41 protein-coding genes (1 of these 41 running past the window's edge) are annotated in these 57,671 nt (G+C 72.2%); 14 read left to right on the top strand and 27 right to left on the bottom strand.

Features of this window, described 5'->3' with window-relative positions; all coding sequences use genetic code 11:
* On the bottom strand, positions 1-869 hold the 5' portion of the coding sequence (locus tag ACWD0A_RS27450) for a LacI family DNA-binding transcriptional regulator (protein ID WP_451302317.1). 145 nt of this gene lie to the left of the window's left edge; the window shows 869 of its 1,014 coding nt (coding positions 1-869); it begins with the start codon at positions 867-869; its stop codon lies off the left edge, out of view.
* A 400-nt stretch (positions 870-1,269) separates the two neighbouring features.
* Between ACWD0A_RS27450 and ACWD0A_RS27445 the strand changes: the two genes are divergently transcribed.
* The 6 genes from ACWD0A_RS27445 to ACWD0A_RS27420 are packed head-to-tail and all read left to right on the top strand — an operon-like array spanning position 1,270 to position 10,841.
* Positions 1,270-2,556, top strand: coding sequence for an ABC transporter substrate-binding protein (locus tag ACWD0A_RS27445; RefSeq protein WP_451302309.1), 1,287 nt, complete (start codon positions 1,270-1,272; stop codon positions 2,554-2,556).
* Between the two features lie 24 nt (positions 2,557-2,580).
* Complete coding sequence (locus tag ACWD0A_RS27440; protein ID WP_451302307.1) at positions 2,581-3,552, top strand: carbohydrate ABC transporter permease; 972 nt, start codon at positions 2,581-2,583, stop codon at positions 3,550-3,552.
* On the top strand, positions 3,549-4,409 hold the full coding sequence (locus tag ACWD0A_RS27435; RefSeq protein ID WP_451302305.1) for a carbohydrate ABC transporter permease: 861 nt from the start codon (positions 3,549-3,551) through the stop codon (positions 4,407-4,409). The genes ACWD0A_RS27440 and ACWD0A_RS27435 overlap by 4 nt, the downstream gene beginning before the upstream one ends.
* 36 nt (positions 4,410-4,445) lie before the next feature.
* A complete protein-coding gene (locus ACWD0A_RS27430) occupies positions 4,446-5,765 on the top strand; it encodes a glycoside hydrolase 5 family protein (protein WP_451302303.1) in 1,320 nt (439 codons plus the stop codon).
* Positions 5,762-7,780: an endo-beta-N-acetylglucosaminidase gene (locus ACWD0A_RS27425; RefSeq protein WP_451302301.1), complete on the top strand. Its 2,019-nt coding sequence runs from the start codon at positions 5,762-5,764 to the stop codon at positions 7,778-7,780. The genes ACWD0A_RS27430 and ACWD0A_RS27425 overlap by 4 nt, the downstream gene beginning before the upstream one ends.
* Positions 7,781-7,808: 28 nt before the next feature.
* Positions 7,809-10,841, top strand: a complete 3,033-nt coding sequence (locus ACWD0A_RS27420) for an alpha-mannosidase (protein WP_451302299.1) — start codon at positions 7,809-7,811, stop codon at positions 10,839-10,841.
* Positions 10,842-10,972: 131 nt separating this feature from the next.
* Here ACWD0A_RS27420 and ACWD0A_RS27415 read toward each other — a convergent pair whose 3' ends face one another.
* Together ACWD0A_RS27415 and ACWD0A_RS27410 are read right to left on the bottom strand one after the other, a co-directional pair.
* Positions 10,973-12,370: a tannase/feruloyl esterase family alpha/beta hydrolase gene (locus tag ACWD0A_RS27415; protein WP_451302315.1), complete on the bottom strand. Its 1,398-nt coding sequence runs from the start codon at positions 12,368-12,370 to the stop codon at positions 10,973-10,975.
* A gap of 92 nt (positions 12,371-12,462) precedes the next feature.
* Positions 12,463-13,932 (bottom strand): extracellular catalytic domain type 1 short-chain-length polyhydroxyalkanoate depolymerase, encoded by a 1,470-nt coding sequence (locus tag ACWD0A_RS27410; protein WP_451302297.1) that lies wholly within the window; start codon positions 13,930-13,932, stop codon positions 12,463-12,465.
* 266 nt (positions 13,933-14,198) lie between these two features.
* Here ACWD0A_RS27410 and ACWD0A_RS27405 point away from each other — a divergent pair, with 266 nt between their 5' ends.
* Together ACWD0A_RS27405 and ACWD0A_RS27400 are read left to right on the top strand one after the other, a co-directional pair.
* Positions 14,199-15,479: a streptophobe family protein gene (locus ACWD0A_RS27405; RefSeq protein ID WP_451302295.1), complete on the top strand. Its 1,281-nt coding sequence runs from the start codon at positions 14,199-14,201 to the stop codon at positions 15,477-15,479.
* A gap of 517 nt (positions 15,480-15,996) precedes the next feature.
* Positions 15,997-16,470 (top strand): ATP-binding protein, encoded by a 474-nt coding sequence (locus ACWD0A_RS27400; RefSeq protein WP_451302313.1) that lies wholly within the window; start codon positions 15,997-15,999, stop codon positions 16,468-16,470.
* A 216-nt stretch (positions 16,471-16,686) separates the two neighbouring features.
* Here ACWD0A_RS27400 and ACWD0A_RS27395 read toward each other — a convergent pair whose 3' ends face one another.
* Entirely contained in the window at positions 16,687-16,920 is a 234-nt protein-coding gene (locus ACWD0A_RS27395) for a hypothetical protein (protein ID WP_451302293.1), read from the bottom strand.
* A 164-nt stretch (positions 16,921-17,084) separates the two neighbouring features.
* Positions 17,085-18,002: a S1 family peptidase gene (locus ACWD0A_RS27390; protein ID WP_451302291.1), complete on the bottom strand. Its 918-nt coding sequence runs from the start codon at positions 18,000-18,002 to the stop codon at positions 17,085-17,087.
* Positions 18,003-18,673: 671 nt separating this feature from the next.
* Between ACWD0A_RS27390 and ACWD0A_RS27385 the strand changes: the two genes are divergently transcribed.
* Complete coding sequence (locus ACWD0A_RS27385) at positions 18,674-19,339, top strand: DUF6629 family protein (RefSeq protein WP_451302289.1); 666 nt, start codon at positions 18,674-18,676, stop codon at positions 19,337-19,339.
* Positions 19,340-19,417: 78 nt separating this feature from the next.
* On the opposite strand, the gene ACWD0A_RS27380 is transcribed toward ACWD0A_RS27385, so the two are convergent.
* Together ACWD0A_RS27380 and ACWD0A_RS27375 are read right to left on the bottom strand one after the other, a co-directional pair.
* Positions 19,418-19,561, bottom strand: coding sequence for a hypothetical protein (locus ACWD0A_RS27380; RefSeq protein WP_451302287.1), 144 nt, complete (start codon positions 19,559-19,561; stop codon positions 19,418-19,420).
* A gap of 91 nt (positions 19,562-19,652) precedes the next feature.
* The gene (locus ACWD0A_RS27375; protein ID WP_451302285.1) at positions 19,653-19,952 is read right to left on the bottom strand and encodes a hypothetical protein; all 300 of its coding nucleotides are present in this window, start codon (positions 19,950-19,952) and stop codon (positions 19,653-19,655) included.
* 279 nt (positions 19,953-20,231) lie between these two features.
* Here ACWD0A_RS27375 and ACWD0A_RS27370 point away from each other — a divergent pair, with 279 nt between their 5' ends.
* From ACWD0A_RS27370 to ACWD0A_RS27350, 5 genes are all read left to right on the top strand, one after another.
* A complete protein-coding gene (locus ACWD0A_RS27370) occupies positions 20,232-20,609 on the top strand; it encodes a hypothetical protein (protein WP_307716961.1) in 378 nt (125 codons plus the stop codon).
* A gap of 58 nt (positions 20,610-20,667) precedes the next feature.
* Positions 20,668-22,071 (top strand): NADP-dependent succinic semialdehyde dehydrogenase, encoded by a 1,404-nt coding sequence (locus ACWD0A_RS27365; RefSeq protein WP_451302283.1) that lies wholly within the window; start codon positions 20,668-20,670, stop codon positions 22,069-22,071.
* 3 nt (positions 22,072-22,074) lie between these two features.
* Positions 22,075-23,040: an LLM class F420-dependent oxidoreductase gene (locus ACWD0A_RS27360; RefSeq protein WP_451302281.1), complete on the top strand. Its 966-nt coding sequence runs from the start codon at positions 22,075-22,077 to the stop codon at positions 23,038-23,040.
* 165 nt (positions 23,041-23,205) lie between these two features.
* Entirely contained in the window at positions 23,206-25,194 is a 1,989-nt protein-coding gene (locus tag ACWD0A_RS27355) for a hypothetical protein (RefSeq protein ID WP_451302279.1), read from the top strand.
* Positions 25,191-26,732, top strand: a complete 1,542-nt coding sequence (locus ACWD0A_RS27350; protein ID WP_451302277.1) for a hypothetical protein — start codon at positions 25,191-25,193, stop codon at positions 26,730-26,732. The genes ACWD0A_RS27355 and ACWD0A_RS27350 overlap by 4 nt, the downstream gene beginning before the upstream one ends.
* 51 nt (positions 26,733-26,783) lie before the next feature.
* On the opposite strand, the gene ACWD0A_RS27345 is transcribed toward ACWD0A_RS27350, so the two are convergent.
* The 20 genes from ACWD0A_RS27345 to ACWD0A_RS27250 all read right to left on the bottom strand — a co-directional run bounded on the left by ACWD0A_RS27345 (position 26,784) and on the right by ACWD0A_RS27250 (position 56,849).
* Positions 26,784-27,662, bottom strand: a complete 879-nt coding sequence (locus tag ACWD0A_RS27345; RefSeq protein WP_451302275.1) for a peptidoglycan-binding protein — start codon at positions 27,660-27,662, stop codon at positions 26,784-26,786.
* Between the two features lie 25 nt (positions 27,663-27,687).
* A complete protein-coding gene (locus ACWD0A_RS27340; RefSeq protein WP_451302273.1) occupies positions 27,688-29,235 on the bottom strand; it encodes a DUF6519 domain-containing protein in 1,548 nt (515 codons plus the stop codon).
* 46 nt (positions 29,236-29,281) lie between these two features.
* Entirely contained in the window at positions 29,282-31,435 is a 2,154-nt protein-coding gene (locus ACWD0A_RS27335; RefSeq protein ID WP_451302271.1) for a hypothetical protein, read from the bottom strand.
* Between the two features lie 22 nt (positions 31,436-31,457).
* Positions 31,458-35,228 (bottom strand): putative baseplate assembly protein, encoded by a 3,771-nt coding sequence (locus tag ACWD0A_RS27330; RefSeq protein WP_451302269.1) that lies wholly within the window; start codon positions 35,226-35,228, stop codon positions 31,458-31,460.
* Entirely contained in the window at positions 35,225-38,404 is a 3,180-nt protein-coding gene (locus ACWD0A_RS27325; protein WP_451302267.1) for a putative baseplate assembly protein, read from the bottom strand. Before ACWD0A_RS27325 ends, ACWD0A_RS27330 begins: the two co-directional genes overlap by 4 nt.
* Positions 38,401-38,778 (bottom strand): GPW/gp25 family protein, encoded by a 378-nt coding sequence (locus tag ACWD0A_RS27320; RefSeq protein ID WP_177148429.1) that lies wholly within the window; start codon positions 38,776-38,778, stop codon positions 38,401-38,403. Before ACWD0A_RS27320 ends, ACWD0A_RS27325 begins: the two co-directional genes overlap by 4 nt.
* Positions 38,775-39,125 (bottom strand): hypothetical protein, encoded by a 351-nt coding sequence (locus tag ACWD0A_RS27315; protein WP_451302265.1) that lies wholly within the window; start codon positions 39,123-39,125, stop codon positions 38,775-38,777. Before ACWD0A_RS27315 ends, ACWD0A_RS27320 begins: the two co-directional genes overlap by 4 nt.
* Before the next feature lie 38 nt (positions 39,126-39,163).
* Entirely contained in the window at positions 39,164-39,691 is a 528-nt protein-coding gene (locus tag ACWD0A_RS27310) for a phage baseplate assembly protein V (RefSeq protein WP_177148430.1), read from the bottom strand.
* Between the two features lie 70 nt (positions 39,692-39,761).
* The gene (locus tag ACWD0A_RS27305; RefSeq protein ID WP_451302263.1) at positions 39,762-40,901 is read right to left on the bottom strand and encodes a hypothetical protein; all 1,140 of its coding nucleotides are present in this window, start codon (positions 40,899-40,901) and stop codon (positions 39,762-39,764) included.
* Positions 40,894-41,268, bottom strand: coding sequence for a hypothetical protein (locus ACWD0A_RS27300; RefSeq protein WP_451302261.1), 375 nt, complete (start codon positions 41,266-41,268; stop codon positions 40,894-40,896). The genes ACWD0A_RS27305 and ACWD0A_RS27300 overlap by 8 nt, the downstream gene beginning before the upstream one ends.
* A 5-nt stretch (positions 41,269-41,273) precedes the next feature.
* A complete protein-coding gene (locus tag ACWD0A_RS27295) occupies positions 41,274-41,963 on the bottom strand; it encodes a hypothetical protein (protein WP_451302259.1) in 690 nt (229 codons plus the stop codon).
* An 18-nt stretch (positions 41,964-41,981) separates the two neighbouring features.
* Positions 41,982-43,205: a hypothetical protein gene (locus tag ACWD0A_RS27290; RefSeq protein ID WP_451302257.1), complete on the bottom strand. Its 1,224-nt coding sequence runs from the start codon at positions 43,203-43,205 to the stop codon at positions 41,982-41,984.
* Positions 43,192-49,689, bottom strand: a complete 6,498-nt coding sequence (locus ACWD0A_RS27285) for an eCIS core domain-containing protein (protein WP_451302255.1) — start codon at positions 49,687-49,689, stop codon at positions 43,192-43,194. The genes ACWD0A_RS27290 and ACWD0A_RS27285 overlap by 14 nt, the downstream gene beginning before the upstream one ends.
* A complete protein-coding gene (locus ACWD0A_RS27280) occupies positions 49,686-49,982 on the bottom strand; it encodes a hypothetical protein (protein ID WP_451302253.1) in 297 nt (98 codons plus the stop codon). Before ACWD0A_RS27280 ends, ACWD0A_RS27285 begins: the two co-directional genes overlap by 4 nt.
* Positions 49,973-52,126, bottom strand: a complete 2,154-nt coding sequence (locus tag ACWD0A_RS27275; RefSeq protein WP_451302251.1) for an ATP-binding protein — start codon at positions 52,124-52,126, stop codon at positions 49,973-49,975. The genes ACWD0A_RS27280 and ACWD0A_RS27275 overlap by 10 nt, the downstream gene beginning before the upstream one ends.
* 33 nt (positions 52,127-52,159) lie before the next feature.
* The gene (locus tag ACWD0A_RS27270) at positions 52,160-52,966 is read right to left on the bottom strand and encodes a DUF4255 domain-containing protein (protein WP_307716981.1); all 807 of its coding nucleotides are present in this window, start codon (positions 52,964-52,966) and stop codon (positions 52,160-52,162) included.
* On the bottom strand, positions 52,963-53,682 hold the full coding sequence (locus ACWD0A_RS27265; RefSeq protein ID WP_451302249.1) for a hypothetical protein: 720 nt from the start codon (positions 53,680-53,682) through the stop codon (positions 52,963-52,965). Before ACWD0A_RS27265 ends, ACWD0A_RS27270 begins: the two co-directional genes overlap by 4 nt.
* Positions 53,675-54,412, bottom strand: coding sequence for a T4 family baseplate hub assembly chaperone (locus tag ACWD0A_RS27260; RefSeq protein WP_451302247.1), 738 nt, complete (start codon positions 54,410-54,412; stop codon positions 53,675-53,677). Before ACWD0A_RS27260 ends, ACWD0A_RS27265 begins: the two co-directional genes overlap by 8 nt.
* Before the next feature lie 25 nt (positions 54,413-54,437).
* Complete coding sequence (locus ACWD0A_RS27255; protein ID WP_159694533.1) at positions 54,438-54,962, bottom strand: phage tail protein; 525 nt, start codon at positions 54,960-54,962, stop codon at positions 54,438-54,440.
* Positions 54,963-54,998: 36 nt separating this feature from the next.
* A complete protein-coding gene (locus ACWD0A_RS27250) occupies positions 54,999-56,849 on the bottom strand; it encodes a phage tail sheath family protein (RefSeq protein WP_451302245.1) in 1,851 nt (616 codons plus the stop codon).
* Positions 56,850-57,671: the final 822 nt, after the last annotated feature.

Here is a 57,671-nt window from a genome sequence, read left to right as displayed (position 1 = left end):
GAGAGCGCGGTGAGGTAGGGGTGCACCATGCGGCAGAGCACGGAGTCCTCCCACGACACGATCGACACGTCCGCGGGCACGGCCAGGCCCAGGCCCGCGACGGCGGCGGCGCCGGCCGCGGCCATCACGTCGTTGTCGTAGACCAGCGCCGTGGGCGCGGCCTCCGACGCCAGGACCCGCCGGGTGACGGCGGCGCCTTCCGTGTCGGAGTAGTCCGTGGTCACCGACCGCACCCCCGTCAGCCCGCGCCGCTCCGCCTCGTCGCGCAGCGAACGGATGCGCCGGTCGGTGTGGGCCAGCGAGGGAAGCCCCGCGATGTGCACGATGCGGTGGTGGCCGAGCTCGTGCAGCCGGCCGACAACATGCGCCATGGCGCCGGTGTCGTCGGCCCGCACCTCCGAGAGGTTGGGGTGCCGGCCGGGCAGACCCCCGATGACCACGCCGGGCAGCCCCAGCTCGTCGAGGAGGGCCGGCCGCGGGTCATCCGTCCTGGGGTCGACGACCAGCACGCCGTCGACCCGGTGCTCGGCCCACCAGCGGCGGTAGACCGCGCACTCGGCGGTCACGTCGTCCACCATCTGGAAGAGCAGGCCCAGCTGACGCTCCGCCAGGACCTCCTGGATGCCGGAGATCAACTGCAGGAAGAACGAGTCCACGCCGAGTGTGGTCGCCGGGCGGGCCACGACCAGGCCGACGGTCGCCGCGCCTTCCCCCGACAGGGCGCGCGCTGCGGTGCTGGGGCGCCAGCCGAGCTGCGCGGCGACGCGGCGGACGCGGTCGCGGGTGATCTCCGAGACGCCCGGGCGGTCGTTGAGCGCGAAGGACACCGCACTCTCCGAGACACCGGACCGCTGCGCGATGTCCTTCATCGTCGGCCGCCGGGCGGGAGTGCGCCTCGGCTGCGAAGTCTCCCTGGCGGACGGGGTGTTGGCAGTCACCCGGACCCCTTCCCAAGTCTCCGTGCCTGCGTGGGCGGGCCGGTACACGGGCATCCTATGGCCTGCGCCCGGGTCGGTCGAAAAAGTTGTCGATCGATCACTAAAGCGCTTGAGCCCAACCATCCTAAAGCGCATTAGTCGAGCTCGACAAGAAGTATCTTTCATCCATCTGACCTGCCACGATGTCGCCAGGATGGAATTTGTGCGACGAATCTGTTGACTTTCTCCGCCGGCCCCGTGCAAGGTCTGCTGGGCGTGCGCAGCCGGCCACCTCTTCGAGCCGGCCGCCGTATCCCTCATGCGTCTGTGCCCAGCAAAGGAGCCGTTCACCGTGCGCACCAACCGCAGGGCCTTCGCCGCTGCCGCCGTCATCGCCGTCGTCCTGCCGCTGAGTGCCTGCGGCGGCGGCTCCGGTTCGGGCTCGGGCAAGATCGAGGGCAAGGTCGAAGGCGAGATCACCTTCCAGACCTGGAACCTCCAGGCCAACTTCAAGGACTACTTCAACGGCCTCATCGCCGAGTTCGAGCAGCAGAACCCCGGCACCGAGGTCAAGTGGGTCGACCGGCCGGCCGAGGGCTATGCCGACAAGATCAGCGCCGACGCGGCCGGCGGCACCCTGCCCGACGTCGTCAACGTCTCGCCCGACCTCGTCGCGCCCCTCGCCAAGGCGGGCCTCGCGCTGGACGTCGACAAGGCGGCGCCGCAGTACAAGAAGGAGTACCTGCCGGGTGCCTGGCAGGCGCACGAGGTACCGGGCGTCGAGGGTACGTACGCCTTCCCGTGGTACCTCAACACCGGTCCGCTCTTCTACAACAAGCGCCTGCTGAAGGAGGCGGGGCTCGACCCCGAGAAGCCCCCGACCACCTACGACGAGGTCTTCGACTACGGCCTGAAGGTGGCCGAGAAGAGCAAGGGCAAGGTCGCCACCCTCGCGAACGTGCCCACCATCGAGGACTTCGGCCGCTACGGCGTTCCCCTGATGAACGAGGAGGGCACCGGCTTCGCGTTCAACGACGCCAACGGTGTCGAACTGCTCACGCGCTACAAGGAGTTGTTCGACGCGGGAGCCCTGGACTCCCAGGCGCTGACCGCGACCCCCGAGTCCGCCGGCCACAAGTTCCTCACCGAGTCCGTCGCCATGAACCCCGGCAGCGCGCTCGACCTCGGCAAGTTCAAGAAGGAGGCCCCGAGCCTCTACGAGAACATCGGCATCACGGACCAGATCACCAGCACCGGCAAGGCGAACATGTACGTCATGGGCGTGATGGTCAACGCCCAGACCAAGCAGAAGCCCGCCGCCGTCGCCTTCGCGCACTTCGTGACCGACGCGACCCGCCAGATGGAGTTCGCGAAGCAGGTCGCCATCTTCCCGAGCACCGCCGGCTCCCTCGACGACCCGTACTTCACCAAGGAGGACGGCACCGACGAGACCCGGGTACGGATCGCGGCCGCCAAGTCCCTGAAGACCGCGGTCAACTACACGCCGGTGCTGTTCAGCGAGCAGATGAAGACCGAGCTGCGCAACGCGGTCGCCCGTGCCCTGCAAGGGAAGCAGAGCCCCGAGGAAGCGCTTGACAACGCTGTCAAGGCGTGTGACCGGCTGCTGAAGCAGAGCTGACCGGCCGAGCTGATCGACACCGCCATGAAGACCTCCACCGCCTCCGAGGCGATCTCGTCCGACCCGGCCGCGTCCGGCCCGGCGCCCGTGAGCCCCGGCTCCCCGGAGCGCCGGCCCGGCGGCGCCGTCCGCCGCCATCTGCCCTCCAGTCCCTGGCTGTTCGCGGCGCCCGGCCTGCTCGTCGTCGGCGCGTTCGTCCTGTACCCGTTCCTCAGCACCCTGGTCAACGCGTTCACCGACCGGCGCACGCTCGTCCCCGGCCAGTTCGTGGGTCTCGCCAACTTCCGCGAACTGCTCGACGACGAGATGTTCTGGATCGGCCTGCGCAACAGCACCCTCTACGTCCTCGGTGTCGTGCCCGCACTGGTGATCCTGCCGCTGCTCCTGGCGATGCTCGTGCAGCGCCACATCCCCGGCATCACCTTCTTCCGCTCCGCCTTCTACACCCCGGTCGTCGCCTCCATCGTCGTGGTCGGCCTCATCTGGGTCTGGATGCTGGACGACCGCGGCCTGGTGAACGCGGTGCTGGAGGCGGTGGGCGTCGGCCGGATCGGCTTCCTCAGCGACCAGTGGCTCCTGCTGCTGAGCGCGATGGCCGTCACGGTCTGGAAGGGCCTCGGCTACTACATGATCATTTATCTGGCGGCGCTGGCCAACGTCCCGCGCGAGCTGCACGAGGCCGCGGCCGTCGACGGAGCCGGACCCGTACGCCGCTTCTTCTCCGTCACCGTCCCGGCGGTCCGCTCCACCATGGTCCTCGTCGGGGCGCTCTCCGCCGTCGCCGCCTTCAAGGTCTTCTCCGAGGTCTACCTGATGGCCGGGCCCAGCGGCGGCCCCGCGGGCGAGGACACCACGCTCGTCATGCTCGTCCAGCGCGTCGGCACGGGCCTGTCCGGCCGCGTCGGCTACGCCTCCGCCATCTCCGTCGTCGTCTTCGTCGTCACCGTCGCTCTCATGCTCCTCGTCCTGCGCGCCGACCGGAAGGAGGAGGCGTGAGCAACCGGGGCATCACCGACGCCGAGGGCAAGCGCATTCCCGCCACGCAGCTCGTCCTGCGCTACGTCCTGCTGCTCGCCGTGCTCGCGCTGACCGTCGGGCCGTTCCTCTGGCAGCTGTCCACCTCGCTCAAGGGTTCGCACGAGGACATCTTCAGCTCACCGCCGCGGTTCCTGCCGAGCGACCCGACGTTCGGCAACTACACGCGCGTCGCCGAGACCATCCCGGTGTGGGACTACGCGTTCAACTCGCTCAAGGTCGCCGTCGCCAACGTCGTCACCAACTGCGTCGGCGCCGCCCTCGCGGGCTACGCGCTCGCCCGGCTCAGCTACCGCGGACGCAGGGCCGCCACCCTGGCGTTCATCCTCGCCATGCTCGTCCCCGTCGAGGGCATCATCATCGCCCAGTTCACCACCATGCGGGACCTCGGTCTCAACAACACCCTGCTCGGTGTGCTGCTGCCCGGGTCGGTAGCCGCGCTGAACGTCCTGCTGATGCGCAACGCCTTCCTCAACCTCCCGCAGGAGGTGGAGGACGCCGCCTTCGTCGACGGCGCCGACGTCTGGCAGCGGTTCGTGCGCATCGCGCTGCCCTCGGTCCGGGGCACCCTCGCCGTGGTCGCCATCTTCGCCTTCATGGGCGCGTGGGACGACTTCCTGTGGCCCCTGATCGTGCTCAGCGACCCGGAGAACTTCACCCTCACCATCGGCCTCAACTACCTGCACGGCACCTTCGCCAACGACGAACGGCTCGTCGCGGCGGGCACGATCATCGCCGTGCTGCCGCTGATCGTCCTCTTCGCCTGCCTCCAGCGGTTCTTCTTCCGCGGCGTCGGCGAGGGCGCCGTCAAGGGCTGACCGACACCACGACGAGACTTGGGACACCGCCTCTCCATGAGCTCCGCCCCCTTGCGCTTCGGCGCCAACTACACCCCCAGCGAGGGCTGGTTCCACCACTGGCTGGACTTCGACATCGACGCCGTGCGCGCCGACCTCGACTCCGTCGCCGGCCTCGGGCTCGACCACATCAGGGTCTTCCCGCTCTGGCCGCTGTTCCAGCCCAACCGCACCCTCATCCGCTCGCGCGCCGTCGACCAGCTCGTCCGACTCGCCGACGCCGCGGCCGAACGCGGCCTCGACGTCAACGTCGACGGACTGCAGGGACACCTGTCCAGCTTCGACTTCCTGCCCGCCTGGACCCAGACCTGGCACCGGCGCAACATCTTCACCGACCCCGATGTCGTCGCCGGACAGGCCGCGTACCTGCGCACCCTCGCCGAGGCCCTCGCCGACCGGCCCAACTTCATCGGCATGACCATCGGCAACGAGATCGCCCAGTTCGCCGCGGGCCCCCACCCCGACCCCGACCGCGTCACCCCCGAGCAGGCCGGCGGCTGGCTGGAGCGGCTGCTCACGGCCTGCGAGGAGGGCGCGCCGGGCCGGATGCACCTGCACGCCGAGTACGACGCCTCCTGGTACCAGGACGACCAGCCCTTCACCCCCGCCCACGCGGCCCGCATCGGCCCCGTCACCGCCGTGCACTCCTGGGTCTTCAACGGCACCGCCCAGCTGCACGGCCGCACCGGCACCGCCACCGAGCACCACGCCGCCTACCTCATCGAGCTGTCCAAGGCATGGGCGCTGGACGCCCGCCGGCCCGTATGGCTCCAGGAGGTCGGCGCACCCGCACCGCACATCCTGGCCGAGCACACCGCCGCCTTCACCGAGGCCACCGTCGCGGGCGCGCTGGACTGCCCGGACGTATGGGGCGTGACCTGGTGGTGCTCCCACGACGTCTCCCGCTCACTGGCCGACTTCCCCGAACTCGAGTACAGCCTCGGCCTGCTGACCAACGACCGGAAGGTGAAACCGGCAGGACGGGCCATCGCCCGCATCACCGAGGCGTGGCGCGGACGCGAGCACCGCCCCGCGCCCCGTACGACCGCCCTCGTCGTCGACGCCGGCGACGAGGACACCGCGCCCCGGCGCTCGGTGTGCGCCCCCGGCGGCCCCGTCTTCGAGGCCTTCGCGCGCCTGACCGCCGACGGGGCACGACCCACCACCGTCCTCGCGAGCCGCGCCGGCGACCGGGCGCATCTCGCCGCCCGCGGCATCACCGAGGTCGTCACCCCCGAACAGGCCGGCGTCACCCCCGAGCCGGTCACCGCACCGCACCGTAAGCCGTCCACGACACGATACGGAGCACCGTCATGACCCCCCGCCTGAGCAGACGAGCCGTCCTCGCGGCATCCGCGGCCGCCGCCCTCACCCCGGTCCTCGTGCCGGGCACGGCCGCCGCCGCGCAGAAGAACGCGCTCGGCGCGCCGTACGCCTCCTACTGGTACCCCGACTCGCTGCCCTCCGGCAGCCCCGGGGAAGGCATCACCTGGCGCAGCCTGAAGTCCTGGCGGGCCGAGCAGGACACGGACCTGCCCTTCAACAGGTCCGCCGTCCCGCTCGCGCGCCGGTTCACCCCCACCCCGGTGAACGGCACCGCGCGCGCCGGCCAGGCCCGCATCCAGTCCCTCGTCTCCTTCGCGCCCACGGCGTCCAACCCCTCCCAGGGCGCGCCCACCGCCGACTACTACGCCACCACCCACTGGGCGTACGTCGACGAACTGGTCTTCTGGGGCGGCTCGTCGGGCGAGGGCCTGATCCTCGCGCCCAACGCGCCCGTCGTGGACGCGGCCCACCGCCACGGAGTGCCGGTGCTGGGCAACGTGTTCCTGCCACCCGTCGCCTACGGCGGTCAGCTCCGCTGGACCCGCGACCTCGTGCAGAAGGACGCATTCGGCCGCTACCCGCTGGCCGCGCAGCTCGTCGCGGTGGCCGTGGCGTACGGCTTCGACGGGTGGTTCGTCAACGCCGAGACGGGCGGGGGCGACCGGGCGCTCGCCACCGACATGCGGGGCTTCCTCGCGGAGCTGAAGAGCCTCGGCACCGCGAAGGGGCTGCGCGTCACCTGGTACGACTCGATGACCGTGGACGGGTCGGTGGACTGGCAGGACGCCCTGAACGACCGCAACCGGCCGTTCTTCGAGGCCGCCGACTCCATGTTCCTCAACTTCAACTGGACGCGCGCCGACCTCACCTCCTCCGGGCAGCTGGCGCAGCGGACGGGCCGCAGCCGGTACGCGTTGTGGGCGGGCGTCGATGTGGAGGCCAGTGGCTGGAACAAGTCCGTCGACTGGGACGCCGTCCTCCCCGAGGACACGGACGACGTCGTCTCGCTGGGCTTCTACCGGCCCGAGTGGACCCGCAACCATCTGCCGGCCGGCCGCACCCCGGCCGAGTTCCACGCCGCCGACGACCGCTTCTGGAGCGGACGGTCGCTCGACCCGTCCCGGCCGGACACCTCCGACACCTGGCGCGCCCCGGCGCTCGCCGTCGCCGACCGCTCGACGGCCGGCGCCCTGCCGTTCGCGACCGTGTTCAACACCGGGCACGGCCTTCGCTGGTACGAGGAGGGCAGGGCGGTCTCGGACACCGCGTGGAACCACCTCGGCCTCCAGGACCGCATGCCGTCCCGCCAGTGGGTCGTGCGCACCGAGGGGACCCGGCCCGCGGTCGGATTCGACTTCGCCGACGCCTGGCACGGCGGCAGCAGCCTCCGGGTCGACGGAGCCCTCGACGCGCCGGCCACGCTCGACCTGTACGCGACGCGGCTGCCGCTCGCCGCGGACACCGTCGTGGAGCTGACGCACCGCGCCGAGGCGGGCGAGGTCGCCGTCGAACTGGCCGTCGCCACGGCGGAACCTGCCGGACCCGGCGAGCCCCACCCGTACACCTGCTTCCCCGTGGGCACCGCCGGACCGGGCTGGAGCACACGGACCGTACGGCTCACGGGCCTGACCGGGACCGTGCACGCCCTCGGCGTACGGCTCACCGGCAGCGGCGGCCGGGTGACCTGGCGGCTCGGCGCCCTCGCCGTGCGCGCCGCCGGGACCGTACCCCGGCCCGCCGCCCCCACGGCCCTGCGCGTCACCGACGCCTCGGCCGCGGGCCTGCGCTTCACCTGGCGGCCCGCGCCCGGCGCCGTGCGCCACCACACCCTGCACCGCCTCCTGCCCGACGGGACGCGGCGCTTCCTCGGCGCCACCTGCCAGCGGGCCTTCTTCGTCCCCGGCCAGAAGCCCGAACAGGGCGAGAGGGCCGCCCGGTTCGAACTCCGCGCGGTGGGGGAGCTGTACAGCGTGTCCACCGCCGCGACGACCGACCACCTCTGGTAAATCATCACCGACCCCCGGAGCACCCCTCATGCATGACGACCGCACCCTCGTCGAGGCGCGCCTGAAGCGCGTCCTCGACGAACGCATCCGTCCCGCCGTCCACCCCGCGTCCGTGCCGCTCGACGTCGCGGTGTGGAACGCGCCGGGCGAGCCCGTCCCGGTCGCCGAAGGACTCTCCGCGACGCCCGCGCCGATCGCGGTCGGCGACCGGTGGGGTGCTCCGTGGGGCACCAGCTGGTTCACCGTCACCGGGACCGTTCCGGTCGAGTGGGCCGGCCGTACGGTCGAGGCGGTCCTCGACCTCGGTTTCGACGAGAACATGCCCGGATTCCAGTGCGAGGGGCTCGTCTACCGCCCCGACGGCACCCCGGTGAAGGGCCTCAACCCGCGCAACCAGTGGGTCCGCATCGGTGCACCGGTCACCGGCGGCGAAGAGGTCCTGCTGCACGTCGAGGCCGCGTCCAACCCCGTGATCCTGGACTACCACCCCTTCCGGCCGACGCGGCTCGGCGACAAGGAGACCGCGGGCAGCGAACCGCAGTACCGGCTCGCGCGCATGGACCTCGCCGTCTTCGACGAGACCGTGTGGCAGCTCGTGCTCGACCTGGAGGTGCTCGGCGAGCTCATGCACGAGCTCCCGGCGGACGGCCCCCGCCGCCACGACATCCTGCGCGCCGTGGGCCGCGCGCTGGACCGCGTCGACCTCCAGGACGTGAACGGCAGCGCCGCCGCCGCCCGCGCCGAGCTCGCCGGGGTGCTCGCCACCCCGGCCGAGCCCTCCGCGCACCGCATCAGCGCCGTGGGCCACGCCCACATCGACTCGGCGTGGCTGTGGCCGCTGCGCGAGACGGTCCGCAAGGTGGCCCGTACGACGTCCAACATGACGGCACTGCTGGAGGACGAGCCGGACTTCGTCTTCGCCATGTCGCAGGCGCAGCAGTTCGCCTGGGTCAAGGAGCACCGGCCCGAGGTCTACGCCAAGGTCAAGAAGGCGGTCTCCGAGGGCCGGTTCGTACCGGCCGGCGGCATGTGGGTCGAGTCCGACACCAACATGCCAGGCTCCGAGGCCATGGCACGGCAGTTCGTGCACGGCAAGCGGTTCTTCCTCGACGAGTTCGGCCTCGAGAACGACGAGGCGTGGCTGCCGGACACGTTCGGCTTCGCGGCCGGGCTGCCCCAGATCATCAAGGCCGCGGGCTCCAAGTGGCTGCTCACCCAGAAGATCTCGTGGTCGCAGACCAACACCTTCCCCCACCACACCTTCCTGTGGGAGGGCATCGACGGCACGCGCATCTTCGCGCACTTCCCGCCCGTCGACACCTACAACTGCTCGATGAAGGGCAGCGAGATCGCCCACGCGGCGAGGAACTTCAAGGACAAGGGCGCAGCGAGGCACTCGCTCGCGCCGACCGGCTGGGGCGACGGCGGGGGCGGCACCACCCGCGAGATGGTCGCCAAGGCGGCCCGGCTGCGCGACCTCGAAGGGTCGGCCACCGTGACGTGGGAGACCCCCGCGGAGTTCTTCGCCAAGGCCGAGGCGGAGTATCCCGCTCCGCCCGTGTGGGTGGGTGAGCTCTACCTCGAGCTGCACCGCGCCACCCTGACGAGCCAGGCGAAGACCAAGCAGGGCAACCGGCGCAGCGAGCACCTGCTGCGCGAGGCCGAGCTGTGGGCGTCGACCGCCGCCGTGCGGACCGGATTCGCTTACCCGTACGAGCAGTTGGACCGCATCTGGAAGACCGTCCTGCTGCACCAGTTCCACGACATCCTGCCCGGCTCGTCCATCGCCTGGGTGCACCGCGAGGCGGAGAAGACGTACGCGGCCGTCGCCGAGGAGCTGAACGGCATCATCGACGAGGCCCAGCGGGCCCTCGCCGGAGACCCGGCGGCCGGCGGGGAACTCGTCTTCAACGCCGCCCCGCACGAGCGGCACGGTGTCGCGGCCGGCGGCGCCGGCGTGCCCGCCGAAGCGGGCGGCGCCCGGCTGGCCGAGCGCGACGGCGGGGGTTTCGTCCTCGACAACGGCCTGCTGCGGGTGGAGGTCGACGCCGACGGCCTGATCGTGTCCGCGTACGACATCGCCGCCGAGCGCGAGACGGTCGCGCCCGGCCGGGCGGCCAACCTGCTCCAGCTCCACCCCGACTTCCCGAACATGTGGGACGCCTGGGACGTCGACGCGTTCTACCGCAACACGGTCACCGACCTGACCGACGCCGACGAGGTGTCCCCGGTCGACGCCGGCTCGTCCGCGGCCGTGCGCGTCGTCCGCAGCTTCGGAGCGTCCAAGGTCACGCAGGTGCTCACGCTCACCCCCGGGGTCAAGCGCCTCGACATCGACACCGAGGTCGACTGGCACGAGACGGAGAAGTTCCTCAAGGCCTCCTTCCCGCTCGACATCCACGCCGAGCGGTACGCCTCGGAGACCCAGTTCGGCCACTTCCACCGCGCCACCCACACCAACACCAGCTGGGAGGCGGCCAAGTTCGAGGCGTGCAACCACCGCTTCGTCCACATGGAGGAACCGGGCTGGGGCGTCGCGCTCGTCAACGACTCGACGTACGGCCACGACGTGACCCGCACCGTCCGCACGGCCGACTCCGGCACCACGACCACACTGCGGGTGTCCCTGCTGCGCGCGCCCCGCTTCCCCGACCCGGAGACGGACCAGGGCGTGCACCGCTTCCGCCACGCCCTCGTGCCGGGCGCCTCGATCGGCGACGCCGTCCGCGAGGGCTACCGCGTCAACCTGCCCGAGCGGCGCGTCCCGGGTGACACCGCGGTCGCACCGCTGGTCACCGTCGACAACGACGCGGTCGTCGTCAGCGCCGTGAAGCTCGCCGACGACGGCAGCGGCGACGTCGTGGTGCGGGTCTACGAGTCGGCGGGCGGCCGTGCGAAAGCACGGGTCGTCCCGGGCTTCACGGCGAGTGCGGTCACGACGACGGACCTGCTGGAGCGCCCGCTCGCCGACCCGCGGCGGCACGAACTGGAGGACGGCGCGGTGCGGTTGAGCCTGCGCCCCTTCGAGCTCGTGACGCTGCGTCTGACGCGCGGCGCCTGACAGCCGCGCGCACGGCCCGCCGCCTCATGCTCCCTGGAGAGCCGTGAGGTGGCGGGCCGGCGTGTCCGCCGACTGGAAGGCCGGCCCCCAACGGGCCCCTGCGGCCGTACCGCCAGGGTGGAGGACCGTCCTCAGCCGCCCAGCGAACAGCGGCTGAGCAGATCGCGTCCGTCGCCCTCGCCCGCCCCCGGAAGCGGAACGGTACGGCTCGGCGCGGGCGCCCTGCCGTCCCCGATCCAGTCCTCCAGAGCGGTGAACGCCGAGCGGTGACAGGGCGTCAGGGGCCGCAGCCGGTCCGGGAAGGCGTCGTAGAGCGAGTCCACATGCGTGCCGCCCTCGACGCGGTAGTACCGCAGCAGCTTCCCGCGGCCCGCGTCGCGCACCATCCCCGCGTACACGTCGGAGTCCTTCCCGATGGGCAGCAGCACGTCGAGTGTGCCGTGCAGGGTGATCAGCGGCTTGCCGATCCGCCCCGTCAGCGCGATCCGTTCGACCGCGTCGGCCACCTCGCGGGGCCGGTCCCCGTACACGTAGTCCGCGTCGCACGCGGGGGTGCCGGGCGCGCAGAACGGGGTCCCGGCCTCCGTCGCGCCGTCGAAGCCCGGGTCGAGCTCCTCGCGGTATATGCGCTGGGTCAGGTCCCAGTAGTACCGGTGGTGGAAGGCCCACAGGAACTCGGAGCCCGCCGGATACCCGGCCGCCACCATCTCGCGGTGCGCCCGCTCGGCCCCCTCACCGCCCGCCGCGTACACGGGATAGCTGCGCAGCGCCGGGGGCAGGAACGTGAGCAGGTTGGGGCCCTGTGCGCGCCACAGACTGCCCTCCCAGTCCACGCCGCCGTCGTACAGCTCCGGATGGTTCTCCAGCTGCCAGCGCACCAGGTAGCCACCGTTGGACATGCCGGTGGCCAGCGTGCGCGACGGCGGGCGGTGGTAGCGCTGGGCGACGACCGCGCGGGCGGCCCGGGTGAGCTGGGTGACCCGCTCGTTCCACTCGGCGATCGCCTCGCCGGGCCGGTCGCCGTCGCGGTGGAACGCCGCGCCGGTGTTGCCCTTGTCCGTCGCGGCGAACGCGTACCCGCGGGACAGCACCCAGTCCGATATCGCCCGGTCGTTCGCGTACTGCTCCCGCACACCCGGCGAACCGGCCACGACCAGACCACCGTTCCAGCGGTCGGGGAGCCGGACGACGAACTGCGCGTCGTGGTTCCAGCCGTGATTGGTGTTGCCCGCCGAGTCGTCGGGGAACCAGCCGTCGATCTGGATGCCCGGCACCCCGCTCGGCGTGGCAAGGCCCGCGGGAGTGAGCCCGGCCCAGTCCGCCTCGTCGGTGTGGCCGGAGGTGATCGTGCCGGCCGTCGTCAACTCGCCGAGGCACGAGACCTCCTGGTGCCCGGCGCCCGGCACGCGCAGGGCGCCCATCCTGGCACAGTGCCCGCCGCCGGAGTCCGGGGCGGCCGCGGCCGGGACGGCGACGGACCCGACGAGCAGGGCGGTCACTGCCGCCGCGCGGGCGGTCCAGTGGGACAGCGCGTGCGCACGGCGGCGCGGGCGGACGGATGCGGTGCGTGGCGGCGGTGCGGACAGCACGGACGGGCCTCCTGGGGGTCGGGGGAGCGGGGTCAGGCACAGGAGCCGTCGGCGACGACGAAGTAGCCGGCCGGCGACTCCTTGAGCGTGTGGGTGACGAACGTGTTGTTGAGGCCCATGTACTGGCCGGATCCCCTGGCGTAGGCGTAGCCGCCGGCGGTGGTCGCCCGGCCCGCCTGGACGTGCGCGTAGTTGCTGCTCGTCCAGCAGGCCGCGGCCCGGCCGGTGGTCGACGCCGTGACCTCGCCGGAGCGGACGCCCTCGGCTCCCCGCGCGTCCCGTGCGGCCACGCTGTAGGCGTACGAGGAGCCGGGGGCCAGGCCGGTGTCGGTGTGCGAGGTGCCGGCGGGGGCGGCGATCCGGACGCCGTCGCGGTACAGGGCGTACACGGCCGCCCCGTCGACCGCGTCCCAGCGCAGGGACACCGAGCTGTCGTCCGCTCCCGTGGCCGCGAGACCGTGCGGTGCGGGCAGACCGCCGGGGTCCGGGTCGCCGTCGCCCGCCAGGCCGAAGAACTCGCTCACCCAGAGGCTGGAGCAGATCGAGTCGATGAAGTGCGGCGTGCCGGTCGCCCCGCAACTCTCGGGGCCGCTGCCCGGATCCACCGGCGTGCCGTGCCCGATCGCCGGCACCCGGTCCACCTCGACGGCGACCTCACCGCTGTTCAGGTACTGCTCGCGCCGCGTCCCGTTCGGCCCGATGGCGCCGGTCCGGTCAGGGACCTGGCCGAGCCCGTGCACGGCCGTCCACTGGTCCCGGAGCTCACCGGCGTTCATCGGGGCGACCGTGGTGTCGTCGTCCCCGTGCCAGATCGCCACCCGCGGCCACGGCCCGGTGTACGACGGGTACGCGTCGCGCACCCGCTGCGCCCACGCCGAGGGCGTCCGGTCGGTGCCGGGGCTCATGCAGGTGAACGGCCCCGTGTCCCTCGTGCAGTCGTACGGGATGCCGGCGATCACGGCGCCCGCCTCGAACACGTCCGGGTAGGCGGCGAGTACGACCGCGGTCATCGCGCCGCCGGCCGACAGCCCGGTGACGAAGGTGCGGGACGGGTCGGCGCCGTAGGCGCTCTCGGCGTGCGCCACCATCTGCCGGACGGAGGCGGCCTCGCCCTGCCCGCGGCGGTTGTCCGCCGCCTGGAACCAGTTGAAGCAGCTGTTGGGGTTGTTCGACGCCGTCGTCTGGGCGAGGACCAGCAGGAAGCCGTGGCGGTCGGCGAAGGCCGCGAGCCCCGAGTTGTCGGCGTAGACCTGGGCGCTCTGCGTACAGCCGTGCAGGGCGACGACGACCGCGGGCTCGGCCGGAAGGGACGCGGGCCGGTGGACGTACATGGCCAGATTGCCCGGGTTGCTGCCGAAACCGGTGACCCGTTCCAGGGGGACGGCCGCGTACGCGGCGGGAACGGGGACGGCCCACAGGCACCCGAGCAGCACGGCGAGCACCGCGGCCAGCCGTCCGGCGGATATAGGTCCCCGCGGCCGGGGGCTCATGCGCTGCGACATCCGGACCTCCCACGGTCGGTGGATCCCGGTCACAGTAGGAACGGGCCACCCGCGACAGGAATGGTGAGGCGGCCCACAGCCACGCTCCCTGTCAGCGGCTCACGGCCTCTTGCGGCAGAGGCAGTTGTGCGCTAAAGGCCCCCATGGCGGAGTCGTGCCCCCGCTGCCGAGGGATGCGGGACGGCCCTCGGATACGCGTCCCGCCATGGGCACGCGGTCGGCCCACCCGGGGCGCGCGGCGATCCGGGCCTGCTTAGCGTGGCAGCGTGAGTCAGCAAGCGACGACGAAGCCTGCCGGTACGGCGCGCGGTGCCCACGGCTGGCCCCACGCGCTCCTGGCCGTTCTCGCCGGTCTCGTGGTCATGGTCGTCACCGCCGCGCTCGGGTTGTGGGCGGCCGGTGCGGCCGACCTGCCCGACGGCGCCTTCGTCGACGTCCTGGCGGCCACCGTCGTCATGGCCGTCGGCGGCTCCGTCGAGATCTCGGGCGAGGCCGGGGTGATCGCCGAGACGGACGCCGCGCTCACCGCGGTGCCGCTGTCCGTGACGGTCGTCGGCGCACTGACCGTGGCCGCAGGGTTTCTGCGGCCGCTGCGCCACCGGGCCGTCGCCTCCGCGCCGGAACTCGCCGGCTGGGCCCTGCAGTTCGCCGTGCTCTGGCTCCTCGCCCTCGTCGGGCTCGCCGTACTGGCCCGCCACACCTTCACCCTCCCGTTCGAGGACCCCACGGGCGGCCTGATCGAGGACCTCTTCGACGTCACCCCACGCGTCGGCTTCCGCACGGAGGTGCCGCAGACCCTGGTCATCGGACTGCTGTGGCTGCTTGGGGTGCTGGCCCTGGCCCTGCTCGTCTCCCGCGGCGCGCCGCTGCCCGCCCGTCTGCTGCGCTTCCAGGAAGCAGTGCGCCCCGCCGCGTACGCCATGGTCGCCCTGCTGCTCGCGACGCTCGCCATCGGCGTCGTCATCGGCCTCGTCGTCGCCGCGACCCGTGGCCACCCGGCCGACACCTTCGCCGTGATCCTCCTCGGCCTGCCGAATCTGATGTGGCTGGCGTTCACGATCGGCCTCGGGGGCTCGTGGGAGGGCACGGTGCAGGGCCCGTTCGCGCTGCCGATGCCGGGGCTCCTGGACGAGGTGCTGCGCGCCGGGGACGTCTCCACCCTCGACCTCGGGGCGCTCACCGAACGCGACGGCCGGGCCTGGTGGCTGCTCGTCGTCGCCGCGGTGCTCGTCCTGGCCGCCGCGGTCCTGACGGCGATCCGCTCACCGGCCCGGATGCGGCCCCGCGAGCACGCCCTGCACATGGCCGTCGCGCTCGCGCTCACGGTCCTGTGCGTCTGTCTGCTCGTACGCCTCACCGCGCACTACGGTCTGTCCGTCCTCGGCCTCGGGGACCTCGGCGGCGACCTCGCGGGCGAGGTGTTCCTGCGGCCCCACCTGTGGCAGGCGGTCGGGCTGGGCGCCGGCTGGGGGCTCGTCGCCGGGTTCGCCGGGGGGCTGCTCGCCTCGCGGCTCCACCGGCGCGGCGAGGTACCGGCGGACCGGTGAGCCCGGCCGTGGGGCATCGGTGACCGGGCAGGCAGGAGTCACCGGCCCACTCCGCCGCGTCGAGCAGCGCCGTGACCGTGGCGAGCGTCAGGCCGTCGAGCGTTTCGGCGCGTGCGCCCACGCGTGCGCTCGCGCCGTCGAAGGCGAGGGTCAACTGCCATGCCGGCAGCCCCCGATCGGCCGAACCGCCCGCCTCGGCCTCCGTCCTGAAGAACGCGGTCGGCGACTCCTCCCCTCGTCGGGCGACGACGGCCGCGGGGTTCTCGCAAGCGGTCCCGCCGCGCTCCGCCCCCGGTCGGCGCAGTCGTCGGACCGAACGGCGCAGGCCCCGGGACGGGCTTGCGCCGAGCGGGCGCCCGCCGCGCGTGTTGCGGGGCGGGCCGGGTGCAGGCACCCTGAGGGTGACCCAGAAGCGACAAGGGCTCACTCTTCGTACTCGGGGGCCATCCTGCGAAATGAAGGGCCGTCGCGGTGAGGAGCCACGGTCATGAATGTTCCGGTTGCCTGCCACTACAGAATGGAAGTGGCGGCATCGTCAGAGCGCATTCCCCAGATCCGGCGCATTCTCGCGGCGCATCTGAGGTACTGGAGCCTTGAGCACCATGTGAATGCTGTCTGCAGCGCCGTCGACGAACTCGTCGACAACGTCGTGCAGCACGTCAGCGGCGACAAGACCTGTGTGGTCGAGCTGCGCTGGACCGGTCGCCGGCTGGTCGCGTCCGTCTCCGACCGGGACCGGTGCCTGCCATCGGTGCGGACCTCCTCCCCGTCGCGGGGAGGGCTCGCCAAGGTCGCCAGGCTCAGCGACAGCTGGGGCACGTGCGGCACCGAGGAGGGCAAGGTCATCTGGTTCAGCAGGCGGGTCAAGGAGGCCGAGCGGATCCTGACCGGCCCCCGTGCCCCGAGGCGGCCCGTCGTCGAGTTCAGGCCGCTGGCACTGCCCGTGCATCCGTCCGACGCACCTGCCTTCGAGGTGGACGCCGTGCGGTGAGAGGTCCGCGGTCCCTCAGTCGCGCGCGTGCGGTGCACGCGCGTTTCGGCAGCGGGACCGGCGGACAGAAAATGGCCGTCAACCCGGTCACTCCGCGGCACGCGCCCTCTGTGGCGACACCCACGTCCGGCGAGACGGACCGCGGCCTGTCGGCAGCCCGTGCGGCCGGCCTCGGTCTCGTACCCGGGACCGGCCGCCGGGCGAATCGCAGCCGCCTCAGGCGGCGCTCCTGTTCTGCCGGGCGGTCGTGTGCAGGTCCGCCACCAGGCGGAAGAATCCGGCCTCGTTGCCCGCCAGTCCGACCGCGCTCAGCGCCTCGTCCGCCTCCGCCATCGGCGCGGACAGCAGCGGAAGCGCCGCCGGGGCCCGTTGGGGATCGGCGAGCACGGCTCTGGTGGTCTGCAGAAGCCGTACGTACGCCTGCGCGGCGGCGAGCTCGGGATCGTTCATCTCGCGGTTCCCCTCGTGAAGGTGTCGTACCGTCAAGCATCTCGTGCGGCACTGACAACGCCCTTGCGTCCACACCTTCCGGGCACGCGAGAACGACCGGCGGCCCGCCCGGAGGCGGGCCGCCGGCCCGGATGACGTGCTGAACCGCAGAACGGCGGCTGGTGCTAGAAGACGCTCACGCCGTACGCGCTCAGCGCTTCGGTGACCGGCTGGAAGAAGGTGGTGCCGCCCGAGGAGCAGTTGCCGCTGCCGCCCGAGGTGAGGCCGAGCGCGGTGCTGCCGGAGAACAGGGCGCCGCCGCTGTCGCCGGGCTCGGCGCACACGTTGGTCTGGATGAGCCCGTAGACGACGTCGCCGTTGCCGTAGTTGACGGTGGCGTTGAGCCCTGTCACCGAGCCGCCGCGCAGGCCCGTGGTGGAGCCGCTGCGCTGCACGGACTGCCCGACGTACGCGTTGCCGGCCGACGTGATGTCGCGGTAGCTGCCGTTGTAGAGGTACACCCGGCCGTCCGCCGCCGAGGCGTTGGAGTGGCGGATGATGCCGTAGTCGTTGCCCGGGAAGCTGGACCCCGTCCGGGTGCCGAGCAGCGTGGTGTTGGAGGAGTTGGTGTACCAGGTGCTGCCGATGTCGGTGCAGTGGCCGGCGGTCAGGGCGTAGTAGGTGCTGCCGCTGCGGACGTTGAAGCCGAGCGAGCAGCGTCCGCCGCCCGCGTAGATGGCCTGGCCGCCCGCGATGAGCTGGCTGAAGGCGCCGGGCGTGCGCTTGATCTCGAGGGCGTCGGCGTCGTCGCCCGCGGCCTCCTCGATGGCGGCGATCTCGGCGGCCGAGACGGTGGAGTCCGCCGTGACGACGACCTTGCCGGTCGCCTTGTCGGTGTACCAGGCCGTGCCCGGCACGTCGGCGTCGAGCACCGCGCCGTTCGCCCGGGAGAGTTCGGCGGCGGTGGCCTTGGCGGTGGGCGACGACTCGGCCACGGCCGAGGGGGCGGCAAGCGCGGAGACGGCCAGGAGGGCAGATGCCACGGCGATCAGCCGCGTACCTCTCGCCATGCCGCAGAGGGGGGACAAGCGCTTGATGTTCACTACATCCTCCGGTGGGGGGTGTCGGGGCCCGCTGGGTGGGCGGGCCCGTGCGAGCAAGGGCTGCCGGGCGGGCGGCCGAAGCGCACCTTGGGCGTCATGTGCCTGTCAACTCTTGCTGTAGGAATCCTGGGCTCCGGCGACTCCGGCGGCAAGATCGGCTTTCGGTCGCTCTGCGCGTGTCCAGTGGGGACGCCGGCCCGCGGATCGGTTGCACGCGGGGGCGCATGGCGCAAGAGGGCGGGGGAGTGGGCGGGTGGTCCGGCGTGCTGCGAAGTCTTGCCATCGTTTGCTGATCGAGCATCAGGTGGCATGGAGGAGAAAGCGCTTGCGCTCCGACGGGGAAGGGGGCGCGGGCGTAAGCGGAATCTGCAATCCCGTGTTGGCTGCTCAGCGCCGGACGCGTCCCGGCCCCCGCTGCGCCGGCCACACGGGGGTACGGCAGGGTCGTTGGGACCCGTACCGGTGCGTTGCAGTAGCGCTCGCACACACCGGACCCGCGCCCGCTGTCCGGGCGGGGCCCCGGTCTGTCCGTGCGGGGTCGCGCGGGCCGCCTCTCCCAGCGGGTGGGCGTACGGCCCGTCGGCCCCGCCCGGCGGCACCCTTATGCCGCGATCACTCCCTTCGCGCAGCGCGCGCCGGTGTCCGGATCGCGACCGTCGTACGGTGACCCCATGTGCTGGAGTGCCACGGCCGACCTCACCGCCGGTGCCGGTATCGCCGCCGTCGGAGCCGTCTGCGTCGCGACGGCCGTGCGCCGCGGCCGCACTCACGATCTGCCGCTCGCCGCACTGCCGTTGCTGCTCGGCGCCCACCAGATCGTCGAGGCCGCCCTGTGGGCCGGGGGCGGCGGCGCCGGACCCGCCGTCACCGCCTGGGCCGTCATCGCCCTGCCGGTGCTCGCCGCCTGGGTCCCGCTCGGCGTGCTCGCCGCCGCGCCCGCGCGAGCCCGCGTGCGGGTGGCGGTCCCGGCGGCCGTGGGCGTGCCCACCTGCGCGGTGCTCACCCACCTCCTGGCCACGCGCACGGTGACCGCCGACATCCGCGGCCACACCGTCGGCTACGTCATCGGCCTGCCGTACCCGGCCTGGCTGCTGACCGGCTACCTCCTCGCCACCGTCGGCTCGCTGCTCCTCGCCCCGGACCGGACTCTGCGGCGGCTCGGAGTCCTCGCCGGGGCGGGGGCCGTGGCCTGCGCCCTGCTGTGGCGGACGGCGTTCGTGTCCACCTGGTGCGCGCTGGCGGCCGTCGCCTCCCTCACGCTGCTCGCCTGGGCCCGGCGTCCCGCCACTGTCGCCGAGTGCGGCCGGCCGCGCTCGGATGCGGACGCCCCTTCCTGAGGGCCGTGCTGCCCGCCAGCCCGTCCGGTCGCCCCGCGTCGGGTGCGGATCGTCCGGTCGCCCCGCGCGGTGGGGGCGTCAGCCCCCCGCCGGCCCGGACGCCGGGTCCTGACGGACCTGCGTGGGCGTCAGCGTCATGTCGTACTCGGTCGCGGCGCCCTCCCGCTCGTACACCGCCGTGAACGCACGCGGCGCGTGCCCGGACGCCGTCACCGCCGGCACACAGCTCCCCTCGGGTGGTGCGGGAAGGGCGTAACGCCCCTGTGCGTCCGCCACCGCCAGGCCGCGTGGCGGCCCGACCGGTCGATCAGCGTCACATGGCGCAGGCCACCGGCGCGCCCTCCGCGTCCCGCACGTGGCCGTGGAAGCCGGCCGGCAGGTCGGCGGCGGGATCCTGGGGACCGGCCGCCGGCAGCCGCGGCCGGCCCGCCTCCTTGTGCGACAGCAGGAACGCCGCGCACACCAGCCCGGCCGGCACGGCGCCCACGGCGATCAGGAACGCCGGCCGGAAGCGGAGCATGCTCGGCACCTCGACGGCGCCTGTGCGCACCGGGGTGTGGGCCGGCACCATGCCGATCACCGCGCTCGACAACGACGTGCCGTTCGACCGCATCAGGGTGAATTCCGTGCCTGCTGCATCTTTCCGCCGGCTCCCGTCCCTGTCACCCCTCACCGGCTCCCGTCCCTGGCACCCCTCACCGGCTGACGGACCAGGCATCGTCACCCGCCGCCTGGGTACCCGAAGCCCCCGGCGGCCGTCCGCCCACCGCCCGGACCCGGCCCGCTCGCACCGCCGCGGAGGGGGAGCGAGGCTTGAGGAGACGGGAAGGGCACGCCGCCCGGCGCGGACAGGCCCGGCCCCACGGGACAGGAACGGAAGGCGGGAATCACGGTGAACACTGCACAGGAGCACACGGAGTCGGTCGTCGTCACGGTCACCGGCTGCTCCAGCGAGGACGCGGACGCCGTCTTCCGCGCCCTCGGCCGCGCGTACCCCTCGGACCGCGACGAGTCCGAGGTGCCCCGGCACGTCATGGAGGGGCACGACACCGTATGGACGACCACGTTCGACGTGTCCCACCCCCTCGGCAAGGCGGAGCCGGTACGGCTCGCGGCACCCGTGACGGTCGAGATGCAGGGCGGCTACTGGGCCGTGGACCGCATGAAGGAGATGCTCGCGACCAGCTTCCAGGTCCAGGAGGAGGGCATGGCGGCCGGTGACCAGGAGAAGGACGTGCAGCTGCGGCTGACCAGCGGCATCCATCAGTGACCGGCTCGGCCGAACAGACCGGCGACCCACCAGGCACCCGAGCCCAGGAGGACTGTCCATGCCCATCGCCACCGTCAATCCCGCGACCGGGGAGACGCTCGAGACCTTCGACGCCTTCGGCCCCGACGAGATCGAGCGGCGCATCCAGCTCGCCTCCGACGCCTTCGCCAGGCATCGCACGACCTCCTTCGCCGAGCGGGCCGGCCTGCTGAACCGCGCCGCCGACCTGCTGGAACAGGACCAACAGGGCATCGCCCGCACGATGACCACCGAAATGGGCAAACCACTGGCCGCCGCCCGCGCCGAGGCGGCCAAGTGCGCCAAGGCGATGCGCTGGTACGCCGCCCGGGCCGAGGAACTCCTCGCCGACGAGCACCCGCCGGAGGCCGACGTGACGGACTCCGGAGCGGCCCGCGCCACCGTGCGCTACCGGCCCCTCGGCGTCGTCCTCGCCGTCATGCCGTGGAACTTCCCGCTCTGGCAGGTCGTGCGCTTCGCCGCGCCCGCCCTGATGGCGGGCAACACGGGGCTGCTCAAGCACGCGTCCAACGTGCCGCGGACCGCCCTGTACCTGGAGGACCTGTTCCGCCGGGCCGGCTATCCGGAAGGCTGCTTCCAGACGCTGCTGGTGGGTTCGGACGCCGTCGAGAAGGTCCTGCGCGACCCGCGCGTGGCCGCCGCCACCCTGACCGGCAGCGAACCCGCGGGACGCTCCGTCGCCTCCGTCGCCGGCGACGAGGTCAAGAAGACGGTGCTGGAACTCGGCGGCAGCGACCCGTTCATCGTCATGCCCTCCGCAGACCTGGACCGTGCGGTCGCCACCGCCGTCACCGCCCGCGTACAGAACAACGGCCAGTCCTGCATCGCGGCCAAACGGTTCATCGTCCACGCCGACATCCACGACGCCTTCCGCGACCGGTTCACCGCCGCGATGCGTGACCTGACCGTCGGCGACCCGATGGACGAGTCCACCGATGTCGGCCCGCTGGCCACCGAGAAAGGCCGCGAGGACCTCGAACAGCTCGTCGACGACGCGCTGGTGCGGGGTGCCACCGCACAGTGCGGCGGACGGCGCCCGCCCGGCCGCGACCGCGGCTGGTACTACGAGCCGACCGTGCTCACCGGCGTGACCGACGCGATGCGCATCCACCGGGAGGAGGCGTTCGGACCGGTGGCCACGCTCTACCGCGTGGCCGGCGCCGACGAGGCCGTCGCCCTCGCCAACGACTCGCCGTTCGGACTCAGTTCCAATGCCTGGACCCGCGACGAGGCCGAGATCGAGCGGTTCTCGCGGGACCTCGAAGCGGGCGGCGTCTTCTTCAACGGCATGACCGCCTCCCACCCCGCCCTGCCGTTCGGGGGCGTCAAACGGTCCGGCTACGGACGCGAGCTGTCCGGTCACGGAATCCGGGAGTTCTGCAACGTCACCACGCTGTGGCACGGCAAGGACGAGGAGGCGTAGCGCATGGTGCGCATCGGATACACGATGATGACCGAGCAGGCCGGGCCGCGTGAGCTCATCGGCCATGTGGCCGGCGCCGAGGCGACCGGTTTCGACTTCTCCGTCATCTCCGACCACTACTTCCCCTGGCTCGCCTCCCAGGGCCACGCGCCGTACGCCTGGAGCGTCCTCGGCGCAGCCGCCCAGGCCACCTCGACCATCCCGCTCATGACGTACGTGACCTGCCCGACGACCCGGTACCACCCCGCCGTCGTGGCCCAGAAGGCCGCCACCGTCCAGCTGCTGTCCGAAGGACGTTTCCGCCTCGGCCTCGGCTCCGGCGAGAACCTCAACGAGCACGTGGTGGGCGGCGGCTGGCCCAGCGCGCACGAGCGCCTGGAGAAGCTGGAGGAGGCCACGGACATCATCCGCAGGCTCCTCGACGGCGAGCACGTGACCCACCACGGACCCCACTTCGACGTCGTCGACGCCAAACTGTGGGACGTGCCCGAACAGCCGGTGCCCATCGGCATCGCCGTGTCCGGCGACAGCTCCTGCGAGGTCGCCGGGAACAACGCCGACCTGGTGATCGCCACCGAGCCGAAGAAGGAACTGCTCGACGCCTTCGACCGGTACGGCGGCGCCGGCAAGCCCCGCATCGGCCAGCTCCCCGTCTGCTACGACACCGACCGGGACGCGGCCGTGGCCCGCGCCCACGACCAGTTCCGCTGGGCGCTCAGCGGCTGGCGCGTCAACGCCGAACTGCCCGGGCCGAAGTCCTTCGAGCAGGCCACCGCACTCGTCACGCCCGAGGACGTCGCCGGACAGATCCCCTGCGGCGACGACGTGGACGCCTTCGTCGACGCCGTGCGCCCGTACGCGGAGGCCGGATTCACCGAGGTCGCCCTCGTCCAGATCGGCGGGGACCGGCAGGGTCCGTTCCTCGACTGGGCCGGGAAGAAACTGCTGCCGGCGCTCCGCGAACTCTGACCTCCGCGCGTCGGCGCGCGCACTGCCCGCGTCATGCTCGGGCCGCAGGTGACACCGGCCCTCACAACCCCCTGCCGAGCGGGCGTACGTCGGGGTAAATTCCCTCTGTGCACGGCGAGTTGATCTCATGATGCGCAGCTGGCAGGGGGAAGGCGGGGGAGCGCCATGGGCGGGAGACTGTACGGTCAGCAGGCCCTGCAGGAGGACTTCGTCCCCCGGCTGGTGGGACTGCACCACAAGAACGTCTACCAGGTCGCCTTCGCCTATCCCCAAGGCGCGCCCGTGGTGCGGATCGTCGGCGGACGCGGCAGCGGCAAGACCGCGCTGCTCGGGGCCGTCCATGACGCGTACAACGGCCGGGTGCCGCTCGCGCGGGTCGACCTCGCAGCCCCCGGATTCGGCGAGCCGGGTGTCGCCGAGCTCAGCGACGAGGAGGTCCCCAACGCCTCCCACATCACCCACCTGCTGTATCTCCTCGCCTACAAACTCGGCCTCGACGTCCGGCACTTCGGTCGGCCCATGGCCTTCCCCAGGCTGTCGCTCGGCCTCCTCGTCGTCACCGCCTGGCGCCCCCTGAACAGCGACGAGACCGATGTGCGGCCCCCCGACCTGCGGCGGGCCGAGGCCGACCTGCGCACCTTCATCACCGCCGAGGACCCCGACGTACGCCGCCGCAGGGAAAGCCTCGGCCGCTGGTTCGACGTCGTCACCGACAACCTCCCGCAGGTCCTGTCCGCCGTCCCCGGCCTCGACTCCATCGCCGGAATCGTCCTCGACACCGCACGCCAGCAGCTCGTCAAGAGCGAACCGGACAAGGGCGCGCTCGCCTGGTGGGGCGGCCGGCTGCACAGCTCCCAGGGCTACCAGGGCGACTCCCTGCAACGGCTGTTCCAGTTCGTCCGCGGGTTCCGCAGGCTCGACGACCGCCGGCGCACCGCCGAGGAGCACCTCGTCGCCGCCCTCCTCGACGACGTCGACGCCAACTACGGCAGACTGCGCCGGCTCAACAAGAAGCCCCGGCCGCTGCTGCTCCTCGACAACGCCCACTCCGACGTCGGGCGCACCTTCCTCCACCTGCTCGACGCCGGCTACGACACCCCCGGCAAGGACCCGACGCGGCCCGTCACCCTCGCCACCGTCCTCGGCAGGAGCGAGGGGCATCCGCCGCTCGGCGAGGTCGGCGGCGACGCCGTCCCGCAGGACCGGCCCCTCGTCCTCGGCATCCCCGCCATCGAACCGGCCCACATCGCCGAGATGCTCAGCCGGGTCGACTACCCCGACCACCTGCCCCGCGTCGTCGCCCGCTACAGCGGCGGGCGCGCCGCCGCCGCCCGGATCCTCGCGGACGCGGCCGTCCGCCGCGTCCAGGAGGCGGGCACGCTGCGCAGCCGGGAACTGCTCGACGCCGCCGCACCCGCGCTCCTCGCCAAACTGCTGCCCGACCCCGTGCTGCGGGACCGTCTGGTGCTGCTGTCCGCCGCGGCCGACGCGGGCACCCGGCGCGGACTGTGGACCTTCGCCCACCCCGAGGACCACTCCGGCGACCTGGTCGCCGCCCGTGTCCGCGAGGCAGACGACTACCGCGCCCGGTCCTGCCTCGACGGCGACCGCGCGCTCGACCTGCTGCTGCGGCACCGGCTGGCCGCCACCACGACCCACGAGCGCTGGCGCGACACCCAGCTGCGCCTGCGCTCCCTGTGCGACCCGCGCGGCGACACCTACCTGCACCACACCCTCGCCCTGGGCCGCGTGGACGAGGTGGTGTGCGTGCTGCACCACCGGTTCACCGTCACCCCGCCCGCCGAGTGGCTCACCGCGCTCAACCTGATCTGCGCCGCCCCCCACCCCCGTGAGGGCTACGAGCCCCCGGCCGGGAGCCCCGCGCTGTCGTGCACGGCCTGCGGCAGCGACGTCCCCGGCCCGCACCACGAGGCCGTCGCCTCGCTGGTGCCCCTGCTGTGGCGGCTGTCCGACCCGCTCACCCTCGCCCCCCGCGAGGACGAACTGACCACCGTTCGCATCGCGCTGGAGACGCTGTACGGCAACAAGGCCGCGCACGCCCCCTACCGCGAGGCGTCCGCCGCCTGGCCGGCCCGTCTGAGAGCCGGAACTCAGGCCCCCGACCTGCCCGTCCAGGAAGGTGCCGCGTCATGACGTCGTTCATCGGAAGACTCCCCGGCGGACCGCTCACCAAGGCGGCCGCCCTCGTCGTCGCCCTCGCCGTCGTCGGCGCCGCCGTGTGGACCGGCATCGTCGTCTTCGGACCCGACCCGGCCTGCGGCAAGGGCATCGAGGAACGCGGCCCCGAGGGCGCCAGGGAATGCACGGGCGTCACCGACGGCAGCTACGTCTTCGCCGCCAACCTCAAGGAGGTCAGCGCACGCATCAAGGCGGAGAACGACCGGATCGCGGGCGAACCGCACGTCTCCGTCGCCGTGATGCTGCCCATGGCGCCCAGCCAGGGCTTCGAGCAGGAGAAGACCCTGCACGAGGTGCAGGGCGCCTACCTCGCCCAGTACCGCGCCAACCACGAGTCCAACAGCAAGAAGCCCGCGATCCGTCTCGTGCTCGCCAACCCGGGCCGCAGCCACGCCCACTGGAGGCCCGTCGCCGAACAGCTCGGCGAGATGTCCGAGTCCACGACCGACAACCTCCGGGCCGTGATCGGCTTCGACGTCTCCACCGCCACCACCCAGGCGGCCATCGGTTATCTCACCCGGGAGCGCGGCATCCCCGTCGTCGGCGGTCCCATCACCGCCGACGACTCCGGCAACAGCCCCGAACGGCCCGACGCCTACCCCGGCCTCGCCCGGGTCGTGCCCACCACCACCGACCAGGCCAAGGCCCTGTCCCACTTCAACAAGGACATCGACCCCGGACACACCCTGGTGGTCGAGGACGTCCGCACCGGCGACAACTACGTCGACGCCCTCAAGCGGGCCTTCGCCGAACGCACCCTCGGATCGCCGCGCGCACCCGAGCAGTACCGCGCACCCGACGAGTTCCACGAGGAAGGCACCACCGCCAACGCCTTCGACCAGATGGTCGACACCATCTGCACCTCGGCCGCCAAGGTCATCTACTTCGCCGGACGACCCGTCCAGCTGCGGCAGTTCGTCAACGAACTCGGCAACCGCGGCTGCACCGAGAAGAAGTACACCGTCATCACCGGATCCGGCGCCTCCACGCTCTCCTCGGACAAGCTCCTCGACTGGGACGCCTTCCGCAAGGGCGTGACCCTCCAGTACGCGGCCGTCGCCCACCCCGACGCCTGGACCGGCCCAAAGGCGCCCGCCACCGGCGGCTCCGCGGCCGCCTACCGCACCCTCGCCGAGCTCGCGCGCAGCAAGGAGGTCGGAGACATCGGCGCGGTGGAGCTCACCGACTCACGGACCATCACCTTCTACGACGCGGGACTCACCGCCGTCACCGCCATCCGGATGCGCGACGACGGCGACCCCGTCATCCCCGCACTCAGCCGCATCAGCGACTCGTGGCTGCGGCTGCACGGCATGGGCAAGGTGGACGGCGCGAGCGGCTGGATCTGCCTGGACAACTACGGCAACCCCTACAACAAGGCGGTCTCCGTCGTGGAACTCGCCCCCGACGCCCCCGGCCGCATCCGCTTCGTCGGGCTCGCCTGGCCCACCGGCAGGCCCACTCCCGCGGACTGCACCGCGAGCCGTACCTGACACACGACGGCGGCCGCACACCCCGGGTGTGCGGCCGCCGCCACGCTCCCATCAGACGTTGGGCACCTTCAGCTTGTCCCAGCTCGTCCTGCCCGGGATGCCGTCCGCGTCGCTGCCCGAGTAGCCGAGCTTGCGCTGCCAGGCCGCGTACGACGCGCGGTCGGCCTCGGTCCACTCCGGGCCCGGGCCCACCTCGTAGCGGCCGCAGCCCTCGGCCACCAGCCGCCTGCCCATCGCCGTGATGATCGGGCTGCGCCGGCCCGTCTGGAAGAACGCCGCGCCCGGGAACGGCTCGTACTGCGGTGCCGGCGGCGGTGTCGCCGGGCCGTCCGGACCGCCGCCCAGCCGCTCCTTGATCCGGCTGCGCATCGAGTCCATCGTGAACCCGCGCGGATCCACCTTCCCCGGCTGCCACTCCTTGTGCCCGATCACCGAGCGGTGCGACCAGCCGTGCGCCCGGCAGATCGCCGCGGCGGCCTTCTCGACGGCCTCCAGCTGCGCCGCGGGCCAAGGGTCCTTGCCGTCGCCGAGGTTGATGCACTCGAAACCGTAGAAGTGCCGGTTGCCGTCGGTGTTGGCCTCGTTGTCGGCGGGCAGTGGCGCCGACTCGTTGACGACCGCACGCAGGACGTCGTCGTCGCCCAGCCCGGCGTGGTTGGCGCGGCCGTTGCCGACGAGGTAGACCGTGCCGTCCTTCGCGATGACACCGTGGCACAGCGGGCCCGGCAGACTGGAGTGGCCGTTGTAGCAGAGTTCGACGGAGCTCTCGGTGCCCTTCGTCACGGTGTGGTGGATCATCACGCCGTTCACCGGTCCCCACGGTCCCTTGTGGTTGCGGTTGTGCGTGCGCCAACTGCGGTGCTCGACCACGCGCAGTCCCTCGTTGCGAAGGGCCTTCAGCAGTCTGTCGGCCGACAGGGGTGTCGCCATGGTAATACTCCTTCCCGGGAGTCCGTCAGTTCTCCGGCCGTCCCTGATCGGTTTGCCCGGTCTCCGTATCCGCCGAACCGCCTTGCGCGGCACGCTCCGCCGCCACGGCCTCCTCCTCCGCGCTCGCCTCGGCCGCCAGCGCCTCCGCGTCGGCCGCGGGGATCGGCGCCGCCAAGGAACCGAAGGACTGCCGCAGATCGGCGACCGACCCCTCACCGAGCACCCACGCCAGCGGCGCGTAGTGCACCTCGACACCCTGCGGCGAGCGCAGCAGCGGACGCCGCGCGCTGTCCGTCGGCCACTCCACGTCGCCCGTCGCCGTACGCGCCGCCACGGTCCAGAAGTCCCCGGACCGGTAGGCGCGTCCGGGCTCGAAGTACACGAACACCCCGTCCTCCAGGGGCAGCCAGACACCCTCCTCAAGGCGCAGCGCTCCGCCGCGCGCCTTCGACGCGCCGCCCTTGCCCCGGCCCGCAGGCGGCCGGTGGTCCCAGCGCCGCAGATACGGGTTCAGCTCGGGACGCCGGCCCACCGAGGGGTGCGGCTCGTCCGACAGCCTCACCCGGCGGCCGGGCAGGTCCAGTTCCTCGACCCGCAGCAGCGGTTGCGGCTCGCGGCGGCTGGTGTACGCGGTGTCGGTGAACTCGACCCAGTCACCCACGTTGAGGTCGAGCTTGTCGTCGCCGCCGAGGGACGCCAACTCCACCCAGGTCCCGTCCAGTTCGTCGACCGGGAAGGTCACCGACCCGTTCTCCCTCGACCACTTGAACGTCGCGTCCTTCGCCGCCCCGCCCTCGTGGATCTCCACCCGGTACAGCTGGTTCTCCGGTCCGCGGTAGCGGGCGTCGGGCGGCACCGGGCACGGGTCCTCGTCCGCGCGGTCCGGACGCTCGCTTCGCGCCGCCATCCGCGCCGTCGGAGCCTGCGCCGCGGCCCACTTGTCGAACGCGGCCCGCACCTGGTCCTTCGTCGCCCCGTCCGCCAGCTCCAGCTCGGAACCGGGCACCGGAACGACCTGCCAGACCACCTTCACCCGCGCCGCGGTGTCCGGCATGGCCGAGCCGAGCGCGACCTCCCGCAGCAGCGGGTCCTCGGCGGCGGTCACGACCCGCTCCCACACCTTCATCGCCGCCAGGTACGGGAACTGGGTCGGCAGCCGGTCACCGGGCCGCTCCGGGTCCCGGTAGCCGTCCGGCTGGTCCCAGTACGTCCAGGTCGCCGGCGGCGCGGGACTGTCGGCGGCCTCGCCGTCCGCGGCCGGCTCCGTGACCGGGACGCCCGGCGCGGGACGCGTCGCGTCGACGAGGATGCCGTCCACGTAGTAGCGGCCGCCGCCGATCGCCAGATCGTCCAGTTCCCGGCTGCCGCCCAGGAACTGCACCGCGAAACCGGTCGCGCCCTGCGGGCCGCCGTGCTGCCCGATCAGGTCGCGGGCGACGGTCCGGGCCTGATGCAGCTGGATCGCCGTCTGCTCGTTGGCGTCCGCGTCCAGCTGGACCCGGCCCTGCTGGGCGATCACCGCCGAGTAGTGCCTCTCCGGCCGGAAGGTGACGCGGGAGATGTCTGCGTGCATGAGTTGGGGTCCCCCTCGGGAAGTTCAGGCAGTCGTGAAAGTCGTGTCAGGTGACGGGGATGATCCCGGCGTCCGTACCGGCCGGGGTGTACTCGGCGAGCCGGGCCCGCAGGCTGTCCTCGCGCTGCGGTTCGTACAGGTCGTGGAAGACGCCCATCTCGGAGCCGTCGTCGGCGCCGCGCCGGATCTCCGGCGGGCACACGCCGGCGAGCCGCCCGTAGGCGGGCGTGCCGTACCGCTCGCTCGCGAAGAGCGGACGGACCGGCTCACCGCCCGCGAGGTCCGGCCGGCAGCGGTGCCGGCGCGGGGTGCGGGAGCCCGGCGGCACGTACGAGTACCGCAGGCAGCCGATTCCGCGCCGGGCGACGCGCATCCGCCCGGTGAAGACGCTGTTCTCGCCGATCTCCACGGCGTGCGTGTGCACTTCCCCGATCACCGTGGTGCGGTGGGCGTGCAGCACCGCGTGAGCGAGCCGGCAGTCGGGAGCGGACAGCGCCTCGCGGTCGTGGCCGGTGGCGTCCAGGATGCTGTCCCGGATGTGGAGCGACAGCGGCTCGTGGTTCACCTCGTCCCCGATGACCTCGATCGTGCCCAGAACGCTGTGCTCGATCTCCACGCACGCCGTCGTCCGCTCCAGCACCAGGCTCGGCTCCTCGGGGGAGTGCGGGTCGCACTCGGGCTCCAGCGACCAGCCCGGAACCAGCGTGCAGTGCCGCAGCACCACCGCGCCCACCGGACCGCTCACATGCAGGCCGCGGCCGGTGACCAGCAGACCGTCCAGCACGATGCGCGGCGCCTCGCCCCCGCAGTCCTCCTCCTGCGCCCGGATGTTGAGCGCGTCGGGGCGGTTGCTGTACCAGTCGAGGAGGCGGATCACCGGGCGGCAGCCCTCCGCCGCCCTCAGCTCCAGCCGGTCGCCGCGCTCCAGGTCGAAGTCCAGCTGCTCCTGGTAGGCGCCGCTGTGCGTGATCTCGATGACGCCCTCGGGCCCGCACCGGCCCGCCCTGCGGTCCTCGCGCCACTCCTCGTACGCGTCCATGATCTTCTGGTGGCCGCCGCCGGGACCCACCCGGTAGACCTTCGCCGCCGGCGAGGTGTCCCGCTCCCGCGGGTACTCGCCGCCGCCGATGTCGTCGCCGAACGCGTAGTGGTACGTGACCCACACGCCCTGCCGCGGCGCCGAACGCGACCCGAACGCGATCCGCCCCAGCACCGGGTCGACCGCCACCTGGCCGCGCCGCGGCCGGTAGCGCCACTGGGACAGGTCCGCGACCACGATGTCCGACATCGGCACCGGCTCGTCCTGGCCGTCCCGCCAGATCGTGAAGCTCTTGCCCGGCCCGTAGTAGTCCGCGAGCCGGTCGGCGAGCTGCCGGCGCCGGATGTACGCGGGCACGTTGTCGATCGTGGCGATGTGTGTCGTCGACGGCTCAGGCACCGGATTCGTCACCAGCGGTGCGTCGTTGCCGAGGATCGAGAAGGTGTACAGACTTCGCGCACGGTCGATGCAGTACGCCGGGGCCCGGTTGAGGTGATACGGCTTCAGCCGCCACACGAACAGGCCCACCCCCGCGGGCGTGTACCCGCCCGTGCGTCGTGCGGAGCCCGCCCTGCGCACGTCCACCGACCGTGCGGTGTTCCCGAACGGGCCGCCCGCCAGGTCCAGTTCGGCGCCCTCCCGTACGTCGGCGAGCCGGCCGCGCCCGGCCCGGCGCACATCGGCGGCCGCCGGTCCGGACCCGTACAGCTTCACCGGCTGGTGGTGGGAGACGAGCCGGGAGAACTCCACGGCCCTCGCCGGCCACCCTCCGATCTCCTGCGCCAGCTCCTCCAGCAGGTGCAGCGTGCCCTTGCGGCGCCGGTTGGCGACCGTGGCCGCCACGTCCCGGCGCGGCGCGAGGGCCTCGGCGAGAGCGTTGCGCGAGGCGTCCCGGCCCGCGTCGCCGAGCCCGTCGGTGCGCACCCTCTCGTAACCGGGGAGCGGCCTGTAGCCCACCAGGTCGCCGATGTACGGCAGCACCCAGGGCGCGGCCGTCTCCACGAACAGGTCCTCGTAGCCCTGCTCCACCCGGTCGCGCACCAGGTCGGCCTGCTCGGCGATCACCGCGAGGAGCGCCCGCAGCGGTTCCCCGGCCTCGGCGTCCCGGAGCCGGTGCCACTGGGGGAGCAGCTCCGCGAGCCCGTCCGGTTCCCTGCTCATGCGGCGCTCCTTTCGTACGTGTTCATGCGGTGACCTCCGTGAGAATGAGCGTGTCCGCCACGTGGGGGGACAACAGGACGAGCTGGGCCGGGCGGACGCCGCGGAAGACGCACACCGCGCGCCCCTTCGCCAGCCGCCGGGTGTCGGTGACGTCCGGGTTGAGGCGCAGGAGTTCGGACAGTGGGATCCCGTACCGGGCCGCCACCTCGGTCAGGGTCTCCCCCTCGTCGGCGGTGACCGTGTGCACGTCCTCGTCGTACGCGGCGAGCCGTGCCGGGACCGTCGGCCGCACCTCGGCGAGCCTCTCCGCGAGACGGGTCAGGCCGTCGGGCGTGACCGACGCCGGGACCCCGCCGAAGACGTCCACGTCGACGAAGTCGACGCCCGGCACCCGGTGCGCCGTCGCCAGCACGTCGGACAGCTGGGCGGGACTGCCCAGTTCGCGCCGGCCGGGCCCGAACTCCCGCAGCAGCGCCTGCCGCAGCCTCGGCTCCACCACCTGCCAGCTGTGGTCCGGCGCGACCTTCACCTTCGCCGCGATCAGCAGGAGCACCAGCTCCCGCACGTCCACCCGCACCGGCAGCCGCGAGTCGCCGTACTCGGCCAGCGAGGAGCGCAGGGCGCGCAGCACGTCGGAGTCCCCGGCCACCGGGATGTCGTCCACCCCGGCGACCGTCACGTGCAGCACCTGCCGGCGGCCGTCGAAGACCTCCCGTGCCACCGCCCGGCCGATCCCGGCCCGTGACCGTGCGAAGTCCTCGTAGTCCGCGACCGATACGAGCCGGTCGAGCGCGGACACCGCGAGCGGCACCGTACGGCGGGTCAGCGACGGCCCGTCGGCGTCCGCGCCGCCGGTGGCGGGCTGCGGATTGGTGACCCCCGTGACGCCCAGCGGCCGTGTGACGGCCTGGGTGATGCGGTTCGCCCTGACGTTGGCCGCGCGGCCGGTGCCGAAGCGGTAGCGGGCGCGGACGTTCTCGCTGCCGCTGGGCAGGCGCGCCCCGTGCACCCCGTCGCCGAACGTCACCGTCGTACGGCCGTCGGCCGTCGTGCCCGTGACGTACACCCTCTCGGTCGGGCCGCGTCCGGCGAGAGAGTCCACCTCGTGCCACAGGAGCCCGTCGACACGGACCTCCAGCACGGGCGTCGCCCCCAGAGGGGTGTCGGCGGGCAGCCACGTCAGGGGCGACTGCCACAGGGCGAACGTCTGGTTCGGCCGGTTCGCGTCCCCGCTGCCGATCGGCTCGTCACGGCTCTCGCCGTGCGTCGCCGGCACCACGTTGCCCAGCACGCGCACCGTGTCACGGCGGTAGCGGCAGGCCAGCTTCGACGTCAGCGACAGCCGGGTGTGCACATGGTCGCCCGGCAGGCGCCGATCGACCACCTGCTCCACATCCGCGATCACCACCAGCTCCGTGCCCGTGACCCCCGACGCCGCCGGGGACTGCGGCAGCACGTCCGTCCGTTCCCCGGAGACCACCAGGTGGCGTCCCGGACGCAACCCGTCGTACAGCTCCGCGAGTTCGATCTCGTCGCCGTGCACGTCGTCGCCGAGCGGCTCGCCCGCGAGCCGCAGGGTCTGACCGCCCGCGTGCACCGTGGTGTCGCGGACGTTGGACAGCAGTACGTCGTGCTCGTCGAGCCACGGGTCGGCCAGCGTCAGCTCCGTGCCCCGGCCCGTGATGCCGTAGTTGGTGTACACGGCCGTGCGCACGGCCGTCACCCGGGTGGTGACGAAGCTCAGCCGTGGGTCGCCGGGGATTCCGTCGGGGCCCTCGGCGCCCTTGCGCGGACGTTCGACCGCCACCCAGCTGCCGACCGTCACCGAGTCCTGCACCGAGTCCAGCGGCAGGACATGACGGTTCGCCGGCTCCGGCACCGTCGCGATACCGATGACCACGTTCGCCGGCTCGCTGCCCACCGTGTAGCTCACGGTCAGCTCCATGCCCCCGTGCCGGACCTGGCGGCGCTCGCCCGGGGCGAGCCGCCAGTTCACCGGCTCGCCGTTCTGCACGGCCACGTGCACGCGGCCGTCCTCACCGGGACGGGACACGAACAGCTTCCGCTCCGGCAGGCCGTCCGACAGCTGTGCCGTCACGCCCGGCTCCTGGGAGTCCGCGGGCCGCCTGCTCAGCCAGCTCAGATCGTGGTCCTGGCCCGACCGCGTGCGCAGCGTGATCCTGCCGGGCCCCAGCTCGAACGACTTCTCCGCCGGCAGGTTCTCGGCCACCTGGACCGACGAGCCCGTCTCGGTGTGCTGGAACTCGGCACGCTGCGGCACCCGCCCCGACGGGTCGTACACGATCCGCATCGTCGTCAGCGCCGCGCCCGTCAGCGGCCAGTCCGCCTGCCGGACCACCCGGCCGCGCTCGTCCTGCACCGGCCGCAGCGGAGCCGTCGCACCGAACGGCGCCGCCGTCACCCGCATCGCCTGCAGCTCGGTCAGCAGAGCGGGTGCGGTCGGGGCGGACCGCCGCCACGCCGCGTACATCCCGTCGGCCACCCGGGGATCGAGCGCGGACAGCAACTGCGCGCCCAGCTCCGAACCCGCCGCCGGAAGCCGGTCCTGGGGCAGCGCCCGGGCGCCCGCGACCGGCCGCACGTCACGGGTGCGCAGCGCGGGCAGCACCGCGCCCAGCGTCCGCAGGGCCGCGGCGCCGCCGGACACCTGCTCCTCGGGCCGCGGCGCCGGCCGGGACGGCTCCAGATCGGCCGCCCGCTCGCGCAGATCGCCGACCACGGCCTCCAACTGCTCGAACCAGGCCGCCACGTCCTCGTACGCGGCGGCCACCGCCTGCGCCTCGGCGAGCCGTTCGTGCGGGCCGGCGAGCAGGGACGCGAACGCGGCGGGCGTGGTGACGGTGTCGAGGCCGGTCCGCAGCGGGGCGAGCACCTGCGCGTCGAACTCCTCGATGTACCGGCTGACGGGACGCGGATTGGGGTTGTCCGGCGCGGGTGCGCCGTCCTCGGTCGCCCGGTCGTCCTCCGTGATCCACCGGCGCAGCTCGTCCACCAGCTCGCCGAGCGTGGGCGGCGCGGACCGCGGCAGCGCGACCGCGGTCACGTCGTCGTCGCGGTCCACCCGGGCCCGCGCGACCGGCAGCAGCAGCCGCTGCCCCGCCGCCCCGCCCTCCTCACCGGCGAACACGAACAGCAGCCGGTCACCCGTGTTCAGCCCCGTGGACGTACCCGCGACGAAGATCTCCGACCGCCGCCCGAGATCGTCGGGCGTCAGCAGCGAGGGCCTGCGCCGGCGCACCGCCAGCTCGTTCCACGCCGCCCGCGCCACCAGGTCCTCGCTCGTCTCGAAGACCTGCGACTGCTCGTCCGACGAGGTGGGCACGCTGTTGCTCCGCGCACCCCGGGGGATCACCACCGACAGCTCCGGCTCCCGCGGATCCCGGTCCAGGGTGTACGCGAGATGCGTGTCCGCCGCGATGCCCGGCCGCGGCCGGTGCCCCACCAGCCTGCCCAGCAGCGCCAGCGAGCGGTGCTCGTTCGCGGTGCGCAGATACGCCTCGTCCGCGATCCGCTCCGAATGGAAGGTCAGCAGATCACCGACCACCGCCCACGCGTCCAGCAGCCCGATCGCCGGATCGTCCGGCGTACGGACCGTCAGCCCGCGCAGTGCCGGATAGGCGGGCGAGGCCAGCCGGTCCAGCATGGCCGCCAGGAACGAGCCGTACTCGCCCACGCGGTAGTCCAGCGCGTCCCGGCCCGGAGGGTTGTACAGGGCCCGCGGGGCGCGGCGCTCGTCGTGCCCGCCGCAGCCGCAGCCGCACGTGCCGCTCATCGCGCACCTCCGCCGATCTCGATGGACAGCAGCCCGTTCTCGGGCCGGTCGGGGTCGTTGTCGCAACGCGCGATCTCCAGCGGGCCGAGCCGCAGCACGCCTGCCTCCAGTGCCGTGTCGTCCGTCTCCTGCGCGGGCCCGGCGTCGAAGAGCCGGGCCAGCCTGGTCACCCGTACGCTCTCCACGCCCCGCACGGCCGCCGCCGCGGCCACCAGGCGGCTCAGCCGCACCGGTTCGCCGAAGGACAACGCGTCGGGGTGGAAGAAGCCGAGCCGTCCGCCGGGCAGCCGCCGGCTGCCCAGCAACCGGTGCAGTTCGGCGAGGATCTGCCCGTGCTGGTGACCGGGCGCCGCGCACACCCGCAGCGCGATGTCCAGCGGCACCATGCGCGCCGGGCCCACCACCAGGTCGTGCCCGATGCGCCGGTACGCCTCCAATGCGTACGCCACCGAGTCGAGCAGCCGCTGCGACGGCTCACCCGCGCCCAGGGCGTTCACGGCCACATGGGCCTCCTGCACACTGCCTGTCCAGCGGATCTCCGCCGCCGCCCGCTGCACACCCGGCAGCGCCGACGCCAGCGCGGCGTAGTCGTCGGCGGTCACCGCGCGCAGCCGCGAACGCCGCAGATCCAGCGGTGCGAGCTGACGCACCTGCTCCAGCGGCTCCGGCTCGGTGCCTCCCACCGCCGGAAGCGGATTGCGCACCCCCGCCACCGGCATCGCCTCGCCCGCGTCCGCCGCGTGCGGATCCCGGCACAGCACGAGGTGGTTGATGGCCTCCGCGCCCACGTTGCCCGCCGTGCCGCCGCCGAGCCGGTAGTGCAGCTCCAGGCGGGCGCCCGGCCGCGGCCGCGCCCCGTGCCGCCCGTCGCCGAACCGCAGCGCGATCCGGCCGTCGTCCTCCAGCTCCCCGACGAAGTGCCGGTCCCGCTTCCCGCTCGCCAGCAGGTCACGCCGCGCCGTCCACTCCTCGTCCCGCTCCGCGTCGACCACCCGCACCGCGGGCAGCGCCTGACGCGGGTCCTGGACGAGGGCCGCCGCGGGGCCGCGCAGCTCCGGCTCGTCCGGGTGCAGCCCCGCCGCGTACACCGGACCCCAGGTGTGCGCGACCTCCCAGGCGATCCCGCCGTCGAGGACGGCGCCCGCCCGGGCCCGGGCCGTCAGCACCTCCAGCCGCCGCAGTTTCGAGGCCAGCAGCCGCTCGCTGCGGTGCAGCAGCTCCCGCAGGGCGGGCACCGGGCGGCGACGCAGCTCCAGCCGTTCGAGCACCTTCAGCCCGAACAGGACGGTCAGCTCGGCGATCTCCGCCTCGGTCAGACCGTCGCGGTCACGGGCGCTGCGCCACAGCTCCACCAGCCGCTGCCGCACCCGCTCCGGAATCGCCGACAGCCGGGCCGCCTGCCCGCCCGACACGTGCGCCGACAGCGGGAACGGCACCGACTGGACCACGGGGGAGCGGTGCAGCACCGGACGGAACCGCGGCCGGATGCCCGTATACACGACCTGCGCCAGCAGCGTCTCCAGCGCCTCCGCCTGCTCGTACGCGGTGCCCGGCACGACCTTCTCGCGCCGCCGGCCCGCCAGTTCCAGACCCAGACCGGCCCGTCCGGTCGCGTCCTCGCCGACGACCGCGAACAGCTCCCGTATCTGACCGGCGGTCAGCAGCCGGCCGTGCCGCGTCTGGTCCAGGCGCGCACCGATCAGGTCCGCGACGGCGTTCCCCGCGTTCCGGTCCGGGCAGCCGAAGCCGGACGGATCGCACGAGCCGAGGACGGCGGGCTCCGCCGGCACGGTCACCGTCTCCGCCGTGCCCTCGCAGAACGTCAGGGAACGCCCGTGGTCGACGAGCGCCAGGTTGCCGCGCGCCACACTCACGTCGGCCACCGGCTCGCAGTCCCTGCCGCCCCGCGTGGACAGGCACACCGGGAACGTGAGCGCGTCCTCCTGCGCCCATGTGACCTCCAGCACCGGCTGGTCGCACAGGGCGTCCACCACCGGGGTGACGGAGGTGAGCCGCACCGCCTGCCGGTGCGACGGGTCGGCGTCACCGGGCGTGCCCGAGACCGGCCCGCGCACCTCCTCGATCAGCAGCAGGTCGCCCGGCGCGAGACACAACTCCCTGACGGAGCAATCCTCGTCGGCCCACGCGTCGCGCAGCGTCGCCGACGTCGCCCCCTTCGGCAGCGAGCACACCTCGCCGCCCCAGGTCCAGAATCCGATGGTGTTGTGCGCGGGGCGCAGCACCAGCGGCTCGGCCGCCACGACCGGCTCGAACACCTCGACCGACCCGCGTTCCCCGAGGACCGCCAGATCCCGGTCGTCGATCACCGTGCCGATCTCGGGCCGGTCCCTCGGGCCGAGCCGCGCGACGTCGACCGCGGCGAACCGGAACGTGCCCGGCAGCAGGGTCAGTTCGCGCACCACCTCGACGGTGACGAACCCGCGGGCGTTGCAGCCGTCGTGCATCGGATAGTCGATCAGCCGCACGTGCCGGCGCACCGACACCCGCCGCCGCGCGGTGTCGAGATACGCCTCCGTCGCGACCGCGTCCTGCTGGTAGCTGATCCGGTCGGCGGTGTGCGCCAGCAGCTCCACCAGCGTGACACCCAGATCGGCCGGGTTGCGCTCCACCCAGTCGGGAGTGGTCAGCGCGAGCCGGTCCAGGATCAGCCGGCGGATCGTGTCGTAGTCGCGCGCCGTGTAGTCGACGACAGGTGCGGCCGGGAAGTCCGGCGGGCAGTCGCCCGGCTCGTCCTTGCAGTCGAACGGGGTGGGGCAGTCCGGCCGGAACGCGAACCCGGCCGAGAAGTACCGCTGGTCGAAACCGGGGAACGGCTCCGTCCCCGGCCGCCCGTAGGGATCGGTGTCCACCACCGACAGCCGGTACCGGCTCGTGTCCCCGGTGCGGTCCAGCGTCACCAGCAGCCGGTCGTCGAGCTCCGGATCCTCCTCCCGCTCCACGACGACGTCGACGGCCTCGATCCCGGTGACCCGCCGCCCGCCGTCGATGCGGATGTTCTCGGGGCACAGCCCGTGCGGCGCCTTGCCGAGGAACGTGACCGTCAGCGTCAGCCCGTCGTCACCCACCTCCACCGCGTCCACGCCGCCGAGCTGCGCCGCGCGCACCTTCCCACGCCTGCCGTCGCCGCGGCAGACCAACTCCTCCACGCCGCTCATGCGGGCCCGCTCCCCTCGAACACCTCGTCGCGCAGGCTCCCGGTGGCGCGCACCGAATAGCGCAGATACACCCGGACCACGTTCTCCTCGCTCACCACGTCCAGCGACTCCACCTCGATCAGCTCCCCCAGCCAGCGCTGCAACGACGCCTGCACCGAAAGCTCCAGCGCGGAGGCCAGTTCGGGACTGTTCGGGGTGAAGACCAGGTCCAGCAGCCCACAGCCGAAGTCGGGGCGCATGACCCGCTCTCCGGGGCTGGTGAACAGCAACTGCTCGATCAGATCGCGCACATGCTCGTCGTACGCGGCATGCGCGGTACGCCCCCGCCGGTCGCCGCGGAACGGAAACGCGATGTCACTGCGTACGGCCCTCATCGGCACATCACTCCCTGTCGTCCGGCGGAGACGACCACCGGTCCCTGCGGCACGAGCGCGGCGCCGAAGCACTGCGCGGCCGTGGTGTCCAGGAGCACCGGCACGCCGTCCACCAGCACACCCCTGGCGTGCGGATCGAAACGGGCGCTGGTGCAGGGCTGCGGCACACCGTCCACGGTGTGGGCGCAGCCGGTCACGGCGAACACGTCGGAGGCCGTGTGGACGGGATGCCCGTCGACGCGCACCGCACCGGCCGCCGACGCGGCGAACACCCGGCCGCCGTGCGGACAGTGCATCGCCGAGGCGGCGCTGATGCAGACGCCGGAGTTACCGGAGTGTCCGGACAAGACTTCTCTCCCCGTTGTGTGGTCGCTGCCGTGCGTGGTCACTGCTTGCCCGGCACGATCAGCCGGCCGTCGTTGATGTTGACCTCGGCGCCGCTGAGGACGACCGAAGCGCCCTGACCGTTGGCGATGGTCACGCCCTTCTCGTCGACCTGGATGTACGCCCCGGTCGCGGCCTGGAGCCGGATCCCGTTGCCCCCCGGCACGTCACCCATCACGAACTTGTGCTTGTCGGAGGTCTGGATCACCACGTTCTGGTGCGCCGGGCCGCCCGTGAGCGCGTCCGGCGGCAGCTCCCCGCGCTCCCCGTACCAGCACCCCGTCCAGATCGGATAGCTCGGGTCCCCCTGCTCGAACTCCACCCACACGCCCGCTCCTTCGGCGGGCACGACGTACTGCCCCGACCCCCGGCCCGTGAACGGCAGACAGGGCAGTGCCCACGTGGAGGTCTCGCCTCCCAGCACGTCCGGCACGTTGACCGTGACCCGGCCGATCTTCAGCGGGTCGTCGTTGCTCACCACCCGCCCCCGGAACTTGCCGAGGAACCGGTTGTTCCCTCCTGCAGCCATGCGCTGTTTCCCTGATCCCTTCCTACGGCCGGTCCGACGGCCGGATCCACGGCCGGTCCTGCGGCCGCTGCTACGGCCGGACGGTGCTGCTCCGGGCGATCAGCCCCTCGCGCGAGAGCGTGAAGTTCTGCTGGTACGAGCCGGGCCTGATGTTGTGGGTGACGGACTTGACGTAGTAGTCGCCGTCGTACGTCACCCCGGCGCCGCGCACCCCGACCAACTCGCGCGGCCGCAGGATGTACCCGTGCCGGTTGACGTCGAGCGACCCGGAACCGGAGATGGCGTCGGCGGACAGCGCGGCCCGCGCCAGCAGCTCGGCCTGCGCCTGTTCGGACTCCTTCTTCGCCGTGCCCGACAGCGTCCGGCGCTTGAGCGCCGGCGTCGCCCGCCGCCCCAGCGGCGGGCGCAGCGGCCCGATGTCCGGCTGCGGCAGCAGCACCGAGTCGCGGGTCGCCGGGTTCTGCACGCGGGCCTGCGGCTCCTCCCGCGCGGTCCCGTCGTACGCGAACGTCAGCTGGTCCACCGTCGAGTTGACGTCCATGTTGACGTTCAGCGCGTGCTGACGGTCCCCGATCCGGATCTCCGGACCCCACACGGCGGTCGAGCGACCGGGCCGCGGGCCCGGCTCCAGGAAGAAGACGAAACCGTTGGCCCGCGCCAACTCGTTGACGTAGGCGAGATCCGTCCCCGTCTGGTACTCGACCCGCAGCTGCTCCCGCGGCGGCTGCTCGATCTTCTCCTGGAACACGCGCGGTTCGATGCCGTAGTCCGCGTATGTGGCGAGGATGCGGCCCACCCGCTGGGAGGGGCGAAGATTCGGGTAGCGGTCGGTGCGCTCCTCGAGATCCATCAGGATCGTCAGGTCCTCACCGGTGACGGTGAGCGTCGAATGCCCCGGCTCGTTGCTCGCGCCGACCTCCTGCCGCACGACCAGGCCGTCCAGCAGCACCTGGGCGGTCCCCTTCACACTGACCGAGAGGATCACCCTGGTCTTCGGATCGAAGAACCCCTCGGGCAGCAGCCGCTGCGACAGCGCGCCCCGCTTGGTGAGGTCGAACGCCAGCTGGAAGCCACTGCGTTCGCCGGCGGTCGCCGTGATCTGCGCCGACAGCAGCGCCTCCATGACCTCCGGCGGAACGGGCCGGGTCAGGCGCGGCCCCGTCTCGAGGGTGATGTGGATGGGCCCCTGCCCGACGGGCTGCTCAGACATACCGGTCTCCCGGCGCCGGGAACCCGCCGGCGTGCGGAACCCGGATCTCCCGGCCCGCCTCGGCGGTCAGCTCGGCCGGGTCCAGCACGGGGTTGGCGTCCGCGATCTGCCACCACTGGCCCGGGTCGCCGATGTACCGCTGGGCGAGCAGATCGGGACGGTCGCCGCTGCTGACGGTGTGCGGAGCGGACTCGTCGCCCGTGGGGTCGACGGGGGGCAGCAACCGGCGCTTGGTGTACCGCACTTCGGTACCGTCCTGTGCGCGGTGCACCCCGATCTCCGCGTCGTGGTACCGGCTCGACCGGGGGTAGGGGTGGGCGCCGGGTATGGCGTCCAGGGCGTTCTCGTACGGCTCGATGTCTGCCATGTCCTTCAGCTCCTCCCCATGACGCCGCCGCGCCCGCCGATCCCCAGCGCGGCGAGCCCGCCGCCGCTGCGCGCGGACCGGGCGAGCCGCTCCTTCTGCGCGAGATGCGCCATGTACAGATCGGCCCCGCGGTGCCCCGCCGGCAGATCACTGACGCTGAGCACTTTCATGCCGATGCTCAGCGAGGCCCGGATCGGATTGAGGTTCACGTCGAACGCGGACTCGTTGACGGACAGTTCGGTGAGCCGCACGGGCATGACGCGCTTGCTCCCCCAGGTGAAGAGCGTGAGCGGCATCTCGATCGGACTGATCTCGATGGTCCCCTTCTTCGTCAGCCTGGCGGCCTCCCGCAACTGCGCGGTTGTCGGATGCACGAGCATCTCGAGGGTCGCGAGCTCGGGATGGATCCCGTCGGGAGCGGCGACCTCGAACTGGTCGGTGGCGTCGATCTCGGCGGTGAACTTCCAGGTCTCCTGTGCCGGCCCCTTGAGCCGCAGGGCCTCGTTCCGGTCCCCGGACCCGCTGCCCCCGCCCCCGGCATCACCGGTCCCTCCGGCGGCCTGTGGCGAGAGACTTCGCTCCAGGGTGTCGGGGTTGAACTGGAGGACGATGATGCGCTGGGGCGTGCCGCGCTCGGGGTCGACGACGACGATGCCGGAGCGGATGGGCTTGGGGATGTCGGGGTAGCGGGTCATGATGCGTCTCCCTCGCAGTCATTCCTGGATCTGGGTGGTGGACACCGAGCAGCCGTCGCACCAGAAGCCGAAGAGATGTCCCTCGAACCCCATGGCGCCGAAGGGAGTCGGCCCGCTGTCGATCGCGGCGAGGAACGGCATGAAGTTCCCGCACTCCGGACAGATCGGATGCAGGTCGGGCGAGGGCCAGCGGGGCAAGCCGCCGACTTGGTGCTGCGACCTTCCCGAAATGGCCATGAGGCTCACGCCGATTTGATTCGGGTGGGGCTCCAATACCATCGATCGCTCGCCCGGGACGACGCGGGATTCCTTACCGGCCGGCCCCTGCGGACCGAAATAGACATGCGTATTTCCTTCGCCATCGAATCTTGCCGTGATGATGTCGACTTCGTCGCAGTCGCATGAGAACCAGAAGAACGAAGGATCCTTGGTGACATTATCGGCCAGGTCGTCCGCAGACAGCGTAAGAACGCGCTCGGCCGGTGCCCGGCAGTCCGCGCACAGGGGGACGTCGCCCGTGTACGACCCGCCCATCATGTGACGGCTGGCGTCTTTTTCGGCAACGAACCCCATGAAGGAGGGGAAGAGTCCGGAGGGCTTGCCGCTGTCCGGGAGGCGTCCGGCAAGCGGCATCAGCCATTCCCAGTCCTCTGGGTCATCGACTTCGTCGCGCACGGACGCGATCAATTCTGCTGCGTGCGGAGTACGGATCAGTGCCAGGGTGTGCAGGTCGTCGATGTCACCGTCGCTGTGCCACCGCTCCAGCAGGGCGTTCGCGAGGTCGTCGGGGGCACCCGACAGTAGGGTGCGCCGAATGAATGGACTGTCGATCCGTTCGGCGTGCGGGCGCAGGCGGTCCGGGTAGTGGATTCCGATGGCCAGCAGCACCGGCTCCAGGGGGGAATCCGGGGCAGGGTCTGCGAGGTAGTCGCGGATGAACGCATCGACGAGGGAATCCGGCAGCCAGGGAACGAGTCGCGCCGCGGACTGGGCCGGAGCGCCGGCGTGGCGCAGTCGTTCAGCTGCGCGGACTTTGTCCTCGCGCGCGTCCGGGATCAGTTCGAGGTATGAGGCCACGAATTCCGAAACTCGCTTGTCCGAGGTCTCGGTCAGGCACGTGGCAGCCACCGAAGCACTGCCGGCGCCGTGCTGCGTCAGAAAGGCGATGACGCGCGCTTCCTTTTCGGGAACCGAAAGTTCGGGATCGAGGGCGATCTTCTCGATCTCCTCAGTCGGCGTCATTTCTTGCCTTCTTCCAGTAGTACAACAGCATGTTGTCGATGCTGTCCGAGTATTCTATTTCTTTACGGTCGGTCAGTCTCTTGTAGTGGACCACCATACTGTAGACCTGGCTCTTCACGAGGGCCTGTGTCTCATGCCAGCGTTTCAGATAGAAACGGAAGTCGTCCTCAGTTGCCTTGGTGAGATCCCTGGCGTCAAGCGCAATCTGGCGATCATCGTTCCGCTTTCCGTGAGTTCGTGATCCGCCTTCCGGGTCCGCCTTGCGGTATTCGTGTTCCTTTCCGGTCACCATGAGCGTCAAAGCCTCTTTGTAGAGCTTGTCGGAACGAGGCCCTCGCTTCCAGTTCCCCTTCGAGTCGATCGTGATGAACTCCTCCTTCTCAAGGAGTTTCAAGATTTCGGCGTCGGTCATCTTCGTGCCGAGCCTCTCCTCCTCTCTCGCGATGGCCTTTCTCTGTGCGGCATGGATGAGGGCGGCACCCGACGGAATGTGGTCCGGAGTGATCCCGTCTCCTGATACCTCTCGATTCTTCGCCTTGCGGAAAGTGAGGCTCTCGCCCTTGGTCACATCGATGGGCTTGCCGCTCGGTTTACGCCGGCGCGCTCGCCGCTTGCCGTGGCCGGGCAGGGGCGCCGCGAGAATCCTCCTCAGTTCGGGCGACAGTCCGCTTTGGGCGGGGCGATCCTCGGACGCGCCCTCTTCCCTCTGCTGAGCGTCCCTCTCCGCGTCGCGGCCGCGTTCCTGGGCGCGCAGATTGCGGGTTGCCTCCGCTTCTTGTCGGCGCGCCTCTTCTCGCGCCCGGGTGAGTGCCTCGTCTTCCTCCCAGCCGTCGGTGCTGTGGAACGGCAGGACAGGACCCGTCGGATTCAGTTCGGCCGTGACCGTGCCGCTGTCCCGGCCCTGAAGACCGAGTGAAGTCAGCCTGTACCAGGCCCTCATCCCCGAAAGCGTGGCGTTCAGCACGAGCCTAGGTACGCCCACCTGCATGATCGGCTTCAGTTTCGGGCGTATCCGGGCGATGATTTTCCGGAGCCGCTCTTCCTTGGACTCCTTCGAGTCCTCTTCCTTCTTGCGCTGGTCCTTCGTCTCCTGCTTCTTCTCCGGGTCCTTGTCCTTCGGCTCGTCGTCCTTGCCCTTGTCCTTCTTGGGCTTGGCCGGACCCTTGTCCCGGTCCTTGTCCTTCGGCTTCCCGCCGTCCCCGTCCTTCGGCTTGTCCGGCTTCTTGCCGTCGGCCTTGTCGTCCTTGGGCTTGGCCGGGCCGTCCTTCGTGTCGTCCTTGTCCTTGGGCCGGTTCGAGTCCTGGTCCTTCGGGCGACTCGGGTCCTGGTCCTGGGGGTTGCCCGGAGCGTCCTTGTCGTCCTTCGGCTTCGCCGGCGTGTCGTCCTTGGGGGGACGGGACTTCGGGTCCGGCTCCGTCTCCGTCTTCGGCTTCGGGGCCGGCGTCGGCGTCGGGCGGGTCGGGGACTTCTCCTGGTCCTTGTCCTTCGGCCGACCGGGCGCGTCCTTGTCCGGGCCCGTCGGCTTCTTCCCGTCGCCCGGACCCGTCTTCGGCTTGCCGCTCGGGCCCGGTGTCGTCGGCCTGCCCGGGCCGGGCCGCGTGCCGGGGCCCGGGCGGGGCGTCGTCGGGCGCGGGCCAGGCGTCGTCGTCGGCTTCGACGGGGTCGGGGCCGGGCCGCCCTTCTTGTCGTCCGCCGGCGCCCCCGCGCTCCCCGGCGCCTTGTCCTTGTCTCCGCCCTTGTCCTTGCCCAGGTTCGCCGCCACACCCTTCAGGCGGCGGCCCACCTTCGCCACGTATTTGCCGATACCGCTCAGCAGCGCCTCATAGGCCAGTTCCAGCAGCGCCACGATGCCCGCGGCCACCGCCTTCGCGAAGAGGACGCCCGCGCCGCCCTGGCGGACGGCCTTGAGCCAGGTGAGGACCGCGCCCATCGCTCGCAGGATCTCGCCGAGCGCGCCGATGGCCACGCGAATCGCGTCGATGACGGCCATCACCCAGCCGGCGCCCGGGATCAGCTTGGCGATGACCTTGGTGATGACGATCTCGCCGATGATGAAGGGGAGCTGGGGGACAATCGCGTCCCACGTCTCCTTGACGATCTGCTCCAGGGTGATGCCACCCTTGATCAGTTTGTCCAGGATGGCCTTCGGGACGCCGATGATCTCCTCGATCTTCGACTGGAACCACGACTTGACCGCCGCCTGGACCTCCCGGAACAGGTGGTTCTTCGCTCCGTCGACGGCGGAGTTCTTCGCGCCGCCCAGCCAGCCGCCCGGGTCGGAGAGGAAGTCGACGGCGATGAGCATGAAGTCGCCGAGCGCGCTCAGGAGTTTGGCGGCGAAGTCCAGGACCGACTTGATCGCGTCCACAACGGCCTTGATCACGTCCTGCAACATCTTCTTCAGGATGTCCAGGATGCTGCTCAGCAGCTTGCCGATGGCGTCCAGCAGATCGCTGATGATCTGCTTGAGCATGTTCGCGAGCCTGTTGACCAGAGCGATCGCGGCGGCGATCAGATCGGTGATGAACTTCCGGATGCGGTTGGCCAGTTCGATGACGGCCCGCACCATCGCCTTCGCGAACTCGATCAGGTCGTTGATCAGGTTCTTGACCGTGTCGACGATGAACTTGCGCGCCTCGTTGATCCAGCGCTCGACCGTCTCCTTGAAGTTCTTGATGAAACCGATGACCGCGTCACGCGCCGCCCGGATGACCCGGACGATCGCGTTCTTGATCTCGATGACCTTCTGCTTGATCCAGTCGAAGGCCTTCGTGACCCAATTGCCCGACTCGTTGACGCTGTCGTCGCGCTTCTTCTCCGCGTCCCTCTCGGCCTTGGTGTTCTCGTCCTGGATCTTCTTGTCGCCGTCCTCCTCCTCCTTGGCGACGTCCTCGTCTGTCTTCTCTTCCTTGTCCTTGACGGCCTTGCGGACCTTCTCGTGCCGCTCGGTCTTCTTCGTACCGAGCTTCTTCAGCTCCGCGTCCTGCTCCGAACGCCAGTCGGCGCGCTGGGCGGTGACATCGCTCATCGCCTTCTCGCGCTCGCCCGCCTGGCTCTCGGTGTTGGTCGCGATCTCGGCGTCGACCTTCTGCTTGTGCTTCTGCTGCGAGTCGCGGAAGTCCCTGTCCTTGGTCTGCCGCCCCTCGGACATGCCCTTCTGCCCGTCGCTGAACGCGGCCTGGAACTGCGGCCCGCGCTCGTGCTCGGCCACCTCGGACGCGGCTTCCGGCGGTACGACTCCGGTCGGCGACCCGCCCGCAGGTGCGCCGCCGCCCTTTCCGCCCTGGCCGCCGGGGACCTTGGCCTGCATCTGCTCCTTCGGAGCATCGGGGTAGACCTGGTTCTCACCCATGGCGCGTCCGGAGTCGTCCCGGGCCGTCGTGACAGTCTCCCGGCCCTTGGCGTCCACGGCGGTGCCCTGCTCGCCGGCCGTCTGCTCGGCGGCTCCCTGCATCTCCACGCCCGGCGCGTTGCCCGCCTGGGCCTGCTTCAGCGCCTCGTCCTTGGTCGGCAGCCCGGCGAACTTGGCCGCCAGTTCCTGTGCGTCGACCTCGAATCCGACCCACCTCAGCACCTTGCCGATGCCGAAGCCGAGGGCCATCTTGAAGGTGTCCCAGCCGCCCGGCTCCTCGGCCTTCTCCGCCTCGATCTGCCCCTCGGGCTCCTTGGCGCCGGTGACCTCGGCCTTCTCGTCCTTCGGGGCCTCGGACTTCTGCGCCGGATCCTGGGAGTACTGCGCCGGGGCATCCGCCTTCGGCTTGCCCTCCAGCGTCTGCGGAGCGCCTGCCGGGCGCTGCATCGAGGGCGGCGCAGCCGCGAGCGCCTTGTGCTCGTCGCCGACCGTGCGGTCGACGGACCCGCTCACACCGCCCATGGCCTGAAGTGCGGTGTGCGGCTTGAGCTTGGATGCCGTGGCCAGGCCCGCCTCCGGGGCCACCCCCGAGAGGTTGGGGGCCGGCGCGGAGTCCTTCTTGCCCTTCGCCGGTGCGGACGCCTTGCCGCCTCCGCCTCCTCCGCCGCCACCGCGGTGCGCCTTGGCGGCAGGTGCCGGCTTCGGCGCGGGCCCGGACTTCGGAGCGGGCGCGGCGGCCGGGGCCTCGGGGGCTTTGACGGGCTCAGGAGCGGCGGGCGCCGGCGCCTTGGGGGCCGTGGTCTCCGCGCGGGGCTCGCTCGGCGTCGGCTGATCAGCGCCCGACGACCCGCTCTGCGTCCCCGCGGCGGCATCGCTGGTCGCGACGCCGGGCTTGTCCGCGTTGGATTCGCCGGACACATGGGAGTCCCGTGCGGGCGAGGAGCCCTGCGAGTCCGCCGTCGGCTCGCTCCTGCCCGCCGGGGACGCGTCCGTCTTCTTCTGTTCCTCCTTGGCCGCCGAATCCGGCGCCGACGCCTGGCCGCCCGCCGGCTGCGGCGAGGCCTTCTCCTGCCCGGCCCCCGCCTTGTCGCCCGCGGCAGGGGTGCCCTTCTCCTCCTTGGCGGCGGCTTCCTTGCTGTCGCTGCCGCCCTCGGACTTCCCGGACGCCTCCTGAACCGCCGTCTGAGCGGCGACCGGCCCGGCCTTCGGATCGGCGCCGCTCTTCGGGTCCTTCGTCATCGAGCCCGGGGCGGGCGGCGACGAGGCGGCCCGGTCCAGGGCGAGACCACCGGACTCCCCGGCTCCTGCGGTGCTTTCCTCCTGCTCGGCCGACGGCTCCGTATCGCCGAGCGCGTCGGCACCGGCCGACTCCTCCTCGGCCTCGGCCGCCTCGTCCTCGGCGTCCTCCGCCTCCCGCTCGGCCTGCACCTTGTCGGCCTTGGTCACCGGGGGAGCGGGGAACGACGGGGTCGGCGGAGCGGCGGACGACGACGGGTCCAGCTCGTCCGCGGTCGGCACGCCGGACACGTCGAGGTCCTGCTCCGGGAGGAAGTCCTCGGGCAGGAGCTTGATGTCCCACGCGCTCTTCTCGCCGCCCCCGACCTCGACCTCCGACTCGCTGCCGGAACCGAACGGGTCCTCCTCGGTCTTCTCCTCCAGGTCGAGATCCTGGTTGCGTACGCCGTCGAGCCTGCTGAACGGTCCCGGGTCCTGCGCGTCCTTGCCGGACACCCTCGGGGAACCCGTGGGCTTCTCCTCCCCGCGCTTGTCCTCCGGCTTCACCTGCTGACCCGCCACGAGCGCGTCGACCGCGCCCGGACGGTTCCTGGCCGCGGACTCCTCCTCGCTCGCGGCCGGCGCCTCCTGCTGCTCAGGGGCCTCCTTCTCCTCGGCGCCCGAGGACTTCTTCTCACCGCCCTGCGGCTCGCCCTCGGACTTCCCGCCCTCGGACTTCCCGCCCTCGGACTTCCCGCCCTCGGACTTGCCACCCGCGGCCGCACCCTGCTCCGGGGCCGCCTGCTGCGACGACGGTGCGCCGGCCGACGGCTGCTGCTCCGCCGCCGGACCGCCGCCGCCACCACCGGCACCGCCCGGTTCCTGCGCCTGCTCGCCACCGCGCGGGGCCTCGCCGCCCTGCGGTGTCGTCCCGTCCTGCGGCGTACCTCCGTTCTGCGGGGTGCTGCCGGGCGCGCCGTCCGTGCCCGACCACTCCTTCTCCGGGCCCGGCGCGACCGGGGGCCTGTCGGTCTCCTCCTGCCGTTCCTCGGCCGACTGCCGCTCCCTCTCGCGCTCGAACGCCACCTCCTCGAACAGATCGGACTCGACGGCCGGTGCGTCGAGCGAGCTCTGCTCCATCTGCTGGTCGGTCTCCTCGTCGATCTCGATCTCGTCGACGAGGTCGAGCACCCGCTCGTGCTCGGAGCTCAGCAGCCGGGTCTCCAGCCGGTCCAGGACGGCGTCCTGCAACTCGTCGGGGAGCCGGGCCAGTTGCATGCGCGTGCGCTTGGAGCGGTCCTCCGGGTCGCCGCGCAGCGAGCGGACGACCGAGTTCGCCAGGCGGTCCACGAGCGTCGCCGGATCGATCTGCTCCAGCCGGTTCCGGTCCGCGTCCACGGTGGCGTACCGCAGCCAGCCCGGCGTCGCGTGGCCCTCCTCGACGGGGGTGCCCGGCTCTCCCTCCCGTACGGACTCCTGCGCCGCCGACTCCGCCTCGCGCTCCGTCGCCTGCTGGGGCAGGCTCACCGCGCCCAGGTCACGGCCCGCGCGCAGCGCGCCGAGACCGTGCGGGTTCTGCACCGTGTGCAGGAGTTCGTGGGCGAGCAGTCGCTGCCCGTCGGCCGTGCCCGGCCGGTAGGCGCCCTCGCGGAAGAAGATGTCCTGGCCGACCGCGACCGCGTCCGCGCCCAGCATCTCGGTCAGCGTGCCCGCGTCCCGGTCGGTGTGCAGCCGTACGCGGCCGAAGTCGTGCCCGAGCTGTTCCTCCAGCTCGCGCCGCACGCTCACGTCGAGCGGCTGGCCCGCGCCGCTGACGATGTTCTTCGGCTCGGGCGCACGCGAGGCCGACCGGTCCTTGCGCTTGCGGCGCTTGCCGGACTGGTCCGTCCGCGACTCCTGGGAGTGGGAGGTGCTCATCGTGTCACCTCGCCCCTGCCCGCCAGACCCGCGTGCACGGCGCGGGCCAGCTCCTGGCCCAGCCGGCGGGCCGAAGCGGTCGCGGGCAGCGGCGGCAGGCCCCCCAGGCCGTCCAGCGCACGGCCCCCGTCCGCGGCGATCGGCACGCCCCGTTCCCGCACCAGCCGGGCCAGCTCGGCCTCGAAGGCCGCCGACACCCGCTCCGGGTCCACGCCCCGGCCGAAGCCGTCGAGGACCAGCTCACCGATGTCCACCCGCACCGCCGTCTCGCGCGGTGCCTCGTTCAGACCCATCCGTGGACCTCCGAGGGTGTCAGGGAGCGGTCCAGCTTGAGGTATTCGGTGCGCGCGGCCTCGAGCATGTGCCGCATCTGCAACCGGTCGCCCTCCTCGGCGGCGAGGAACGCCCCCGAGAGCGCGATGTTGCGGATCGAGCCGCCCGCGACCGTCAGCCGCGCCAGCAGCTGCGGGTCGACGTCCTTCATCGGGGCACGCGCGGGGAGCACGCGGCGCCAGATCTCCGCGCGCTCGCTCTCGCCCGGGAACGGGAAGTCGACGACGAAGCGGATACGGCGCATGAACGCCGTGTCCAGCGCCTGCTTCATGTTCGTGGTCAGGATCGCGAGCCCGCGGTACGCCTCCATCCGCATGAGCAGGTAGCTCACCTCGAGGTTGGCGTAGCGGTCGTGGCTGTCCTTGACCTCGCTGCGCTTGCCGAAGAGCGCGTCGGCCTCGTCGAACAGCAGCAGCGCGCCGCCGCGTTCGGCGGCGTCGAACACCCGGCGCAGGTTCTTCTCCGTCTCGCCGATGTACTTGCTGACCACCTGCGACAGATCGATGATGAACAGGTCCAGGCCGAGTTCCTTCGCCATCACCTCGGCGGCGAGCGTCTTGCCGGTGCCGGAGCCGCCGGCGAACAGGGCCGTGACGCCGAGTCCGCGGCGCAGGGTGTCGGCGAAGCCCCACTCCTGGTAGACGGTGGGGCGCTGCCGTACGTGCGCCACGATCTCGCGCAGGACCCTCAACTGCCGTTCGGCGAGGACCAGATCGCCCCAGTCCGCCTGGGGCTCGATCCGCCGGCCGAGTTCGTCCATGCCCATCCGGGCCTCGGTGAGGCCGGCGCGCCAGGCGAGGTCCGTGGCGTCGAGCTCGTCCTCGCCGGGCAGGTCGCGTGCCACGGCCGCGCCGGCGGACCGTACGAGGTGCGGCGGCAGGGAGAACTGGGCGACCAGGTCGCGCAGATCGTCCTCCGACACCTCCGGTACGCCGGCGAACGCGTCGGTCCACACACCGAGTTGCTCGTCGGCGTCCAGCGGCGGTACGACGACGCGCTCGCCCCGCGCACGCGCCGTCCGGCGCGGCTCGGACCCCGAGACGACGAGCGGTACGGCCGCGCTCTCGACGAACGCGTCGACGGCCGCGGCCTGCTCCCGGTCCACGTCGCCCACCTCCACGAGCAGCGCGGCGGGCAGCAGGATCGCCTCCCGCTGCCACAGCCGCGCGAGCCTGTCGCGCTCGGCGGCGCCGGTGGGAATGTCCTCCGCGGCCACCTCGTACAGGCCGAGCCCGCGGCGGCGGGCGGCCGCGGCGGCGATGTCCGCGCGGGTGCGCATGTCCCCGCCGACCAGCTCGACGCGCAGCGGCGCGCCCGCCCAGCCCGCCGCGACGCGCTCGGCCGCGAGGTCGTAGGAGGCGGGCAGCGAGTCGGGTACGGCGGCACGGCGGAGCATTCCGTGCAGTCGGGCGTCCAGATACGGCGAGCCGGCCAGGAAGTGCAGGATGCGCTCGTCGAGCCGCAGCCGGGAGGTGGTCAGCCGGGTCTCGTCGTCGAGCTCGACGATGCGCCAGCGCCGCAGCGGGGAGACGGGAGTGAGCGCGCTCCAGTGGGGTTCGCGCAGGGCCGCGAGGGCGAGGGAGAAGGTGGGATGCGCCCGCTCCGGATCACCACAGGCGGCGGCGCACCGGGCGCCGGTGGTGGGTTCCAGCTCGGCGGCGGCGGTGAGCAGCACGACGTCGCGCTCGAACGGGCTGAGCCCGAAGCACGCGACGAGCGCGTCGAGCGCGGCGGGCGCCTGCGCTGCCCCGACGGCCGGTCCTGCGCCGCCCGCGAGGGCAGGCACCGCCGCGCCACCACGCGCCTCGTGACGACCGTCGGCCTCGCCTCCGCGCCCGGCCCGATGGGTCCCGTCGGCGGGCGCACCGTCGCGTGCGGTGGGCTCTGCCGCGCCTTCGCCGGACGCGGCGTTGCCCGGCGCGTCGCCGTGTGCGCCTTGTCGGCGGCCGGGGCCACCGACTCCACCGGCTCCGCCCGGCGCCGGCGAACCGGCCGCGGCACCGCCGCGCTCCACGCGGCCCGCGTGCGCGTCGATGCGGGACAGGACCTCGTGGATCGCCGACGTCAGCGCGTGGGCCTCCCCGGCTCCCTCGTACGTACCCATGTCCTCACCCGCCCCCGTCATCGGCACTCCGGCTCAGCTCTTTCCGCCCTGTTTCGGCACATCGGGCCCACCCGCCCGGCGGGCGCGCGGTGTTGTGGCCGTCCGCTTCGCCGGCGCGGTGCGGGCGGCCCGTTTGGCCGGTGCCTTCTCAGGGGGCGCCGTGGGCTCGGGGGAGGCCGCATCCTCCGGAGCCGGTGGCTCCACGGGCCCCGGCGGCACCGGCGCGCCGGGCGCGCCGAACGGCAGCACCTTGACCGTGCGTTCCTCCACCGGCTTCGCCGGCGTGGGCCGCTCCCGGCCCTCCAGCAGCACGAGCGACGCCTGGTACGCGACCGACAGCGAGTACGGCGTCTGGTGGAGCATCCCCCACAGCTTCGACGTCTCGTCGATGTCCATCACGATCGGAGAGAAGCGCACTTTCTGCGGCGACTCGGCGAGATCCGAGCCGGCCAGGTACGGCCGCTCCGCCGCCAGTTCGATCACGTCCTTGGGCAGGACGGGGATCTCGTGGAGCGTACGGACCACGCAGCCGATGAGCCGCTGCCCGACGAGTTCCGCCTCTTCCCCGTACGCGCTGATCAGGTAGTGCAGGTCCAGCGCGGCCGCCGCGCGCTTGCGCAGCGTGCCGTCCGAGGCGCGGGTCGGCAGGTCGGCGTTGCGCATCGAGGGGTTCGGCGTCACCTGGTACAGGAACACCGTGATGGTCGGTTCGGCCGGCGGTTCGTTCGGCGGCTTGCGGGTCTCCACCTTGACCGCGATGTCCATCTCCGGGCCGAGGTTGCTCTCGATGAGCAGGGCCAGCGCCTGGGTGACCGTCGCGACGGCGAGTGCGTTGCTCATGATCGGTCCTTCCTCTCGCCGCGCGACAAGTAGTCGTCCAGGGTCAGTACGGGCGCGGGCCTGCCGCCCCGCCCGGCGGGCCGCCGGTCGGACGCCTGCGGGGGTGCCGCCGCGCTGACCTCCAGCCGTCCGATCTGCACATGCACGACCCGTTCCGCGGGCTTCTGCGCGCGCCGCCCCACCGGGCCGAGCGTCGTGCCGCGCACCGCGGCCGCGTCGGACCGGCGTGGTACGGGCGCGGCCGTCGGCACAGCGGCCACGGGAGCGGTGTGCGCCCGCGCCGCCGGGGCGGCGGGCCGTGGGGCCGCGTCACCCGTGTCCCGCGCCGCGCGGTCCCGGCGAGCGGTATGCGGTGTCTGTTCCGCCGCGGGCCGTACCGGGGACGGCACGGGCGCGGCAGGCCGCAGCAGGGGCTCGGGGGCGGACCGGACAGGCGCCGGATCCGTCTGTGCCCCCCGTGTCCGCTCCGTGCGCACCACCGTGCGGTTCTCCGTCCGTACGTCGTGCTCGTGCCGCACCGTCGCGGCGGGTGCGGACGGCGGCACGTGCGCCGTCGGGATCAGGGCCGCGGGCTCGTCGGGGTCCGGCGGCCCGTACCGCAGCGCTTCCACGCGCTCGAACGGACCGGGCAGCCGAGGCCGCACCCGGACGGGTGCGCCGGTGGCCGCGCCGACCGGCGTGTACCGGGCCAGCAGCCGGTCGAAGTAGTCAGACATCTGCGCACAGCTCCAGGTAGTAACGACGCCGCAGCGGGCTGAGCGCCAGGATCTCCGGCTCGCTCCACCCGTAGGCGGAGGCGAGGAGATGGACATCGAGCATCAGGTCCCTTGCCCAGGTGTCGAGTTCGGTCCACAGATAGGAGGTGATGTCCAGCTCGGCCGGTGTGGCCTCGCCGCACTCGGGGCAGGCGATGTCGAGCGTCACGTCCGCCGTCGGGTCGGCCTCCGCCGCCTTCTCGGCGATCAGCCTCTCCACGCGCTCCGGCAGCAGCGATGCCAGTTCCTCCGGAGCGACCGGTTCGCCGCCCCGCAGCGCCAGGACCGTGCAGCCGGTCACCAGCCTGCGGCGCGCCCCGTCCGGGCGGGACGCCGTCGCGGCCGCCGCGAGGTCGGCGACGGTGGGCAGCCGGAACTCGACCACCCACTCGCCGTCCGCCACGCGCAGCGGCCCCTCGGGCAGCGCGCTCCGCGCACCCAGCACGCTCGCGTCGAGGTCGAACTCCATCGCCTCGCCGCACGCCCCGCACTCCACACGCACCTGCATGCGCTCGCCGAACAGCGCCCGGCGCAGCGCGAACAGATCCGCCTCACGTTGTCCGACCGGCACCGACAGGAGTTCGTCGTCGGTGGCCGCCGGGCGGGCGGCCCGGTGCAGCAGCAGCGATCGATCCGCTGCCCGCTGCGCCAGGCCGGCCTCCCAGACGGCCAGCAGTTCGGTGGGTCCCACTCCTGTTCCCCGTCGCGCCCGGCGGTCAGGCCGGGTGCGTGAAGGACGGTTCGACGGGCTCCGGCACCTCGTAGTCCCGCTCCCAGCCCTCGCATTCGAGCTTCACGCTCTGGATGGCGACGGCGTTGGCGTTCGCGTCGAGCTCGCCGAGGACCTGGTACTCGCTGACCCACGCCCGGTAGAGCTTGTGCGAGACGGCGACCTGCCCCGCCTCGTTGAGGACCTGGATGATGATGTCCTTGCGGAAGTCCCGCAGCGACACCTCCGAGCCGAGCCCCGCCCCGACCTGCCAGACCTTGTTGGCCCAGCGGTCGAACTCGGGGTCATGGGTGACACCGCGCTCCAGGGTCACTCCCTCGAACTCGGAGCGGCCCGGGGACTTGCGCGGCGAGCTGGGGTCGCCGCCGTGGCGGTGCTTGACCACCTCGGTGGTGCGCTTGAGCGGACTGATCTTGCTGATGCCCGCGACCGTTCGACCGTCCCACAGGACCAGGAACTTGAAATTCTTGTAGGGGTCAAAACGATGGGCGTTTACCTGGAACTCAGCCATCGGTTTCCTTTGTGTTCCTCTTCCTCGGGCCTGCGACTACGACAGGTCGAACTGGCCGGCCATCTGCTGAATCTTGACGATCACGAACTCCGCGGGCTTGACCGGAGCGATTCCGATCACGACATTCACCACGCCGCGCTCGATGTCGGCTTCGGTGGTGGTGTCCTTGTCGCATTTCACGAAGTACGCCTCGCGGGGCGTGCCGCCCTTGAAAGCGCCCTGCCGGAACAGGTCGTTGAGATACGCCGACGCCTTCAGCCGGATCTGCTGCCACAGCTGCTCGTCGTTCGGTTCGAAGACGACCCACTGCAGTCCGCGGTACAGGCTCTCCTCGATGTGGAGCGCGAGCCGGCGCACCGGCACGTACTTCCATTCGCTCGCCAGGGCGTCCGCACCCGCCAGCGTCCGCGCGCCCCACACCAGCGGCCCCACGACGGGGTAGGTGCGCAGGCAGTTGACGCCCAGGGGGTTCAGCAGGCCGTTGTCACGGTCCGTGAGCCGCACTGTCAGCGAACGGACCCCGGCCAGGCGCGCCTCGGTGCCCGCCGGCGCCTTCCACACACCGCGCTCGCCGTCCGTGCGGGCGATGACACCCGCGACGGCGCCGGACGGCGGGAAGGCCCGCATCCGGCCCGTGAGCGGGTCGGTGAGCTGCAGATGCGGGAAGTACAGCCCTGCGTGGTCGCTGCGCACGGTGTCGAACGCGCCGATGCCGGCACGGGCCGCGTCGACGCTGCCCCAGGTGGAGGGCGAGTCGACGAGCAGGAAGATCCGCCGCTCCCGGCACAGCTGCTGCGCCGCGGAGACGACGGTGACCATGTCCTCCGTCGACTCGTAGGCCGCGAGTTCCGGCAGCGCCAGCAGGTTGACGTCGTCGACGTCCCGCAGCGCCTGCAGACCGGTCTTGTCCGCCTCGCTGCCGATCAGGTCGCGCGGTCCGGGGGCGTCGCCGTCCTTGCCGCCCTGGAGTGCGAAGACCGGCGGGTTGACCGAGGCCTCCAGGCCCAGGTCGTTGGCGCATTCGCCGACGAAGCGCACCACGTCGTCCGGGTCGAGGGACCCGGCGACGACCTGGAGCCGGCGTCCGAACGCCGTGACCTCGGCGCCGGCGTAGGCGTGCTTGCCCGGAGCGTCGGGCAGGGCCCGGAGCTTGCGCTCCAGCAGCAGGGCCAGCTCGGTGACGTCGGTGGGCGGCTCGCCGTCGCGGTCGGGCTCGTAGAGCGTGAACTCCCGCTCCACGTCGCCGATCTTGACCTTCAGCTCGACGCCGAGGTCCGGCAGGTCGGCGGCGAACGGCTTCGACACCGTGCCCGAGGGATCGGGCCGGTCCTCGTCGAGTGCCTTCACCCGTACGAGAGAGGATCCGGCGTTCACGGCCGTCTCGACGAAGCGGCCGTGCCCGGAGTGCATCGACAGGCCGGTGAACGACTCGCGGGCGTCGCCGCGGGCGTCCAGGACGTGCAGGTTGAACGTCTTGTCCGGGGTACGGGTGTCGTGGTCGACGGCCACCCGCAGGCCCGACCCCCACACGCCGGGCTCCTTCGCGTGCACCTCCAGCACCGGGCACTCGCTGCGCCCCTCGGTGGACTCGAGCGTGACGCAGGCCTCCTCGCCGGTGCCGGCCTTGGCCACGCGTACGACGACCGCGACCGTGCCGCCGTTGCCGAAGAACTGGTGCACCGCGTAGCCGACAGCGCTCTGGGCGGTCAGACCGCCGAAGCGGCGCTCGAAGTCCGCGAAACTGGTGATGCGGACCGGTTGGTTGAGCGGACCCCGGCGGGTGTGGCCCACGAACGCCGTCACCGATGTGGTGACCGAGGCGATGGTACGGACGCTGCTGGGAAGTTCTTCGATGTATACGCCGGGATAGCCCATGTGCGTCGGCATTCCCCCTCCATTCCCTTTGCGCACCAAGAGATGAGGAGAGGACGTGAAGCAGAAGTCCGCGCATGCGGACGCAACGAACGAGCTCTTCACTTTCCCCCGCCACACACCCCGTGCGATATCGGTCTCAGGGGCCATGTGCATGCGCATGCGCTTGTGACCCCTGGTGCATGAGTGCCTCTGCGAGTCTCGTTCGTCTCTCAAGTGCCGGTCAAGGGACCGATTCGGTCATCCGCCCGAACGCAACCGTGAATGAAGTGGTTGGTAAATCGGCATGGTCAGGGCCGTGTGGGTGACCGGATATGGAGAGCAATTCACAAGGGCTTCACACAATTCCGTTGGCGGGGGTCCGGATCCGGCCGATCGAAAATTGCTCCGGCGCGCCGCCTTGTGTCCTTGATGCGTCGGATTGTGACGGAATTCTGTCCGGTACGGCTGGGCGCGCCCGCGTGCCGCCGTCAAAACCGGTCCCCCCATGCCGGAATCGTCTTTTCCGGTCTGGCCGCATCACGCCCAACCGTTCCGGCGTGCCGACCGGATCACGCCGCGGAGTGCCGCCGGAGGGGAGCGGCTGCGTACGCGGCCGGAAAGTGATCAACCCATGGCGCCGTGCGAGGAGTTCCTTCCCGCCGACGGTTGCCGGCCCGGGCGTTCTGGAGGGACGACGTCACCTCGGACGCGACGGCATGGCCGGCGCCGTCCGGCGACGACGACGCGGCCCCGCCCACGACTTGGGTTCTAATCAACGTCGCAACACCCGGCCTCCGGGTAGGCGATGAAAGACAGAACGACTGCTGGGGGGCGCCCGAATGGCAGAAGGGTGCC

This window comes from Streptomyces sp. NPDC002867 (genome assembly GCF_053591895.1).
The sequence above is the reverse complement of the archived record's forward strand: the minus strand, read 5'-3'. Positions and strand labels throughout refer to the sequence as shown.

Coding starts and splice junctions, on each gene's coding strand:
- ACWD0A_RS27440 (WP_451302307.1), top strand. CDS start 2,581: ATGAAGACCTCCACCGCCTCCGAGGCGATCTCGTCCGACCCGGCCGCG.
- ACWD0A_RS27430 (WP_451302303.1), top strand. CDS start 4,446: ATGAGCTCCGCCCCCTTGCGCTTCGGCGCCAACTACACCCCCAGCGAG.
- ACWD0A_RS27425 (WP_451302301.1), top strand. CDS start 5,762: ATGACCCCCCGCCTGAGCAGACGAGCCGTCCTCGCGGCATCCGCGGCC.
- ACWD0A_RS27420 (WP_451302299.1), top strand. CDS start 7,809: ATGCATGACGACCGCACCCTCGTCGAGGCGCGCCTGAAGCGCGTCCTC.
- ACWD0A_RS27410 (WP_451302297.1), bottom strand. CDS start 13,932: ATGTCGCAGCGCATGAGCCCCCGGCCGCGGGGACCTATATCCGCCGGA.
- ACWD0A_RS27400 (WP_451302313.1), top strand. CDS start 15,997: ATGGAAGTGGCGGCATCGTCAGAGCGCATTCCCCAGATCCGGCGCATT.
- ACWD0A_RS27395 (WP_451302293.1), bottom strand. CDS start 16,920: ATGAACGATCCCGAGCTCGCCGCCGCGCAGGCGTACGTACGGCTTCTG.
- ACWD0A_RS27385 (WP_451302289.1), top strand. CDS start 18,674: ATGTGCTGGAGTGCCACGGCCGACCTCACCGCCGGTGCCGGTATCGCC.
- ACWD0A_RS27375 (WP_451302285.1), bottom strand. CDS start 19,952: ATGCGGTCGAACGGCACGTCGTTGTCGAGCGCGGTGATCGGCATGGTG.
- ACWD0A_RS27365 (WP_451302283.1), top strand. CDS start 20,668: ATGCCCATCGCCACCGTCAATCCCGCGACCGGGGAGACGCTCGAGACC.
- ACWD0A_RS27360 (WP_451302281.1), top strand. CDS start 22,075: ATGGTGCGCATCGGATACACGATGATGACCGAGCAGGCCGGGCCGCGT.
- ACWD0A_RS27355 (WP_451302279.1), top strand. CDS start 23,206: ATGGGCGGGAGACTGTACGGTCAGCAGGCCCTGCAGGAGGACTTCGTC.
- ACWD0A_RS27350 (WP_451302277.1), top strand. CDS start 25,191: ATGACGTCGTTCATCGGAAGACTCCCCGGCGGACCGCTCACCAAGGCG.
- ACWD0A_RS27345 (WP_451302275.1), bottom strand. CDS start 27,662: ATGGCGACACCCCTGTCGGCCGACAGACTGCTGAAGGCCCTTCGCAAC.
- ACWD0A_RS27340 (WP_451302273.1), bottom strand. CDS start 29,235: ATGCACGCAGACATCTCCCGCGTCACCTTCCGGCCGGAGAGGCACTAC.
- ACWD0A_RS27335 (WP_451302271.1), bottom strand. CDS start 31,435: ATGAGCAGGGAACCGGACGGGCTCGCGGAGCTGCTCCCCCAGTGGCAC.
- ACWD0A_RS27330 (WP_451302269.1), bottom strand. CDS start 35,228: ATGAGCGGCACGTGCGGCTGCGGCTGCGGCGGGCACGACGAGCGCCGC.
- ACWD0A_RS27325 (WP_451302267.1), bottom strand. CDS start 38,404: ATGAGCGGCGTGGAGGAGTTGGTCTGCCGCGGCGACGGCAGGCGTGGG.
- ACWD0A_RS27320 (WP_177148429.1), bottom strand. CDS start 38,778: ATGAGGGCCGTACGCAGTGACATCGCGTTTCCGTTCCGCGGCGACCGG.
- ACWD0A_RS27310 (WP_177148430.1), bottom strand. CDS start 39,691: ATGGCTGCAGGAGGGAACAACCGGTTCCTCGGCAAGTTCCGGGGGCGG.
- ACWD0A_RS27305 (WP_451302263.1), bottom strand. CDS start 40,901: ATGTCTGAGCAGCCCGTCGGGCAGGGGCCCATCCACATCACCCTCGAG.
- ACWD0A_RS27300 (WP_451302261.1), bottom strand. CDS start 41,268: ATGGCAGACATCGAGCCGTACGAGAACGCCCTGGACGCCATACCCGGC.
- ACWD0A_RS27295 (WP_451302259.1), bottom strand. CDS start 41,963: ATGACCCGCTACCCCGACATCCCCAAGCCCATCCGCTCCGGCATCGTC.
- ACWD0A_RS27290 (WP_451302257.1), bottom strand. CDS start 43,205: ATGACGCCGACTGAGGAGATCGAGAAGATCGCCCTCGATCCCGAACTT.
- ACWD0A_RS27285 (WP_451302255.1), bottom strand. CDS start 49,689: ATGAGCACCTCCCACTCCCAGGAGTCGCGGACGGACCAGTCCGGCAAG.
- ACWD0A_RS27280 (WP_451302253.1), bottom strand. CDS start 49,982: ATGGGTCTGAACGAGGCACCGCGCGAGACGGCGGTGCGGGTGGACATC.
- ACWD0A_RS27275 (WP_451302251.1), bottom strand. CDS start 52,126: ATGGGTACGTACGAGGGAGCCGGGGAGGCCCACGCGCTGACGTCGGCG.
- ACWD0A_RS27270 (WP_307716981.1), bottom strand. CDS start 52,966: ATGAGCAACGCACTCGCCGTCGCGACGGTCACCCAGGCGCTGGCCCTG.
- ACWD0A_RS27265 (WP_451302249.1), bottom strand. CDS start 53,682: ATGTCTGACTACTTCGACCGGCTGCTGGCCCGGTACACGCCGGTCGGC.
- ACWD0A_RS27255 (WP_159694533.1), bottom strand. CDS start 54,962: ATGGCTGAGTTCCAGGTAAACGCCCATCGTTTTGACCCCTACAAGAAT.
- ACWD0A_RS27250 (WP_451302245.1), bottom strand. CDS start 56,849: ATGCCGACGCACATGGGCTATCCCGGCGTATACATCGAAGAACTTCCC.